Source organism: Arthrobacter sp. NicSoilB8 (assembly GCF_019977355.1).
In the GTDB taxonomy this organism is placed as follows: Bacteria; Actinomycetota; Actinomycetes; order Actinomycetales; family Micrococcaceae; genus Arthrobacter.
In genome coordinates this window covers 2,462,979-2,519,488 of record NZ_AP024655.1, presented here as the reverse complement: position 1 = coordinate 2,519,488, position 56,510 = coordinate 2,462,979, and the positions used below count along the sequence as shown (strand labels likewise).

The 56,510-nt window shown below is 68.1% G+C and carries 53 protein-coding genes (2 of these 53 cut by a window edge); 25 read left to right on the top strand and 28 right to left on the bottom strand.

What is annotated here, in order from left to right; genetic code table 11:
* Positions 1–1,024, bottom strand: partial view of a 3-oxoacyl-ACP reductase gene (locus LDO15_RS11270; RefSeq protein WP_223978886.1) — the 5' portion only. The gene continues 317 nt to the left of window position 1, outside the view; the window shows 1,024 of its 1,341 coding nt (coding positions 1–1,024); it begins with the start codon at positions 1,022–1,024; its stop codon lies off the left edge, out of view.
* Positions 1,025–1,034: 10 nt separating this feature from the next.
* Positions 1,035–2,438 (bottom strand): acetyl-CoA C-acetyltransferase, encoded by a 1,404-nt coding sequence (locus LDO15_RS11265; RefSeq protein WP_223978885.1) that lies wholly within the window; start codon positions 2,436–2,438, stop codon positions 1,035–1,037.
* 94 nt (positions 2,439–2,532) lie between these two features.
* Here LDO15_RS11265 and LDO15_RS11260 point away from each other — a divergent pair, with 94 nt between their 5' ends.
* Together LDO15_RS11260 and LDO15_RS11255 are read left to right on the top strand one after the other, a co-directional pair.
* Entirely contained in the window at positions 2,533–3,228 is a 696-nt protein-coding gene (locus tag LDO15_RS11260) for a TetR/AcrR family transcriptional regulator (RefSeq protein WP_223987289.1), read from the top strand.
* 117 nt (positions 3,229–3,345) lie between these two features.
* Positions 3,346–5,448, top strand: coding sequence for an acyl-CoA dehydrogenase (locus tag LDO15_RS11255; RefSeq protein WP_223987286.1), 2,103 nt, complete (start codon positions 3,346–3,348; stop codon positions 5,446–5,448).
* Positions 5,449–5,599: 151 nt separating this feature from the next.
* On the opposite strand, the gene glgA is transcribed toward LDO15_RS11255, so the two are convergent.
* A complete protein-coding gene (gene glgA / locus LDO15_RS11250) occupies positions 5,600–6,805 on the bottom strand; it encodes a glycogen synthase (protein ID WP_223978884.1) in 1,206 nt (401 codons plus the stop codon).
* A 96-nt stretch (positions 6,806–6,901) separates the two neighbouring features.
* On the opposite strand from glgA, the gene glgC reads away from it, so the two are divergent.
* The 3 genes from glgC (at position 6,902) to LDO15_RS11235 (ending at position 10,461) form a co-directional block, all read left to right on the top strand.
* On the top strand, positions 6,902–8,323 hold the full coding sequence (gene glgC, locus LDO15_RS11245; RefSeq protein ID WP_223987284.1) for a glucose-1-phosphate adenylyltransferase: 1,422 nt from the start codon (positions 6,902–6,904) through the stop codon (positions 8,321–8,323).
* Between the two features lie 61 nt (positions 8,324–8,384).
* Positions 8,385–9,893 carry an SDR family NAD(P)-dependent oxidoreductase gene (locus LDO15_RS11240; protein WP_223978883.1) on the top strand — a complete coding sequence of 503 codons (1,509 nt, stop codon included), beginning with the start codon at positions 8,385–8,387 and terminating at the stop codon, positions 9,891–9,893.
* 100 nt (positions 9,894–9,993) lie between these two features.
* Entirely contained in the window at positions 9,994–10,461 is a 468-nt protein-coding gene (locus tag LDO15_RS11235) for a pyridoxamine 5'-phosphate oxidase family protein (RefSeq protein WP_223978882.1), read from the top strand.
* A 108-nt stretch (positions 10,462–10,569) separates the two neighbouring features.
* Here LDO15_RS11235 and LDO15_RS11230 read toward each other — a convergent pair whose 3' ends face one another.
* Positions 10,570–11,013 carry a universal stress protein gene (locus LDO15_RS11230; RefSeq protein ID WP_223978881.1) on the bottom strand — a complete coding sequence of 148 codons (444 nt, stop codon included), beginning with the start codon at positions 11,011–11,013 and terminating at the stop codon, positions 10,570–10,572.
* A gap of 318 nt (positions 11,014–11,331) precedes the next feature.
* Here LDO15_RS11230 and LDO15_RS11225 point away from each other — a divergent pair, with 318 nt between their 5' ends.
* Positions 11,332–12,063 (top strand): response regulator transcription factor, encoded by a 732-nt coding sequence (locus LDO15_RS11225; RefSeq protein WP_276572917.1) that lies wholly within the window; start codon positions 11,332–11,334, stop codon positions 12,061–12,063.
* A 100-nt stretch (positions 12,064–12,163) separates the two neighbouring features.
* Here LDO15_RS11225 and LDO15_RS11220 read toward each other — a convergent pair whose 3' ends face one another.
* On the bottom strand, positions 12,164–13,747 hold the full coding sequence (locus LDO15_RS11220; RefSeq protein ID WP_223987280.1) for a GAF domain-containing sensor histidine kinase: 1,584 nt from the start codon (positions 13,745–13,747) through the stop codon (positions 12,164–12,166).
* Positions 13,748–14,021: 274 nt separating this feature from the next.
* Here LDO15_RS11220 and LDO15_RS11215 point away from each other — a divergent pair, with 274 nt between their 5' ends.
* On the top strand, positions 14,022–14,519 hold the full coding sequence (locus LDO15_RS11215) for a pyridoxamine 5'-phosphate oxidase family protein (protein ID WP_223978879.1): 498 nt from the start codon (positions 14,022–14,024) through the stop codon (positions 14,517–14,519).
* A gap of 86 nt (positions 14,520–14,605) precedes the next feature.
* Here LDO15_RS11215 and LDO15_RS11210 read toward each other — a convergent pair whose 3' ends face one another.
* The 3 genes from LDO15_RS11210 to LDO15_RS11200 are packed head-to-tail and all read right to left on the bottom strand — an operon-like array spanning position 14,606 to position 17,968.
* Positions 14,606–15,457 (bottom strand): transglutaminase family protein, encoded by an 852-nt coding sequence (locus tag LDO15_RS11210; protein ID WP_223978877.1) that lies wholly within the window; start codon positions 15,455–15,457, stop codon positions 14,606–14,608.
* Complete coding sequence (locus tag LDO15_RS11205; protein ID WP_223978875.1) at positions 15,454–16,380, bottom strand: alpha-E domain-containing protein; 927 nt, start codon at positions 16,378–16,380, stop codon at positions 15,454–15,456. The genes LDO15_RS11210 and LDO15_RS11205 overlap by 4 nt, the downstream gene beginning before the upstream one ends.
* Positions 16,373–17,968, bottom strand: a complete 1,596-nt coding sequence (locus tag LDO15_RS11200; RefSeq protein ID WP_223978873.1) for a circularly permuted type 2 ATP-grasp protein — start codon at positions 17,966–17,968, stop codon at positions 16,373–16,375. The genes LDO15_RS11205 and LDO15_RS11200 overlap by 8 nt, the downstream gene beginning before the upstream one ends.
* A gap of 264 nt (positions 17,969–18,232) precedes the next feature.
* Here LDO15_RS11200 and LDO15_RS11195 point away from each other — a divergent pair, with 264 nt between their 5' ends.
* The gene (locus LDO15_RS11195) at positions 18,233–19,156 is read left to right on the top strand and encodes a putative sulfate exporter family transporter (protein ID WP_263428388.1); all 924 of its coding nucleotides are present in this window, start codon (positions 18,233–18,235) and stop codon (positions 19,154–19,156) included.
* Positions 19,157–19,239: 83 nt separating this feature from the next.
* Positions 19,240–21,867 (top strand): aminopeptidase N, encoded by a 2,628-nt coding sequence (gene pepN / locus LDO15_RS11190; protein WP_223978869.1) that lies wholly within the window; start codon positions 19,240–19,242, stop codon positions 21,865–21,867.
* 125 nt (positions 21,868–21,992) lie between these two features.
* Here the strand turns inward: pepN and LDO15_RS11185 are convergent, their stop codons facing one another.
* The 5 genes from LDO15_RS11185 to LDO15_RS11165 form a co-directional block, all read right to left on the bottom strand.
* Complete coding sequence (locus tag LDO15_RS11185; protein ID WP_223978867.1) at positions 21,993–23,096, bottom strand: biotin/lipoate A/B protein ligase family protein; 1,104 nt, start codon at positions 23,094–23,096, stop codon at positions 21,993–21,995.
* Positions 23,097–23,220: 124 nt separating this feature from the next.
* Positions 23,221–23,478 (bottom strand): type B 50S ribosomal protein L31, encoded by a 258-nt coding sequence (locus LDO15_RS11180; protein ID WP_024365679.1) that lies wholly within the window; start codon positions 23,476–23,478, stop codon positions 23,221–23,223.
* Between the two features lie 208 nt (positions 23,479–23,686).
* Positions 23,687–24,496 carry an RNA methyltransferase gene (locus LDO15_RS11175; RefSeq protein WP_223978866.1) on the bottom strand — a complete coding sequence of 270 codons (810 nt, stop codon included), beginning with the start codon at positions 24,494–24,496 and terminating at the stop codon, positions 23,687–23,689.
* A 34-nt stretch (positions 24,497–24,530) separates the two neighbouring features.
* Positions 24,531–25,316: a sulfite exporter TauE/SafE family protein gene (locus LDO15_RS11170; RefSeq protein ID WP_223978865.1), complete on the bottom strand. Its 786-nt coding sequence runs from the start codon at positions 25,314–25,316 to the stop codon at positions 24,531–24,533.
* 18 nt (positions 25,317–25,334) lie between these two features.
* Positions 25,335–26,120: an ABC transporter ATP-binding protein gene (locus LDO15_RS11165; RefSeq protein ID WP_223978864.1), complete on the bottom strand. Its 786-nt coding sequence runs from the start codon at positions 26,118–26,120 to the stop codon at positions 25,335–25,337.
* A gap of 132 nt (positions 26,121–26,252) precedes the next feature.
* Between LDO15_RS11165 and serB the strand changes: the two genes are divergently transcribed.
* The gene (gene serB, locus LDO15_RS11160; protein ID WP_223978863.1) at positions 26,253–27,221 is read left to right on the top strand and encodes a phosphoserine phosphatase SerB; all 969 of its coding nucleotides are present in this window, start codon (positions 26,253–26,255) and stop codon (positions 27,219–27,221) included.
* Between the two features lie 119 nt (positions 27,222–27,340).
* Here the strand turns inward: serB and LDO15_RS11155 are convergent, their stop codons facing one another.
* Positions 27,341–28,117, bottom strand: a complete 777-nt coding sequence (locus LDO15_RS11155) for an SDR family oxidoreductase (protein ID WP_223978862.1) — start codon at positions 28,115–28,117, stop codon at positions 27,341–27,343.
* Positions 28,118–28,447: 330 nt separating this feature from the next.
* Here LDO15_RS11155 and LDO15_RS11150 point away from each other — a divergent pair, with 330 nt between their 5' ends.
* On the top strand, positions 28,448–28,825 hold the full coding sequence (locus LDO15_RS11150) for a DUF5655 domain-containing protein (RefSeq protein ID WP_223978861.1): 378 nt from the start codon (positions 28,448–28,450) through the stop codon (positions 28,823–28,825).
* A 171-nt stretch (positions 28,826–28,996) separates the two neighbouring features.
* On the opposite strand, the gene LDO15_RS11145 is transcribed toward LDO15_RS11150, so the two are convergent.
* Both LDO15_RS11145 and LDO15_RS11140 read right to left on the bottom strand, forming a co-directional pair.
* Positions 28,997–29,416 (bottom strand): Hsp20/alpha crystallin family protein, encoded by a 420-nt coding sequence (locus tag LDO15_RS11145; protein WP_223978860.1) that lies wholly within the window; start codon positions 29,414–29,416, stop codon positions 28,997–28,999.
* A 238-nt stretch (positions 29,417–29,654) separates the two neighbouring features.
* Positions 29,655–30,380, bottom strand: coding sequence for a beta-ketoacyl-ACP reductase (locus LDO15_RS11140; RefSeq protein WP_223978858.1), 726 nt, complete (start codon positions 30,378–30,380; stop codon positions 29,655–29,657).
* Positions 30,381–30,528: 148 nt separating this feature from the next.
* Here LDO15_RS11140 and LDO15_RS11135 point away from each other — a divergent pair, with 148 nt between their 5' ends.
* The 4 genes from LDO15_RS11135 to LDO15_RS11120 are packed head-to-tail and all read left to right on the top strand — an operon-like array spanning position 30,529 to position 32,621.
* Positions 30,529–30,975 carry a DUF3099 domain-containing protein gene (locus tag LDO15_RS11135; protein ID WP_223978856.1) on the top strand — a complete coding sequence of 149 codons (447 nt, stop codon included), beginning with the start codon at positions 30,529–30,531 and terminating at the stop codon, positions 30,973–30,975.
* Entirely contained in the window at positions 30,972–31,259 is a 288-nt protein-coding gene (locus LDO15_RS11130) for a hypothetical protein (protein ID WP_223978854.1), read from the top strand. The genes LDO15_RS11135 and LDO15_RS11130 overlap by 4 nt, the downstream gene beginning before the upstream one ends.
* A complete protein-coding gene (locus LDO15_RS11125; protein WP_223978852.1) occupies positions 31,260–32,138 on the top strand; it encodes an SURF1 family protein in 879 nt (292 codons plus the stop codon). It begins immediately after the preceding gene.
* 3 nt (positions 32,139–32,141) lie between these two features.
* Positions 32,142–32,621 (top strand): YbaK/EbsC family protein, encoded by a 480-nt coding sequence (locus LDO15_RS11120; protein ID WP_223978850.1) that lies wholly within the window; start codon positions 32,142–32,144, stop codon positions 32,619–32,621.
* Positions 32,622–32,692: 71 nt separating this feature from the next.
* Here the strand turns inward: LDO15_RS11120 and LDO15_RS11115 are convergent, their stop codons facing one another.
* Complete coding sequence (locus LDO15_RS11115; protein ID WP_223978848.1) at positions 32,693–34,291, bottom strand: ABC-F family ATP-binding cassette domain-containing protein; 1,599 nt, start codon at positions 34,289–34,291, stop codon at positions 32,693–32,695.
* 302 nt (positions 34,292–34,593) lie between these two features.
* On the opposite strand from LDO15_RS11115, the gene LDO15_RS11110 reads away from it, so the two are divergent.
* From LDO15_RS11110 to LDO15_RS11100, 3 genes are read left to right on the top strand one after another with little or no spacing between them, the layout of a single operon-like run.
* Positions 34,594–35,238: a biotin transporter BioY gene (locus LDO15_RS11110; RefSeq protein WP_223978846.1), complete on the top strand. Its 645-nt coding sequence runs from the start codon at positions 34,594–34,596 to the stop codon at positions 35,236–35,238.
* Positions 35,235–36,074, top strand: coding sequence for an ABC transporter ATP-binding protein (locus LDO15_RS11105; protein WP_223978844.1), 840 nt, complete (start codon positions 35,235–35,237; stop codon positions 36,072–36,074). The genes LDO15_RS11110 and LDO15_RS11105 overlap by 4 nt, the downstream gene beginning before the upstream one ends.
* A complete protein-coding gene (locus LDO15_RS11100; protein WP_223978842.1) occupies positions 36,071–36,703 on the top strand; it encodes an energy-coupling factor transporter transmembrane protein EcfT in 633 nt (210 codons plus the stop codon). Before LDO15_RS11105 ends, LDO15_RS11100 begins: the two co-directional genes overlap by 4 nt.
* 496 nt (positions 36,704–37,199) lie before the next feature.
* Here the strand turns inward: LDO15_RS11100 and LDO15_RS11095 are convergent, their stop codons facing one another.
* Positions 37,200–38,399 carry a thiolase family protein gene (locus tag LDO15_RS11095; RefSeq protein WP_223987278.1) on the bottom strand — a complete coding sequence of 400 codons (1,200 nt, stop codon included), beginning with the start codon at positions 38,397–38,399 and terminating at the stop codon, positions 37,200–37,202.
* A 103-nt stretch (positions 38,400–38,502) separates the two neighbouring features.
* On the bottom strand, positions 38,503–39,966 hold the full coding sequence (locus LDO15_RS11090; RefSeq protein ID WP_223978841.1) for an AMP-binding protein: 1,464 nt from the start codon (positions 39,964–39,966) through the stop codon (positions 38,503–38,505).
* Between the two features lie 58 nt (positions 39,967–40,024).
* Here LDO15_RS11090 and LDO15_RS11085 point away from each other — a divergent pair, with 58 nt between their 5' ends.
* Positions 40,025–40,912: a neutral zinc metallopeptidase gene (locus LDO15_RS11085; RefSeq protein WP_223978840.1), complete on the top strand. Its 888-nt coding sequence runs from the start codon at positions 40,025–40,027 to the stop codon at positions 40,910–40,912.
* 14 nt (positions 40,913–40,926) lie between these two features.
* On the opposite strand, the gene LDO15_RS11080 is transcribed toward LDO15_RS11085, so the two are convergent.
* The 7 genes from LDO15_RS11080 to LDO15_RS11050 all read right to left on the bottom strand — a co-directional run bounded on the left by LDO15_RS11080 (position 40,927) and on the right by LDO15_RS11050 (position 46,983).
* Positions 40,927–41,526, bottom strand: a complete 600-nt coding sequence (locus LDO15_RS11080; protein WP_223978839.1) for a hypothetical protein — start codon at positions 41,524–41,526, stop codon at positions 40,927–40,929.
* 214 nt (positions 41,527–41,740) lie between these two features.
* Positions 41,741–42,073 (bottom strand): metal-sulfur cluster assembly factor, encoded by a 333-nt coding sequence (locus LDO15_RS11075; RefSeq protein ID WP_018772973.1) that lies wholly within the window; start codon positions 42,071–42,073, stop codon positions 41,741–41,743.
* Positions 42,074–42,086: 13 nt separating this feature from the next.
* Entirely contained in the window at positions 42,087–42,884 is a 798-nt protein-coding gene (gene sufC, locus LDO15_RS11070) for a Fe-S cluster assembly ATPase SufC (RefSeq protein WP_223978838.1), read from the bottom strand.
* Positions 42,885–42,973: 89 nt separating this feature from the next.
* Entirely contained in the window at positions 42,974–43,333 is a 360-nt protein-coding gene (locus tag LDO15_RS11065; protein ID WP_223917407.1) for a non-heme iron oxygenase ferredoxin subunit, read from the bottom strand.
* 31 nt (positions 43,334–43,364) lie between these two features.
* The gene (gene sufD, locus LDO15_RS11060) at positions 43,365–44,651 is read right to left on the bottom strand and encodes a Fe-S cluster assembly protein SufD (protein WP_223978837.1); all 1,287 of its coding nucleotides are present in this window, start codon (positions 44,649–44,651) and stop codon (positions 43,365–43,367) included.
* Complete coding sequence (gene sufB, locus LDO15_RS11055; RefSeq protein WP_223978836.1) at positions 44,651–46,114, bottom strand: Fe-S cluster assembly protein SufB; 1,464 nt, start codon at positions 46,112–46,114, stop codon at positions 44,651–44,653. The genes sufD and sufB overlap by 1 nt, the downstream gene beginning before the upstream one ends.
* On the bottom strand, positions 46,114–46,983 hold the full coding sequence (locus tag LDO15_RS11050; protein WP_223978835.1) for a MarR family transcriptional regulator: 870 nt from the start codon (positions 46,981–46,983) through the stop codon (positions 46,114–46,116). Before LDO15_RS11050 ends, sufB begins: the two co-directional genes overlap by 1 nt.
* Before the next feature lie 106 nt (positions 46,984–47,089).
* Between LDO15_RS11050 and LDO15_RS11045 the strand changes: the two genes are divergently transcribed.
* The 5 genes from LDO15_RS11045 (at position 47,090) to LDO15_RS11025 (ending at position 52,151) form a co-directional block, all read left to right on the top strand.
* Entirely contained in the window at positions 47,090–48,058 is a 969-nt protein-coding gene (locus LDO15_RS11045) for an ABC transporter ATP-binding protein (RefSeq protein WP_223978834.1), read from the top strand.
* A complete protein-coding gene (locus LDO15_RS11040) occupies positions 48,055–48,867 on the top strand; it encodes an ABC transporter permease (RefSeq protein WP_223978832.1) in 813 nt (270 codons plus the stop codon). The genes LDO15_RS11045 and LDO15_RS11040 overlap by 4 nt, the downstream gene beginning before the upstream one ends.
* A 7-nt stretch (positions 48,868–48,874) precedes the next feature.
* Positions 48,875–49,819, top strand: a complete 945-nt coding sequence (locus LDO15_RS11035; RefSeq protein ID WP_223978830.1) for a COX15/CtaA family protein — start codon at positions 48,875–48,877, stop codon at positions 49,817–49,819.
* A 222-nt stretch (positions 49,820–50,041) separates the two neighbouring features.
* On the top strand, positions 50,042–50,566 hold the full coding sequence (locus LDO15_RS11030) for a hypothetical protein (protein ID WP_223978829.1): 525 nt from the start codon (positions 50,042–50,044) through the stop codon (positions 50,564–50,566).
* 349 nt (positions 50,567–50,915) lie between these two features.
* Positions 50,916–52,151: an acyltransferase gene (locus tag LDO15_RS11025; RefSeq protein ID WP_223978828.1), complete on the top strand. Its 1,236-nt coding sequence runs from the start codon at positions 50,916–50,918 to the stop codon at positions 52,149–52,151.
* Here the strand turns inward: LDO15_RS11025 and LDO15_RS11020 are convergent.
* Positions 52,126–53,097, bottom strand: coding sequence for a threonine/serine dehydratase (locus LDO15_RS11020; RefSeq protein WP_223978827.1), 972 nt, complete (start codon positions 53,095–53,097; stop codon positions 52,126–52,128). The two genes, LDO15_RS11025 and LDO15_RS11020, sit on opposite strands and share 26 nt — an antisense overlap.
* 109 nt (positions 53,098–53,206) lie before the next feature.
* Positions 53,207–54,169, bottom strand: a complete 963-nt coding sequence (locus LDO15_RS11015) for a heme o synthase (RefSeq protein WP_223978826.1) — start codon at positions 54,167–54,169, stop codon at positions 53,207–53,209.
* A gap of 524 nt (positions 54,170–54,693) precedes the next feature.
* On the opposite strand from LDO15_RS11015, the gene tkt reads away from it, so the two are divergent.
* On the top strand, positions 54,694–56,510 hold the 5' portion of the coding sequence (gene tkt / locus LDO15_RS11010) for a transketolase (RefSeq protein ID WP_223987276.1). 301 nt of this gene lie beyond the right edge of the window; only the first 1,817 of its 2,118 coding nucleotides appear in the window; the start codon lies at positions 54,694–54,696; its stop codon lies off the right edge, out of view.

The window sequence follows — 56,510 nt, the reverse complement described above, 5'->3', positions numbered from 1 at the left end:
CGCTCGTGGAGGAAACCGACACGATCCGCGGGGAGCCGCGGAAGTTCTCCGAGGCCAGGAGGGCCTCGTTGATCCGGAGCTGTGCGGCGATGTTGACCCCGAGCACGGAGGACCAGCGGTCCGCATCCATGTTGGCCAGGAGCTTGTCGCGGGTGATTCCGGCGTTGTGGATCACGATGTCCAACCGGCCGTGGCGTGCCGCGGCATGGTCGGTGATCCGCCGGCCGGCGTCGCTGCGGCTGATGTCCAGCTGCAGCGCCGTCCCGTGGACCTCATTGGCCACCGCGGCGAGATGGTCCCCGGCGGCCGGGATGTCGACGAGGATCAGCGTGGCGCCGTCGCGGTACAGCGTGCGGGCGATCGCGGCCCCGATGCCCCGTGCGGCGCCGGTCACGACGGCCACCTTCCCGGCCAGGGGCTTCTCGACGTCGTCGGGCAGCTGCCCGGCGCCGGAGGTGACGGTGAGGAACTGTCCGTCAACGAACGCCGAACGGCCCGACAGGAAGAACCTCACGGTTCCCAGGGTTGAGGGGCTGGTGGTCCCGGCGCCGTCGGCGAGCAGGATGCCGTTCCCGGTGGCGCCGGCGCGCAGTTCCTTTGCCAGCGACCGCAGGAGGCCGTCCACTGACTGCCGGGCCGCCGCCGTTGCCGGCTCCGCGGCGGAATCCGCGGTGCGGGACACGGTGATGACGCGGCCGCTCGGGGCGAGGTCGCGCAGCGAGCTGGCAGCCGTGAGGACCGGCTTTTCCAGGTCCTCGGGACGGGCCAGTTCGTCCAGCACCAGGATGATGGCACCGAGTTCTTCCTTGGGGATCGCGTGGCGGCGGACGTCGAGGTTCCAGCTCAGGAGGGCCGCGGCGAGGCTGTCGGCGCCGCTGGTGGATCCCTGGACCAGCACCGGTCCCTCGACAAGGGGGCGGCCGGGCTGGTGCCGGCGGAGGACCACCGGCTGCGGGAGTCCGAGCCTCCTGGCGATGTCCCTGCCGGGTCCGTGGCTGACGAACCGGGTGTATTTGTCGCTCATGCCGGTCCCCCTAGAGTGCTTCGAGAATTGCGACGACGCCCTGGCCGCCGGCGGCGCAGATGGAGATAAGCCCGCGCGCCGGGCGCCCGTTGACCTGGCCCTTGGCATGCAGCATTTTGGCCAGCGATGCGACGATCCGGCCGCCCGTGGCGGCGAACGGGTGTCCCGCGGCGAGGGAGGAGCCGTTGACGTTCAGTTTGGACCGGTCGATGGTGCCGAAGGCGCCGTCCAGACCCAGGCGGGTGCGGCCGAATTCCTCGTCCTCCCACGCGGCCAGGGTGCTCAGCACCGTGCCGGCGAAGGCCTCGTGGATCTCGAAGAAGTCGATGTCCGCAAGGGTGAGGTTGTGGCGTGCGAGCAGGCGCGGCACCGCGAAGGCCGGCGCCATGAGCAGTCCGTCCTTGCCGTGGACAAAGTCGACGGCGGCCGCCTCGCCGTCCACCACCGTGGCGAGCTTGGGCAGATCGTGGGCATCGGCCCAAGCCTCAGAAGCGATCAGCACGGTCGAGGCGCCATCGGTCAGCGGGGTGGAATTGCCGGCCGTCATGGTCGCCTCGGCGCCCAGGTTCTTGCCGAAGACGGGTTTGAGGGTGGCCAGTTTCGCCAGGCTCGTATCGGCACGCAGGTTGGAGTCTCGGCTGAGCCCCCGGTAGGGGGTCAGGAGGTCGTCGAAGAAGCCGGCGTCGTAGGCCGCGGCGAGATTCCGGTGGCTGTTGAAGGCGAGTTCGTCCTGGGCTTCGCGGGTGATCTTCCACTGCGCGGTGGTCAGCGCCTGGTGCTCGCCCATCGACAGGCCGGTGCGGGGTTCTCCCGTGTTCGGGGCGTCGGGGGCAAGATCCTTGGGCCGGAGCCGGCTGAGGACCTGCAGCTTCCGGGAAACCGTCTTGGCGCGGCTGAGGTCCAGGAGCACCTCGCGGAGCCCTTCGCTGACGGCGATGGGGGCGTCCGAGGCGGAGTCGACGCCGCCGGCGATCGCGGACTCGATCTGGCCCAGCTTGATCTTGTTCGCCAGGCCGAGCACCGTTTCCAGCCCGGTGGCGCAGGCCTGCTGGAGGTCGTACGCCGGGGTCTCGGCGGAGAGGGCCGAGCCGAGGACGGCCTCCCGGGTGAGGTTGAAGTCACGGGAGTGCTTGAGGACCGCGCCGGCCGCGACTTCCCCGATTCGTTCGTCCTGGAGACCGAAGCGGGCGATCAGTCCGTCCAGCGCGGCGGTGAGCATGTCCTGGTTGGAGGATTTGGTGTACGGCCCGCCGGTCCGGGCAAAGGGGATGCGGTTGCCGCCCACGACCACGGCCTTGCGGAGCTGCGCCGCGGCCGTGCCGCCCTGCGCGGCCCCCACGGTTGAGTTGGCTGCTGCCGTCGCTGCGGCGGCCGGTTCCTGGGGTCCGGGTACTGACTGTCCGTGGACGGACATGGGCTGTCTCCTTCGATCAAAGCGGTTACCGATACCCAGCGTACCTGATACGCTGGGTATCGTGAACATCCACCAGGCCACTCCGCCGGACGCCATGGCACCCGGCGGTCACACCGCCGTCGACGGCCGCGCCTCCCGCTGGCAGTCCCACCGCGAAGAACGGCGGCGCGAGCTCATCAAGTCCGCCCGGAAGGCCGTGCACGCGCTGGGCAGCGATGCGTCGATGGAAGACATTGCCGCCGCCTCGGGCACGTCAAAGTCCGTGTTCTACCGCTACTTCGGCGACAAGGCCGGGCTCCAGCAGGCCGTAGGCGAGGTAGTCCTGAGCCAGATGCAGCGCCGCATCCAGGAGGCGGCGCAGAGCGCCCAGACGCCCCGCGAAGGCCTGTTCGCCATGGTGTCCGCCTACCTGCAGATGGCCGAAACCAGCCCGAACGTCTACACCTTCGTCACCCGCCACGCCCCCGGCGACGCCGAAGGAGCCGGGCCGTCCATCGCCACGGCCGGGGCATTGAGCCACTTCTTCGCCGCCATCAGCGACATGATCGCCCGGCCCATGCGCAGCCACCTGGGCGGCGTTCCGGACAAGGAAGCCGTGATCGGCTACTGGCCGAATGCCGCGATCGGCCTGGTGCGCAACGCCGGCGAACAGTGGCTCGCGAGCCCGCCCGGACCCGCCAAACCGGACCAGGAGGCCATGGCGCGGCAGATTACGGACTGGCTGTGCTTCGGGATCGCCCCCGAACTGCAGCCGCCCGCCCCGGCTGATGCGCCCCAGGGCAAGCCCTAGCACCAACTCACCGGTCCCGCCCCAGGAGTGAGGGCCCAGAACTGAATTGTCAGAACCAAAGAAGGAATCGACATGACTGAACTAGCCGACCGCACCCCCTCCAATGCGCCCGGCCGCATGACAACACCGGCGGCTGCCGCGCCGGCCGCCGTCGGCTCCGGCGCCAGGCCCGGCTCCCCCGAGGCGCCCGCCGTCGACGTCGCGTACCTTGGCGAACAGCTCCTCGGCAAATGGGCCGACGTCCGCCGGCACGCCCGCTCCGTTTCCGGACGGCCGGAACTGCACAAGTTCGAGGGCCTGACCCACACGGAACACCGCCAGCGCGTCTTCGGACAGCTGGAATACCTTGTCCGCAACAATGCCGTCCACCGGGCGTTCCCTTCTTCGCTTGGCGGCAACGATGACCATGGCGGCAACATCGCAGGCTTCGAGGAGCTGGTCACCGCCGACCCATCGCTGCAGATCAAAGCTGGCGTGCAGTGGGGACTCTTCGGCTCGGCCGTGATGCACCTGGGCACCGAGGAGCACCACAGGAAGTGGCTGCCGGGCATCATGAGCCTGGCGATCCCCGGCTGCTTCGCCATGACCGAGACCGGGCACGGCTCGGACGTGGCCAGCATCGCCACCACGGCGACCTATGAACCCGCCGCCGGGGAGTTCGTGATCCACACGCCATTCCGGGCTGCCTGGAAGGACTACATCGGCAACGCCGCCATCGACGGACTCGGGGCCGTGGTTTTCGCCCAGCTGATAACCCGCGGCGTCAACCACGGTGTGCATGCCTTCTACGTGGACCTCCGCGACCCCGGCACCAAGGAGTTCCTGCCCGGGATCGGCGGCGAGGATGACGGCGTCAAGGGCGGACTGAACGGTATCGACAACGGCCGGCTCCACTTCACGAACGTCCGCATCCCGCGCACCAACCTGCTCAACCGCTACGGCGACGTCGACACCGACGGCACCTACAGCTCCCCCATCGCCAGCCCGGGCCGCCGCTTCTTCACCATGCTCGGCACCCTCGTCCAGGGCAGGGTCTCGCTCGACGGCGCCGCCGTCGCCGCGTCCAAGCTCGCCCTGAAGACCGCCATCCACTACGCCACCGAGCGACGGCAGTTCACTGCCTCCTCGCAGACCGACGAGGAGGTGCTGCTGGACTACCAGCGGCACCAGCGCCGGCTCTTCACCCGGCTGGCCACGACCTACGCCGCGGGCTTCGCGCACGAGCAGCTGCTGGAGAAGTTCGACGACGTCTTCTCCGGCCGGAACGACACCGACGAGGACCGCCAGGACCTCGAAACCCTGGCCGCGGCGCTCAAGCCGCTGAGCACCTGGCACGCCCTGGACACCCTGCAGGAATGCCGTGAGGCCTGCGGCGGCGCCGGCTTCCTGATCGAGAACCGCTTTGCCTCCCTCCGCGCCGACCTCGATGTCTACGTGACCTTCGAGGGCGACAACACGGTCCTGCTGCAGCTGGTCGCCAAGCGGCTGCTCGCCGACTACGCCAAGGAATTCCGCAACGTCAACGTCGGCGTGCTGGCCCGCTACGTCGTGTCCCAGGCCACGGGCACTGCGCTGCACCGGACCGGCCTGCGCCAGGTGGCACAGTTCGTGGCCGATTCCGGCTCGGTGCAGAAGGCGGCCATTGCCATCCGTGATGAGTCGAGCCAGCGGGCCCTGCTGACCGACCGCGTCCAGACCATGGTGGCCCAGGCCGGTGCGGCGCTGAAGGGCGCCAACCGGCTCCCGCAGCAGCAGGGCGCCGCACTGTTCAACGCCCACCAGCACGAACTCATCGAAGCCGCCCAGGCCCATGCGGAGCTGCTGCAGTGGGAGGCCTTCACCGAGGCCCTCGGGAAGGTCGGCGACCCCGGCACGCACAAGGTCCTGACCTGGCTGCGCGACCTCTTCGGCCTGTCCCTGATCGAGAAGAACCTGTCCTGGTACCTCATGAACGGCCGGCTGTCGATGCAGCGCGGGCGCACGGTGGGCGAGTACATCAACCGGCTGCTCGTGAAGATCCGCCCGCACGCCGTTGACCTCGTGGACGCTTTCGGCTACGGACCGGAGCACCTCCGCGCGGAAATCTCCACCGGGGCCGAGAAGGTCCGCCAGGACGAGGCCCGGGCCTATGTCCGGGCACAGCGCGCCAGCGGGGATGCCCCGGTGGATGAGAAGATCCTGCTGGCCCGCAAGGGCCGGGGGACGACGGCAGGCGCCTGACCCCCGCCCGACCCGTTACCCCCCGCGGAAGACCGGCTGACCCGGCCGGAAGACGACGACGGCGCCGCCCCCTTAGCCGGGGCGGCGCCGTCGTCGTCTCTGTCTAGCGCTCGGATTTATCCGGCGTGCAGGTTCATGCGGCTTTCGGGGCTCAGGCGTCCTTCTGGAGCACCGAGCGATAAACCTCGAGCGTGGTCTCGGTGATGGATTCCCAGGAGAAGTGCTCCTCGGCCCGGCGCCGGCCCGCTTCACCCATGGCGCGCGCCCGGGCGGGATCGGACACCACCTCGGTCAGGGCGGCGGCGAACTCGGTCACAAACTTCTCCGGATCGAGCGGAGTGCCCGTGCCGTCGGTAACCTGCTCCAGCTCCACGAGCAACCCCGTCACGCCGTGATCGACCACCTCAGGGATGCCGCCGGTGGCGCTGGCCACCACGGCGGCGCCGCAGGCCATCGCCTCCAGGTTCACAATGCCCAGCGGCTCGTAGATGGACGGGCAGGCGAACGCCGTTGCATGGCTGAGGACCTGAATGAGCTCGTTGCGGGGCAGCATCCGCTCCACCACGACCACACCGGTGCGCTTGCTCTGCAGCTCCTCGATGAGCCGGGCGGTCTCGGCCGCCAGTTCCGGCGTGTCGGCGGCGCCGAGGCACAGCACCAGCTGGACGTCGGCCGGCAGCTTGGCAGCGGCACGGAGCAGGTACGGAACGCCCTTCTGCCGCGTGTTACGCCCGACAAAAACGACGCTCGGCAGCGAGGGGTCGATCCCAAGGGCCCGAACGACGTCCTCGCCCTCGTCCCGGTTCCACAAACTGACATCGATGCCGTTGTGGACCACCCTGACCTTGGCCGGGTCAACGTCGGGGTAGCTGCGCAGGATGTCCTGGCGCATGCCTTCGGAGACGGCGATGATGGCGGCGGCGGATTCGTAGGCGGTCTTTTCCACCCACGAGGACACCGCGTATCCGCCGCCAAGCTGCTCGGCCTTCCACGGGCGCAGCGGCTCCAGGCTGTGGGCACTGAGCACATGCGGGATGCCGTGGAGCAGCGACGCGATGTGTCCGGCCATGTTGGCGTACCAGGTGTGGGAGTGCACCAGGTCCGCGCCGGCGATGTCCGGAACGATCCTCAGGTCCACCCCGAGGGTCTGGATCGCGGCATTAGCGGAGCCCAGGTCTTCGGGCACGGAGTAGGACGTGACCGTCGCTCCGTGATACCCGGGCTCACGGGGCGCGCCGAAGGCACGCACCTGTAGGTCCACGCGTTGGGCCAGCACCCTGCTGAGCTCAGCCACATGGACTCCGGCGCCGCCGTAGATTTCCGGCGGGAATTCTTTGGTCACAATATCTATTCGCACATGCACCAAGGTAGTCGTTACTGTGGAACTGATCTAGTGTGAAGACGTTCGGGCATGCCGGACTGTTTTGGGGAGTAACGAAGGCGTTCAGGAGCGATCACCATGCCGCATCAAAAGAGAGTTTTGGCAATTGTCCTCGCAGGTGGCGAGGGAAACCGGCTCATGCCATTGACGGCGGACCGGGCCAAGCCTGGCGTGCCCTTTGCCGGAAGCTACCGGCTCATTGACTTTGCCCTTTCTAATCTTGTGAATTCCCGCTACCTGCAAATTGTGGTGTTGACGCAATACAAGTCCCACAGCCTTGACCGGCACATTTCCGAAACATGGCGCATGTCCACCCAGCTGGGCAACTACGTGGCCTCGGTTCCGGCACAGCAGCGCGTCGGCAAGAGCTGGTTCCTGGGCAGCGCCAACGCCATCTACCAGTCCCTGAACCTCATCCACGACGCCAATCCCGACATCGTCGTCGTGGTCGGCGCAGACCACGTCTACCGCATGGACTTCTCCCAGATGGTGGACCAGCACGTCGCCAGCGGGGCCAAGGCCACGGTCGCCGCCGTCCGCCAGCCGCTGCACATGGCGGACCAGTTCGGCGTGATCGAAACCGATGCGCAGAACCCGGACAAGATTGCCGCGTTCGTCGAAAAGCCGTCCTCCACGCCCGGCCTCGCGGCCGACCCGAGCCAGTTCCTGGCTTCCATGGGCAACTACGTGTTCGACGCCGACGCCCTGGTCGAAGCCCTGCATGTCGATGCTGAGCGTCTCGACACCAAGCACGACATGGGCGGGGACATCATTCCCTATTTCGTCAACAAGGGCGAGGCCGGCGTTTACGACTTCACCCTCAACGACATTCCGGGTTCGACGGAACGGGACCGCACCTACTGGCGCGACGTCGGCACCATCGATTCGTTCTACGACGCCCACATGGACCTCATCTCCCCCGTGCCGGTGTTCAACCTCTACAATTCCGAGTGGCCGATCTACACCCGCCAGAGCATTTCCCCGCCCGCCAAGTTTGTCCGCGGCAAATCCAACACGGTGGGCTCGGCACTCGATTCGATCGTGGCCAGCGGCGTCGTCGTTTCCGGCGGCATCGTGGAGGGCTCCGTGCTCTCCAACGATGTCTACGTCGGCACGTCCAGCCGGGTCCTGGACTCGGTCCTCATGGACAAGGTCAACGTTGGCGAAGGTGCCGTGATCAAGCGCGCCATTATCGACAAGAACGTCAAGGTTCCGGCCGGAGCCGCGATCGGCCTCGACGCGGACCTGGACCGCGCCCGCGGGTTCAAGGTCACCGAGTCCGGAATCACTGTCCTGTCCAAGGGCCAGTTTGTCCCGGAACCCAGCGATTCGGAACGGGCCCTGTCCGCCGCCAACCTGCGCCTCGTCCCGAACGCCGTCCGTACCGCCACCGAAAACTGGCCGGAACTGCGGGATTCGGTGGACAAGGTCGCCGACGTGCAGGCCGCCGCCGTTGGCGCGGACGGTGCCGCCAAGCAGTCACCCACGGCATAGGCAGGCGGGGGCCCGGCACCGGCGTCGGGCCGGGCTCCCCGCACCCTGTAAAATTGGGGCAATGAGCTCCCCCGATCTGTCTTCCGATCTTCCCTCTGCCGAGTTTGACCTGGCCGAGGCCGGCCCTGCCGGGCTGACCCCGGAAGAGATCCAGGCCTGCCTCAAGGTCCTGAACACCATCCACGCCTACGACGAGGGCCACCCGGACTACGTGTCCGTGCGCCGCGCCACCGGGAAGATGTTCAAGGCCGTCAAGCGGCACCGCCGCGTCAGCAAGCGGGATGAAATCGCGGAAGCAGACCGCGCAGTGATCGCCCAGACGGCGACGGCGGCGCCCGACCGGATCGACGACGAGACGCGCGGCAACAAGCTTGCCCCGTCCGCGACCGGCGAGATCGCCGGCCACCTCATCAGGTCCCGGCCGTGCTATATCTGCAAGCAGCACTACACCCAGGTGGATGCCTTCTACCACCAGCTGTGCCCCGAGTGTGCCCTGTTCAGCCACAGCAAGCGCGACGCCCGGACAGACCTGACCGGCCGCAGGGCCCTGCTGACGGGCGGCCGGGCGAAAATCGGCATGTACATCGCGCTCCGGCTCCTCCGGGACGGCGCGCACACCACCATCACCACCCGGTTCCCGAAGGACGCCGCCCGCCGCTTCGCCGCCATGGAGGACAGCGCCGACTGGCTGCACCGGCTCCGGATTGTGGGGATCGACCTCCGCGACCCGTCCCAGGTGATGGCTCTGACGGATTCCCTCGATGCGGCCGGCCCGCTGGACATCATCATCAACAACGCGGCGCAGACGGTGCGTCGCTCCGGCAACGCCTATAAGCCCCTCGTCGATGCCGAGGACGAACCGCTGCCCGCCGCGCTCCAGGCCGCCAACGGAGGCCCCGAGCTGGTCACCTTCGGCCACGCCCATGACAAGCACCCCCTGGCCCTCGCCAGCAGCGTGCTGGACCATCCCGTGCTGGCCGGGGACGCGATCACCTCGCTGGCCCTGTCCACTGGTTCGGCCTCGCTGGAGCGCATTGCCTCGGGCACTGCGATCGACGCCGGCGGGCTGGTGCCGGACCTCGCCACCATCAACAGCTGGACCCAGGTGCTGGACGAAGTGGACCCGCTGGAAATGCTCGAAGTGCAGTTGTGCAACGTCACGGCCCCGTTCCTGCTGGTGAGCAGGCTGCGCGGCGCCATGAAGCGCTCCACCGCGCGGCGCAAGTACATCGTCAATGTCAGTGCCATGGAGGGCCAGTTCTCCCGCGCCTACAAGGGCCCGGGGCACCCCCACACGAACATGGCCAAGGCGGCGCTGAACATGATGACGCGCACCAGTGCCCAGGAGATGCTCGACACCGACGGCATCCTCATGACGGCCGTGGACACCGGCTGGATCACCGACGAGCGCCCGCACTACACCAAAGTCAGGCTCATGGAAGAGGGCTTCCACGCGCCCCTGGACCTCGTGGACGGCGCGGCCCGCGTGTACGACCCCATTGTGATGGGCGAGGCCGGCGAGGACCAGTACGGGGTCTTCCTGAAGGATTACAAGCCCAGCCCCTGGTGACGGGTCCTCCGGCCCGGACTGCCCCCTCGTGCGCTTAGGTGACCGCAGGGGGCCTTATGGCCCTGATCCGGGTCCGGGCCGGTATGTAGAATCTCTCTCCATGGATACAAACACGCCCTCGCCGGACTACTCGCTCACCATGGACCAGTGCTGGGTCCTGCTGGATACCGAAACCGTGGGGCGCGTCGCGCTGATCGTGGACAGCCATCCGGAGATCTTTCCGGTGAATTTTGTGCTGGAGCGCCGTGCGATTGTCTTCCGCACCTCCGGCGGCACGAAGCTCTGGGGCGCCATCACGGCCAAGCCGGTCGCGTTCGAGATCGACGGCTATGACGCGCACGACGAGGCAGCGTGGAGCGTCATGGCCCGCGGCGAGGCCGAACTCATTGAGAGCCAGGAAGAAAAGGACGCCGTGGACGCCTTGCTCCTGGAGCCATGGCAGCCTGGCGAGAAGGCCTATTACGTGCGTGTTGCCCCGAAGGCGCTGACCGGGCGACGCTTCAAGGTCAAGAAGCCCGATCTGTGGACCACCCGCCTCTCGGATCCGCGCCGCTCCACGTTCGAGTAGCACGGGGTTCGAGTAGCGCGGGGTTCGAGTGGTCCCGGACCCAATATTTGGGGGCCCGGTAATTATCGAGGCCCGGTACTCCAGGGGTCCGGTAATTTCGGGGCGGCGTCAGGCTTTCTCCGGCGCGTGCACCACCAGCACCGGGCAGTGCGCGTGCGCCACACAGGCGGAACTGACCGAGCCCAGCAGCAGCCCGCCGAACCCGCCGTGGCCACGGCGGCCGAGCACCAGCATGTCCGCGGACTTGCTCTCCTCGATGAGCGTGTAGCGGGGATGGCCCTGGACGAGGCGGATCTCCACGTTGTCCGGGGTCTCAGGGCCGAAGGCCTTCGCTACCGCCTCATTGAGGATTTCCCCGGCCCGGACGTCGAAGTCGTCGATGCCTACGGCAACATACCCGTCATAAACCGGCGGATAGTCCCAGCACGCCATGGCAATGACTTTGGCGGACAGGGGCACCGCGAGGCCCTGCGCCTGCCGCAGCGCCTCCACCGAAGCCTCCGAGCCGTCTACGCCGACGACGATCGTGTGGACGTCCCTGACTTCGTTCATCGGTGATCCCTGTCCTCGAACCGGCCGGACATCATGCCCGGGTTGGCGCCGCTCCCATAATTTCGCCCTGCCATCCAGGCGGCTAGGGCCAAAAGACATGCAGCCAGGCGTTCGGCGCGGACCCCGGGGCATCTCGGAAGACAGGCCGCAGGCAGACCCCCAGACAGGCCGCAGGCAGTCCGCAGACGGGCTGGGGCCCGCCCGGTGGGCACTAGGACCCTTGTCCGAGGCCCCGCAGTGCAGAAGAATGAAGCGCGGGGAACTAGACGAACGACAGAATCAAACGGCGCAGCAAAAATGCGGCCGGACAGGAGAACCATGATTGCCTGGGCAGACGCAGGTCTCACTGCACCGGATGGCGTACCGGCGGTGATCCGAGTCTTTATCCTTGATGACCACGAACTCGTCAGACGCGGGCTGCAGGAGCTACTCGAGGGCGAAGGATTCGTCGTCGTCGGAAGCTCCGGATCGGCGGTGGAAGCGACCCGCCGCATTCCGGCCCTTCACCCCGATGTATGTGTGCTCGATGCCCGCCTGCCGGACGGGACCGGCATCGAGGTCTGCCGTGACGTGCGCTCGGTGGACCCGTCCCTGAACTGCATCATCCTGACCAGTTTCGACGACGAACAGGCCCTCCGCGGCGCCGTCCTGGCCGGTGCGCGAGGATACGTGCTGAAGGAAATCGGCGGCACCGACCTGATCGACACCCTGCGGCAGGCTGCCGCCGGCGCATCGCTTTTCGACGACGGCGTCGCCGCCGGCGTGATGGAGAGCCTGGTGGAGACCGAAGAGGTCGACCCGCGCACCTCGTCGCTGACACCCCAGGAACGGAAAGTCCTGGAACTGGTGGGCGGCGGACTCACCAACCGGCAGATTGCCGCCGAAATGTTCCTGGCGGAAAAGACCGTCAAGAACTATGTGTCGTCGCTGCTGGCCAAGCTGGGATTCGAACGCCGCACCCAGGCCGCTGTCTTCATCGCCAGTCCGGCATTTCCCGCGGCGACCGCCGGCAGCGGCAGCGACGGACCCCGGCCGCACAGCGTCCGGTAGTTTCTGCGCCCGGCCGCACAGCGCCCGGCAGTTTCTGCCGGTTGTTTCTGCGCCCGGCCGGTTGTTTCTGCGCCCGGGCGCGCCGCCTGAGGAGCGCTGCCTAGAGCGGCACCGACCACTCGAGGCTTGTACCGGCGTCGGGCTCGCTCGTGATGGTGCATTCGCCGTCGAGCATCCGCGCGCGATCCTCAAGGTTGGACAGCCCGTTGCGTTTGCCCGGCTCGGTGAACCCGGAACCGTTATCACTGATCACCACCGTCACCCGGCCCTTGACCACGGCCACGGAGACCGAGATTGTGTCCGCACCGGAATGCCGGATCGCGTTGCTGAGCCCTTCCGAGACCACGGCGACGACGTTGTCGGCCTTGTCCGGTGTCACGGCATCCACGGGTCCTGTGATGGTCAGGCGCGGCGAGAAGGGCATTGACTTCGCGGTACTGCGCGTGACTCTCCGGATCCGGCCGCTCAGCAGTTCGGTAATTCCGGTGTTGCTCTTCAGCGAGTAGATCGTGTCGCGCAGGCTTCGGATCGCCTCGTCGAGTTCGCCGGTGATATTGCGGATCCGCTCCATGGCCAGCTCGTCCTTGGTGAAACGGGTGAGGCTCTGCACGCTCAGTCCGGCAGCAAAGAGCCGCTGGATGACGAGGTCGTGCAGGTCGCGGGCGATCCTGTCCCGGTCAGTGAAGACCAGCAGCTCCTCGCGCAGGCGGTGCACCCGGGACAGTTCCAGGGCGAGGGCGACGTGGGAGCCGAACACCGCCCCCATCTCGATGTCGGTTCTGGCGTAGCCGACCGACTCCTTGTTCCGTGCCAGCAGAAGGAGCCCGTGGTGGGCGCCTTGGGTACTGAGCGCCACGGCTAGCAGCGGCCCGGTGATTCCGGTGTCGATGTCTCCCACCACCTCCGACGCGTCGTCGAACAGCACGGGCTCGCCGCCCTCGAGGACCCCCTCCAAGAGCTGGGACTCCAGGCGCAGTGATTTTCCGGAAAAGGCCGGCCCGCTTTCGCCGGCGACGCCGATCACCACGTGGCCGGGGCCGTCGGCAGCGGGTGCCACCAGCAGGGCAAGGTCGGACGCGGACTCCCGGAGCGCGCGGCTGGCAATCGGATCCAGTCCGCCCGACGTATAGTCGCGGTCCGTGCTCAGCATCAGCCCGGAGACGTCCATGCTGGCCTCGAGCCAGCGGGCCCGCCTGCGCGCGTCGTCATAGAGCCGGGCATTCTCGATGGCGACGCCGGCGGCCGCCGCCAAGGCGACGGCAAGGGCCTCGTCTTCGAGGGTGAAGTCATCCCCGCCCTCTTTTTCAGTAAGGTATAGGTTCCCGAAGACCACGTCCCGGACCCGCACCGGGACGCCGAGGAAGGACTGCATGGGGGGGTGCTTTGCGGGGAACCCGTAAGATTCCGCGTGCTGGCGAAGATCATGCAGCCGAAGCGGCCGGGGCTCCGTGATCAGGAGGCCGAGCACGCCGTGACCGGTCGGCAGCGGGCCGATCTGGCGTGCGAGTTCACCGTCGATGCCCACGGTGATGAAGTGGCTCAGCGCGTGGTCGTCGCCGATCACCCCCAGGGCGCCATAGCGGGCGTGGAGCAGCCGGCAGGCCGACTCGACCACCCGTTCCAGGACGGCATCCAGGCTCAGGTCCTCGGCCAGGGCCACGACCGCTTCCAGCAGTCCGGCCATGCGTTCCTTGGACTGGAGCAGCTCCTCCGCCCGGACGACAAATCCCTTGAGAAGTTCGTCAACTCCGGGATTTTGCCCGGACACGGTATGGCCTGAACTCTCACCCGTTGATTGCATGTCATTGCCCCCACTCGCTCCGGCGCACGTCGACGCTGACGGCCTGATGCAAGAATACCGCCAACAGCTCGAAAGGTCCCCGGAATTGGGAGTTTATCCGGCGTCTGGGACCTTTTGCCCTAGCCGCCGCCGGCCCCGGCCCCGTACGCTGGCCGGCATGAGTACTGACGCGAACCCGGGCGGAAACCAGTCAAAGGACCAAACCCACGCAGTGGAAAATCTGGAGCCTCACGAGTGCTGGCGGCTGTTGCGCAGCGTCACGGTGGGCAGGCTGGCAGTCTGGGTGGACGATCATCCGGATATCTTCCCCATCAATTACAAGGTGGACCACGGGACGCTGGTGTTCCGCACCGCGGAGGGGACCAAGCTGCAGGCGGCCACCGGCGACACGCCGGTGGCAGTGGAAACCGACGGCGTGGATGCGGATACCGGGATCGCGTGGAGCGTCGTGGTCAAGGGCCAGGCCGCACCGGTGAAGAACCCGGAGGAAGTCATGGACACCGTCGGCTTGTTGCTGTTCCCGTGGCAGGCCGGAAAGAAGGAGCATTTCGTCCGGATCACGCCGGACACCGTCACCGGCCGGCGCTTCAAGGTGGTGCCCCCGATGACATGGTGGACGCCGCTGGACGACGCCACCCGGTCCGGCCTCGAATAGCCCCAAGTACACCGCATGCGCTAGCAGATAGGCTGGTCCCGGGGCCTGCGGTCCGGCAGGCCTGCCAGCGCACCGCGGTGCGGTGGCTAGGCGAGGCGGGTGATCTCGACGCTGACAGTGAGGCCGGATCCCCCGCCGCCGGACAGGATGCCCTTGAGCGGCGGCACGTCGCGGTAGTCCCGGCCGCGGGCCACGGTGACGTGGAAGTCCCCCGCCGGCTTGTGGTTGGTCGGGTCCCAGCTGCGCCATTCGCCGTCCCACCATTCAAGCCAGGCATGGGACTGCCCGGCAACCGCCTCGCCGAGGTCCGCCGTCGAGCGGGGGTGCAGATAGCCGGACACGTAGCGCGCCGGGATCCCGCAACTGCGCAGCGAGCCGATGGCGAGGTGCGCCAGGTCCTGGCACACGCCTTGCCGCTGGTTCCAGGCCTGCTCGGCGTTGGTGGTGACGCCGGTGGAACCCTTCATGTACGTCATTTCACCGCGCATCCAGTCAAAGACGACCATGGCGGCCTCGTGCGGCGTCTTTCCCTCGACTACGCCGGGGATAATGCCGAGCACCTCTGAGCCGGGCCCGGTGAGCTGGGACTGCGGAATCCAGTCGCTGAACTGGTTGAGCGTCTCCGGGGCGGCCAGGACGTCCCACCCGACAATGTCGGCCTCGGCCGCGATCTTTTCGACCCGGTGCACCTCAACGGTGGTGGTGGCCAGGACCTCGAGGTGGTCGTGCGGCATCTGCATGTCGAACGCCGTCACACGCGTGCCCCAGTAGTCGCGGTAGCTGCTCAGGGCCGCCTGCGAGGGCGAGACCTTCATGGAGGACTCCAGCACCACCTGCTGAGGGTCCGTCAGCGGGGTCATCCGGGCCTCGTTGTAGGACAGGGTGACGCGCTTGTTGTACTTGTACGCCGTCTTGTGGACGATCTTGAGCCGGGTCATGAAACTTCTCCCACCCAGGCCAGTTCGTCTGCCTGATTGAAGTACTTACGGGAAATGGCGTCCGAGGCCTGCGAAACCGCCTTTTGCACACGTTCCATGTGCTCCGGAAGCTCCGCCATCAGGTCATCGGTGCGGTGGAATTCCAGGAAGGTGCGGGCCTGGCCGACAATCCGGCGGGCGTCGTTGATGAAGCCGACGCGCTGGGCTGAGGGGTCAAGCTTCGCCAGGCACTCGTCAGCGTCGCGCAGGGCGTACACAATGGACCGCGGAAACAGCCGGTCCAGGAGCAGGAATTCAGCTGCGTGCTGGTCGCCGAAGGCAGCCCGGCGGGTCCGCAGGAAGGATTCGTAGGCGCCGGCGCAGCGGAGCATGTTCACCCACGACATGCCGGCCGAAAGGACATCACGCGTGGAAAGCATGCGGGCCGTCATGTCGGCACGCTCCAGGGAACGGCCCAGGACGAGGAACAGCCAGCTTTCGTCGTGGCTGACAGTGGTGTCGGCCAGGCCGCTGACCATGGCCGTGCGCTCCAGGACCCAGTTGCAGAACCGGTAGGTGCCCACGACGTCCTTGCGGTGCTGGTTCAGCCCGTAGTAGGTCGTGTTGAGGCTTTCCCAGAGTCCGGACGAGACGGTCTCCCGGGCACGGCGGGCGTTTTCCCGGGCCGCGCCGAGCGAGCCGGCAATCGACGTCGCGCTCTGCTTGTCGTAGGCGAGGGCGTTGAGCAGTTCGGGCAGGCCGAAATCCTCGTTTTGGGCGCGCGCGCCCATGACGGCGAGGAGTTCCTGCGCGACGCTGCGCTGCTCCGCCATGGGCAGGTGATTGAGCCGTTCCAGGTGGACATCGAGGATCCTCGCTGTGCCGTCGGCCCGTTCCACGTAGCGGCCGATCCAAAACAGTGACTCGGCAATACGGCTAAGCATTCGCGGTTACCTCCTTCGCGTCAGAAATCTGTTGCTGCTGCTGCTCTTTCTGGCTGTCACGCCAGTTACTCTCCACGGGCCAGACCGAGACCCGCTCGCGGACCGCGATCGTGGGCCGCGGGATGACCTCGACCGGAACCTGCGGCGAATCGGCCAGGACCCAGGTGTCCTTGGAGCCGCCGCCCTGGCTCGAATTGACGATCAGCGAGCCCTCCTTAAGGGCCACCCGGGTGAGGCCGCCCGGGAGAACCCAGACGTCCTCGCCGTCGTTGACCGCGAACGGGCGCAGGTCCACGTGCCGGGGGCCGAACTTGTCGCCGCTGAGGGTGGGCACCGTGGACAGCTGCAGCACCGGCTGCGCAATCCACCCGCGGGGGTCCGCGATGACCCGCTTGCGCAGGGCTTCGAGTTCGTCCTTGGACGCGTCGGGGCCGATCACGAGGCCCTTGCCGCCGGAGCCGTCGACGGGCTTGACCACAAGCTCGTCGAGGCGGTCCAGGACGTGTTCCCGGGCTTCCTTCTCCTCCAGCCGGAACGTGTCCACGTTGGCGATCAGGGGCTCTTCACTGAGGTAGTACCGGATCAGGTCCGGGACGTAGCTGTAGACGAGCTTGTCGTCGGCGACGCCGTTGCCCACCGCGTTGGCTATGGTGACGCCCCCGGCGCGGGCCGCGTTGACCAGGCCCGGGCAGCCGAGCATGGAATCGGCCCGGAACTGCAGGGGGTCAAGGAACTCATCGTCAATGCGCTTGTAGATGACATCGACGCGCTGCTCGCCTGCCGTGGTGCGCATATAGACCCGGTTGCCGCGGCAGATGAGGTCGCGGCCCTCGACGAGCTCGACGCCCATGAGCCCGGCGAGCAGGGTGTGCTCAAAGTAGGCGCTGTTGAAGACGCCGGGGGTCAGGACCACCACGGTGGGATCGTCGACGCCGGCGGGCGCGGTCTTGCGCAGCGCGGACAAGAGCCGGCGCGGGTACTCCTCAACCGGGCGAATGAGCTGCTGGCCGAAGGCCTCGGGCAGGCCCTTGGCCATGGCCCTGCGGTTCTCGAGCACGTAGCTGACGCCCGAGGGCACGCGCACGTTGTCCTCGAGGACGCGGAAGGTGCCCGCGGCGTCCCGGACGACGTCGATCCCGGAAATGTGGACCCGGACGCCGCCGGCGGGTTCAAAGCCGTGCACCTGGCGGTGGAAGTGGGCGCTTGTGGTGACGAGCTGGCGCGGGATGACGCCGTCGGACACCACCGTCATTTTGTCGTAGACGTCGTTGAGGAAGGCTTCAAGGGCGCGCACGCGTTGCGCCACGCCGCGCTCCAGGACGCTCCATTCCTCGGCGGGGATCACGCGGGGAACGATATCCAGGGGGAAGGGCCGTTCCTCGCCCGCGAAGTCGAAGGTGACACCGCGGTCCAGGAAGGTCCGGGCCATCGAATCGGCGCGGGCGCTGACGTCGGCCAGCGAGAGTTCACGCAGGGCCAAGGCCACCTGCCCGTAGGACTTCCGGGCCTGCTGGCCGGGGGCAAACATCTCGTCGTAGGCGCCGGTACGGCCGGCAGCCTCGGAGTAATCCTGGAATAGGTCAGACATGGTGACAAGCCAACCACTTTTTCGTTACGAAATCATTTCGGTGGCCCGCGACGCGCTCCGCGCCGCTGGCCGGGCACCGCCGGCCGCGCCGTGTCGGCCGGCCCGCCGGGCCTGCAGGCCGCGAGCCGGGGCTGCCACAGTTACTGGTTTTCCGTCCGGGTACGGCAATGTAGGGGCGTGCCCCCCACCAGATCCGCGGCCGCGGCCGCGCCAGGCCTGCTAGGCGCCGCAGCGGCCGTTGCCGCCGCCGTCGGCGTCCACCTGATGCTCCCGGCGATACCGGCCATGACCGTTGCCGTGCTCCTCGGGCTCCTGGCGGCCAACCTGCCGGGGGTCGCGGACTGGACCGCGGGGCCGGCGCGTCCCGGCCTCGACTTCGCCGGCAAGCACCTGATGCGGGCCGGGATCGTGGTGCTGGGCCTGAAGGTCAGCCTCGGCGATGTGCTGGGCCTCGGCTGGGCTGCGCTGCTGCTGATCGCGGCCGTGGTGCTGGCGGCCTTCGCAGGCACCTACGGGATCAGCAGGCTCTTCGGGATTCCGCCCCGCGTATCGCTCCTGGTGGCCACCGGGTTCGCTATTTGCGGGGCATCCGCGATCGGGGCGATGGCCGCCGTGCGCCGGATCCGTCACGAGGAGACGGTGCTGCCGGTGGCGCTCGTGACGCTGTGCGGGACGCTGGCGATCGGGGTGTTGCCCCTGCTGGCGCGGCCCCTGGGCCTCGGTGCGGAGGTTTTCGGGGCGTGGACCGGCGCCTCGGTGCACGACGTCGGGCAGGTGGTCGCCACCGCCCAGACCGCGGGCGCCACGGCTCTGGCGGTCGCCGTCGTCGTCAAGCTCTCCCGCGTGATCCTGCTGGCCCCGGTGGTCGCCGCCGCGGGGTTCCACCACCGGCTGGGCACCGTGGCCGACGGTGCCGCGCGCCCGCCGGTGGTCCCGCTGTTCGTGATCGGCTTTGTGGCCCTGGCGGGCCTCCGCACCACCGGCTGGCTCTCCCCCGGGATCCTGGACGCGGCCGCCGCCCTCCAGGACGCACTGCTGGGCATGGCCCTGTTCGGGCTGGGCTCAGCCGTCCGCGTCGGACAGCTCCTCCACACCGGCGCCCGCGCGCTGCTGGCCGCGCTCGCGTCCTGGCTCCTGATCGCCCTGCTGGGCCTCGCCGCCGCATTCCTGATGTTCCCGCCGTCGTGATCCTCCTGCATTTCGTGACCCGCCGCCATCTGACGCACCCGCGGCGTGATCCGGCACACAGGCTCCCGTGATTAGATAGCTGGGTGTCGAATCAGAATCTGAGCCGCGACGAGGCCGCGGCCCGCGCCGCCCTCATCACCACGCACAGCTACGACGTCTCCCTTGACGTCCGTGAGGCGGCAGACCCGAATGTTGCCGGCTACACGAGCCGCAGCGTCATCACGTTTTCGGCCAGCGAGCCCGGGGCGTCGACCTTCGTGGACTTCATCGCGGGCAGCGTGCACAGCGTCTTCCTCAACGGCAAAGGCCTTGCCGTCTCCGACGTCGTGGACGGCTCCCGGATCCGGCTGGAGAACCTGCAGCCGGAAAACCAGGTCACCATCACCGGGACCGCCCTCTACAGCACGTCCGGTGAGGGCATGCACCGTTTCGTCGACCCCGCCGACGGGCAGTGCTACCTCTACACGCAGTACGAACCCGCCGACGCCCGGCGCGTATTCGCGAATTTCGAGCAGCCCGATCTGAAGGCCGAGTTCACGTTCCACGTCATGGCGCCCTCGGACTGGGAGGTCTCCTCCAACGGCACCGAGGTCCTGCGGACCCAGCTAACGAGCGATCCGGCCACGAGCCGCTGGGACTTCGCCCCCACCAAGGCGATGTCCACCTACATCACCACCGTCCTCGCCGGACCCTATTTCAAGGCCGAGGACGCCTGGCACGGCACGCTGGGCGACGGCACGGCCCTTCACGTGCCGCTGGCACTGTACTGCCGCGCCTCCATGGCCGCCTCCTTCGACGCCGAGGCACTCTTCCGGCTCACCAGGAACGGGCTGTCCTTCTTCAACGAGCTCTTCGATTTCCCCTACCCGTGGGGCAAATACGAGCAGGCGTTCGTGCCTGAGTACAACCTCGGCGCCATGGAAAACCCGGGCCTCGTGACCTTCACCGAAAGCTATGTCTTCACCTCCCGCGCCGCCGATTCGCAGTACCAGGCCCGCGCCAACACCCTCCTGCATGAAATGGCGCACATGTGGTTCGGCGACCTCGTCACCATGAAGTGGTGGGATGACTTGTGGCTCAAGGAATCCTTCGCGGACTACATGGGCACCCTCGGCGTGGACCGGACCACGGACTGGGACACGGCCTGGGTGAACTTCGCCAACAACCGCAAGGCGTGGGCCTATGTCCAGGACCAGCTCCCCACCACCCACCCGATCGTCGCTGACATCCCGGACCTGGAGGCCGCGAAGCAGAACTTCGACGGCATCACGTACGCCAAGGGCGCCTCGGTGCTCAAGCAGCTCGTCGCCTACGTCGGCTTCGAGGCCTTCATTGCCGGGTCCCGCCGGTACTTCCGCGACCACGCCTACGGCAACACCACACTCGCCAACCTCCTGGCGGCGCTGAGCGAGGCATCCGGCCGCGACCTCGCCGAGTGGGCCCGTCAATGGCTCCAGACCTCCGGCATCTCGACCCTGACCTGCGAGATCACGGAGTCCGGTGACACGCTCGGTTCCGTCGCGGTCCTGCAGGACGCCGTGGATCCCGCCACCGGCCGGCAGGAGCCCCGCCCGCACCGGCTGCGGATCGGCCTCTACAACTTCGACGACGCCGGCGCCCTGGTCCGCACGGACAGCGTTGAGACAGATCTTGGCGGCGCCCGGACCGAGGTCACCGCCCTCGCTGGAAAGGCGCTGCCTGCCTTGCTGCTGGTCAACGACGACGACCTCAGCTACGCCAAGGTCCGGCTGGATCCGCACTCCGAGGCCACCGTGCGCAAGTCCCTGGACAAGCTCAGCGACCCCATGGCGCGGGCCCTGTGCTGGACGGCGCTGTGGGACTCGGCGCGCGACGCCGTCACACCGGCCTCCCTGTATGTCGACGCCGTCCAAAGCTTCGGGCCCGCCGAACCGGGAATCGGCGTCCTGCTCAACGTGCTGGGCAACGCCTCGACGGCGGTCGAGCGGTACGTGCCCCGCGGGCAGCGGGACGCGGTGCGCGGCGGCTTCCTTAGTGCCGCGGCCGAACAGCTGCAGGCGGCAGCGCCGGGATCCGACCAGCAATTGGCCTGGGCCCGCACCCTCGCCGCGACCAGCCGGTACGATGCCGGCCGGCTCGACCTCCTCCGGGGCATGCTGGACGGCAGCACGGTGATCGAGGGCCTCGCCGTGGACGCCGAATTGCGCTGGAACTTCTGGCACGCCCTGGCCGCCCACGGCCAGGCCTCGCAGGAGCAGCTGGACCAGGAGCTGACGCGGGACAATACGGCGGCGGGCAAGTCCGGGCATGCCACGGCCCTCGCGGCCCGGCCCGAGCCGTCCGTCAAGGCGGCGGCGTGGGAGGCCGCCGTGCACGGCACGGGGCTGTCCAACCAGCTCCTGAGTGCCACCATCGCCGGGTTCAACACGGGCGCGGCGTCGCTGCTCGCCGAATTCATCGACCCGTACTTCGAGTGCCTCGAGCAAGTTTGGGCGGACCGCAGCATTGAGATCGCCAGCCGGATTGTCCGCGGCTTCTACCCTGCGGGACAGGACCTCGACGGCCACGGCGGAACACCCGAGACCCACGCCGTGATCATCCGCACCGATGACTGGCTCGCGGCCCACGCGGACGCGCCGCGCGCCCTGCGCCGCATCATCATCGAACAGCGCAGCCACCTGCACCGCGCCCTCACGGCACAGGCGCTGACGGCACAGGCCCTCGCGGCCTAGGGGATCGGGGGCCGGACGTCACGAGCACCGGTCTTTACGGAACACGCTGCCGGGGGCCGGTGTCAGGGAACGGGTCATTACGGAACCGGTTGTTGTTACGGAACCCCCTGCTAGGGAACCCCTTGCTAAGGAACCCGGTGCAGCCACTCCGCGGTGCCGAACTTGGTCTGCACGCGGCGGCCGGCGGCCTCCAGCTCGGCGTCGGTGAGTTCGGAGGGCGTGGCCCCGTAGCGTTCGGTGAAGACGTCCATCATGGCCGCGACGATGTCGGCGCGGGGCATCCCGGTCTGGCGGCGGAGCGGGTCCACGCGTTTCTTGGCGCTCCTGGTGCCCTTGTCTGAGAGTTTCTCCTGGCCGATCCGCAGCACCTCCACCATTTTGTCGGCGTCGATGTCGTAGCTCATGGTGACGTGGTGCAGCATGCCGCCGTTGGCGAGCCGTTTCTGGGCCGCCCCGCCGATCTTGCCGTGTTCCGTGGCGATGTCGTTGAGCGGCACATAAAAGGCGCTGATCCCGACCTTTTCCAGGGCCGCCATCACCCAGGCGTCGAGGAAAGTGTACGAGTCCGCGAAGCTGATGCCGTCCACGAGGGTCTGCGGGAGGTACAGCGAATAGGTGATGCAGTTGCCGGCCTCCATGAACATCGCTCCCCCGCCGCTGATCCGGCGGACCACGCTGATGCCGTGCCGGGCCACGCCCGCGGGGTGGAGTTCATTGCGGACCGACTGGAAGCTGCCGATCACCACCGAGGGCTCTTCCCAGTCCCAGAACCGCAGCGTGGGGTTGCGCCGGCCGGCGCCGACTTCCTCGGTCAGGACCTCGTCCAGGGCGACGTTGACGTGGGTGGGCAGGACGGACGGGGCGATGATGTTCCAGTGGTGGTCCGCCCAGCCGGTGGCCTTCGCCAGGGCGCGGCGGACGGTGAGCGCAACGGCGTCGGCCGAAAAACCGAACAGCACCGCGCCTTCGGGCAGGGCCGCCGCCACGGCGGCCGCGATGTCGGCGGCACTCGAATCCGCCGGCAGCCCGGTGAGCGCCCGGTTGATCTCCGGCAGCGCCTCGTCCGGTTCCAGGAAGAAGTCCCCGCTGAGCGAGACGTGGGCCAGCACACCGTCCACGACGTCGAAATCGGCGACCACGAGCTTGCCGCCCGGGACCTTATACTCGCCGTGGTGACGGCCGCCGTCGTCGAGAGCGCCGGAACCGGGGGGCACAGGAAGGGATGTCATGACATCCATCCTGCCGCATTCATCCGGGACCCGGGAACCCGCGAAACCGGGCAAGCCGGCAGGGACGCAAAAAGGCCCGCACCGTTGCCGGTGCGGGCCTCCTACAAGACCTTGGCGAAGAAGTTTACTTCTTGCCGCCGAAGCCCTTGAAGCGAGCGTTGAAGCGCTCGACGCGGCCTGCGGAGTCCATGATGCGCTGCTTGCCCGTGTAGAACGGGTGGGACTCGGAGGAGATTTCGACGTCGATGACCGGGTAGGTGTTGCCGTCTTCCCACTCGATGGTCTTCTTGGAAGACACGGTGGACTTGGTCAGGAACTTGACGCCGGAAGCCAGGTCGTTGAAAACAACAGCTTCGTACTTCGGGTGAGTATCAGACTTCATAATTGGACCTTTGTTCGCACAACTGGATTTTGCCAGCTGCCAGGTATGAATGGGATGGCCGGCGGAAAACACCGGACGGCCAGCTATCAATCATAGCCGATTCCAGGCGGCCTGACGAACACCGTCGCCGCACGTCAGCGCGGCACCGCAGGGCCCCGCTCGACGCGCCGCGCCTGCCGTCAACAGTCCGCCGGTTCAGCCCTTCGGTTCAGTCCCGCGGGCGGAGCTCCCAGAACGCCACCGCGGACGCCGCGGCGACGTTGAGGGAATCGACCCCCGGGCGCATCGGGATCTTCACGGCGAGGTCGACGGCGGCAAGGGTGCCTTCGCTCATGCCCGCGCCTTCCGTGCCGAGCACCAGGGCCAGCCGCTCCGGCCGGCGGCCGGCGAGCTCGTCGAGGTCGACGGCGTCCTCCGTGAGTTCCATGGCCGCCACGGTGAAGCCCTGCTCCTGGAGCGTGGCGAGGCCCCCCGGCCAGTCCTCCAGCCGTGCCCACGGCACCTGGAACACGGTGCCCATGCTGACCCGGACGCTGCGGCGGTACAGCGGATCCCCGCAGCGCGGCGAGACCAGGACCGCGTCCACGCCCAGGGCCGCGGCGGAGCGGAAGATGGCCCCCACGTTGGTGTGGTCCACGATGTCCTCCAGCACGGCGACCCGGCGGGCACCGGCGAGCAGTTCCGCCAGCGGCACCGGGGCGGGCCGGTGCATGGCGGCCATGGCGCCGCGGTGCAGGTGGAAACCGGTGATCTCCTCCAGCAGCGCCGCGGAGCCGACATAGGCCGGGACGTCCGGGTACTGCTCGAAGACATCGGCCAGGTCCGCGGCCCACTTCTCGGCCAGGAAGAAGGACCGTGGCCGGTGCCCCGCGGCCAGCGCCCGGCGCAGGACGCGCGAGGACTCGGCGATGTACAGGCCCTCGGCGGGTTCACGGACTTTGCGCAGGTGCACGTCGGTGAGCTGGGTGTAGTCGGCAACCCGGGGGTCGTCGGCGGATTCAAGATAGTGAAAGGTCACTGGCAGGCCATTTCGAGGAGGCTAGTCGCGCGGCTTATTTGAACAGGTTGGCGATCATGAATCCCAGCGCCACGAGGCCCAGGACGAAGATGACCCCGCGCAGGACCACCGGGGAGAGCCGGCGCCCCACCTTGGAGCCGATCACCCCGCCGACCAGGGAGCTCACGGCGATCAGGCCCACCACGGCCCAGTTGATCCGGTCGAAGGCGAACAGGAGGTAGGAGCAGGCCGCGATGACGTTCACGCCCAGGACCAGGATGTTCTTCATCGCGTTGGCGTTCTGGATGGTACCGGTCATGAACACGCCCAGGATGCCGACTAACAGGATGCCCTGGGCCGCGACGAAGTAGCCGCCATAGACGCCGGCCAGGTACACCAGCGCCACGAGCAGGACGCCGTGGCGGCGGTCCCGGATGGCGTGCTCGGGGTTTTCTTCCCGGTTTTTCACCCACCGCTGCAGGCGCGGCTGGAAGGCCACCATCAGCAGGGCCAGCACAATCAGGACAGGGGCGGCGTAGTAGAAGACCTTCTCAGGCAGGTGCAGCAGCAGGTAGGCGCCGGTGACGGCACCCAGCAGCGAGGCCGGCAGGAGCCGCAGCAGCTGCTTGCCGCGGCCCGTCAGCTCCCGCCGGTAGCCCCAGGCGCCGGCGGCGTTGCCGGCCACAAGCCCCATGGCGTTGCTGATGGAGGCAGTGACAGGAGGGTAACCGAGGGCGATCAGGACCGGGAAGGTGACCAGGGTGCCGGAACCGACGACGCTGTTGATGGTGCCTGCCCACAGCCCGGCGAAGAAAATGAAGACACTACTGAGGAACTCCACGCGCGGTCAGCGGCCCCGTCAGCGGCTGGCGGTGGCGCTGTACCGGCCGGCGTTGACAGTGACGTCCAGCGGCAGTCCGAACGTTTCGCTCAGGTTTTCGGCCGTGAGGACTTCCTCCAGCGGACCGGAGGCCACTACGCCGCCGTCGCGCAGGAGCATGGCGTGGGTGAAGCCCGGCGGCACTTCTTCGAGGTGATGGGTGACCAGGACGATCGCCGGGGCGGCGGCGTCGCGGGCGAGTTCGCTCAGGCGCTCGACGAGGTCCTCGCGGCCGCCGAGGTCGAGCCCGGCGGCGGGCTCATCCAGGAGCAGGAGCTCGGGGTCGGTCATGAGGGCGCGGGCGATCTGGACGCGCTTGCGCTCCCCCTCGGAGAGCGAGGCGAACGGGCGGTTGAGCAGCGGGCCCATTCCCCACTCGTTGAGCAGGCCGAAGGCGCGGCGCTCGTCGTCCCTCTCGTAGCCTTCGCGCCAGCGGCCGGTCACGCCGTACGCGGCGGTGACCACCACGTTGAGGACCTTTTCCTGCTCGGGGATCTGGCTCGCCAGGGCGGCGGAGGACAGCCCGATCCGGGGGCGGAGTTCGAAGACGTCGACGGCGCCGAGGACTTCCTCGAGGATGCCCGCCGTGCCGGACGTGGGGTGGATCCGGGCGCCGGCCAGCTGGAGCAGAGTGGTCTTGCCGGCACCGTTGGGGCCCAGAATCACCCAACGCTCGCCTTCCTTGACCTGCCAGTCCACCTTGTCCAGGAGCGTCTTGGCCCCACGTACAACGCTGACGCCGGCCATTTCAAGAACTTCACTCATAGGAGTAGACACTAGGACAAAACAGCGGACGACTGATAACCGGCGCCGCAGGCCGCCGTGGAGCGTCACGCGGCGGCGGCCGGGGCGCAACGAATTCGGGCCGCCCGACGCCTGCTCGCTAGGATTGAGGCCATGAGTTCGAACGTGACCGCAGTCAGCTACGGCCTGAAACTGTCCCTTCCCGACATCCAGCGGCTGCGTTCGCTCCTCACGGCCGCCGGGCTGAGCGTTGACGCGGAAACCCGCACCGGCGACGGCCGGTTCGAGGTGTACGCGGCGGACTGCACAATGGCGACCGGAAATTCGGCGCCAGCGAATTCAGGCTCAACGACTTCAGGCTCAGCGAATTCGGACTCGGCTCCGGCCGGTTCGCTCACGGCGGCCTCGCTGGACGGTCCGCGCCGAGCGCTGGCGGCTTCCGGTATCGACGGGGTGGACACGGCGCTGGTCCCCGCGGCACTGCGCAACGCGCCGCGGAAGTTCCTGATCATGGATGTGGACTCCACGCTGATCCAGCAGGAAGTGATCGAACTCCTGGCCGCCTATGCGGGCAAGCGCGAGGAAGTGACGGCAGTGACCGAGGCCGCGATGCGTGGCGAGCTGGACTTCGCCCAGAGCCTGCACGCCCGGGTGGCGGTGCTCGCCGGGCTGCCTTCCGACGTCGTTGAGAAGGTCCGCGCCGAGGTCAAGCTCACCGACGGGGCCGCCGAACTCGTGGCGGCGTTCCAGGCCGCCGGCCACGCCGTGGCCGTGGTGTCCGGCGGGTTTAACCAGATCCTCCGGCCGATCGCCGAGGACCTGGGGCTGCACTACTGGATCGCGAACGAACTTGAAATCGCCGATGGCGCGCTGACCGGGAAGGTGATCGGCGACGTCGTCGACCGCGCCGCGAAGGAGAAGTACCTGCGCGAGTGGGCCGCGGCCGAAGGCATCCCCATGGAGCACACGATTGCCGTGGGCGACGGCGCCAACGATCTCGACATGCTCGGCGCCGCCGGAATCGGCGTCGCGTTCAATGCGAAGCCGGCCGTCCGCGCCGCCGCGGACGCCGCCGTGAACCTGCCCTATCTTGACGCCGTGCGGTACATCGCCGGGGTCTGATGCCCTAAGCGCCAGTGCCTTAACCGCGAGTGCCGTAACCGCGAGGTGGCACGTCGCGGCAATGTCCGTGGGGAACATTACCGCGACGTGCCACCTCGGCGAACAGCCGGCCGGCGGTCCTAGCTGGAGCTCTTGCCCTCTGCCTTGTCTGCGGTCTTATCGAAATAATCCGCACCGCCGACGTATTCGGTGTGGCCGGTCTCGACGTCGGCGGTGGCCATCTTGGCGACCTCGGCGGCAAACTCCTTGACCGAGTACAGCTTGCCGGCCTCGGCGCGGCGGGCCTCGATGGCGCCGGGGTTGGAACGGTCAAGCAGCGTGGCAGTGACGGTGCCCTCGATCATGTCGCCGGAGACGACCACGAGCGAGATGCCCTTGTCCGCCAACGCGGGCACGAGTTCGCGCAGGGCGTCCTCGCCGGCGCGCTTGCTGCGGGCGACGGGCTCGTACTCGGGCATGGTGGTCACGGTGTTGATGAAGTGTGCCTGGTGGCTGGTCACGAAGACCACGCGCGAGCCTTCGGGCATGAGGGGAACGGCGGCGTTGAGCATGTTCACCTGCGCGTCGCGGTTCAGCTTCAGCGCGTAGCCCTCTTCCATGCCGGTCTCCATGCCGCCGGAGGCGTTGAGGACCAGGAGGTCGAGCGAGCCGAAGTTTTCCATAGCGGCGCTGGCAAGGGCCTGCACGCCGTCCTGGGTGGTCAGGTCCGCCCCGACGGCCACCGCACGGCCGCCGTCGGCCTCGATCTCGGCGACCACCTTGTTGGCGCGCGGCGCCTTCTGGCGGTAGTTCACCACCACGGCCGCCCCCTCGGCGGCGAGGAACTTGGCGACTTCGGCGCCGATTCCGCGCGACGAACCGGTCACGATCGCAGTCTTGTTCTCCAGCAGTCCCATACAAGCTCCTTTGTTCCAAACGTCCAAACACTGTGGGTCTGCAATCCATCATGCCAGCGGATTGTGGCATTTCTGTTGTTCAGCATCCACAAAGAAGCTCCTGCGGCGTAGTTCCCGGGGCGGGTGCGCGGGACCGGCGTGTGGTGCCTTCTGCGGCTGCCTCCCGCGTCCCGCCCGCTGCAGTTGACCTTCCCGCCCCGCTTCCCGCGTCCGCCCGCCGCCGCGCTGCCTGCCACTCTGCTGGCCTCCCGCAGCATGGCGCGGGCGTAGTCTGACCCCCATGGTTGTTGTTGCCGGGACCCGGCAGGCGCCGCAGGCCGGGGATGTGCCATGACCGCGGCGGGGCGCGGGGACGCCACGCCGGAGGACGTCTTCACCGGCTCGCCGCGTGGCCTCGCGCTGTGCCGGGCTGTAGAGGCCATGTTGGCGGTTCCGGCCCCGCCGGAGATCCGGGTGACCAGGAGCCAGGTGGCCTTCCGGGAGGCCCGGGGCTTCGCGTATGTCTGGTGGCCCGGACGCTACGTCCGCTCCGACGTGCCTGCCGTGCTGTCGATCGCCCTGCGCAGCCGCATCGTGTCCGCCAGGTTCAAGTCCGTGGTCAACCCGTCCCCCGGCGTCTGGATGCACCACCTGGAACTCCGCTCGGAAGCCGACCTCGACGCCGAGGTTGCCGGATGGCTCCGGCGAGCCCGGGACGAGGCCCGCTGACCCGCCCCGGGCCGGCCGCAGCCCCGGGCCGGCCGAGCCGGCTTTGCCTGTTCGGGTCCGCCAGGAACTGGTCCATCAGTGCAGGTCCGCCAGGTCTGGTCCATCAGTGCTGGTCCGCCGGCAATGGCCCATCAGTGCAGGATCTGCTTTTCCGCGTCAGCCGCCGCCGGCTCAGCTGCGATCGATGCGGATCTTCTTGGTGGTTTCCGCCGGGGTCGTTTCGGGAGCCGGTGCACGGACCTCCAGGACGCCGTCCTTGTAGGTGGCGGTGATGTCTTCTTCCTTGGCGCCTGCCGGCAGCGCGATGCTGCGGGAGGCCGACCCGTAACGGAATTCCGAGCGGTACCCGGTCTTGCTCTTGTGCTCGGACTTTTCCTCGCGCTCCACGGAGATGTTCAGCATGCCCTCGCTGACCGAGACGTCGACGTCCTTGTCGGGATCGATCCCGGGCACTTCGGCCCGGACCACCAGGGTGTTGCCTTCCTGGAACTGTTCGAGCTTGATGCTCGGCGCAATGGTCAGATCACCTTCCAGGAAGCGGCGGACCGGCTCCAGCATGTCCGAAGGCGTCCACTTGCTGAGATCACTCATGATATTCCTCCTGCGTCCACGCCCCTGCCGCGGCATGGTGAGGGGCTGTGAGCCCATTACACGCTCCCGGGGCCCCGGCGCCAAGGGCAAAAAGGCCCGGCGTGGAAGAAACCAGCGCGCCGTCTCCGGGAGCGCAGCGGGCGGAAAACGGTAGGGAACGACGGCGGATGCCGCCGTCGTTCCCTGCTTTTTGCTGCCCGGGGGCGTGGTCCGCCGCGCCCGGCGTCCTCGTCCGGACCTAGTGGCCCATGCCGAGGCCGCCGTCGACCGGAATAACCGCACCGGAAATGTAGGACGCCTCGTCGCTGGCGATCCAGCGGACGACGTTGGCGACCTCGGACGCCTCGGCGAAGCGCCCGGCGGGGACCTTGGTCAGGTAGTCCTTCTGCGTGGCTTCAGGCAGTTCCGCCGTCATGTCCGTGTTGATAAAGCCCGGTGCCACTACGTTCGCGGTGATCCCGCGCGCTCCGAGCTCGCGGGTGAGCGACCGGGCGATGCCCACCAGGCCGGCCTTGGAAGCTGAGTAATTGATCTGGCCCGGCGCGCCGTACAGGCCCGAGACGGAGGAAATCAGCACGACGCGGCCCTTGCGCGCCCGGATCATGCCCTTGGACGCGCGTTTGATGACGCGGAAGGCGCCCGTGAGGTTAGTGTCGATCACGGACGTGAAGTCGTCTTCGCTCATGCGCATCAGGAGGGTGTCCTTGGTGATGCCGGCGTTGGCGACGAGGACTTCTACGGGACCGTGGGCGGCTTCGACTTCCGTGAACGCGGCGTCCACGGACGCTTCGTCGGTAACGTCCGCCTTCACGCCGAGGATGCCCTCGGGCAGCGCAGACTCGCTGCGGAAGGTCACCGCCACTTTGTCGCCGTTGGCCAGGAAGGACTCGGCGATGGCCAGGCCGATCCCGCGGTTTCCGCCGGTGATCAGAACGCTGCGGCCGGTGGTGGTTGTTTCAGACATAGGGGACTCCGGGATTCTGCGGCAGGGGGCCGCGCTGGGGGCTGGAAATTTCCTGCCTCCGATCTTAGCGCCCGGCTCGCACCCGTTTGGGCGGGTCAGCCGATGGTGAGAGAATTGCACTAAGCCTTGGGAGCGTGATCTGACAGCCGTGACACTCAAAAACCGACCCGGTGTTCCTGTGCCCGGGAGGCCGGACGCCGAGTCCGGCGGCACTGAGGTGCACAGCATCACAGACGCCGCCGCCGCGCATTCGGACGAGATGCGCGAGCGGATGATCAAATACGCCGTGGCCATGGGCATCCGCATGGTCTGCCTGATTTTGATTTTTGTCGTGGACGGGTGGTTCAAGCTCATCCCGGTGCTGGGAGCCGTCTTCCTGCCCTGGATTGCGGTAGTGATCGCCAACGGCAGCGACAAAGCGGAAATCCACAGTGATTCCCTCCTGGACTATGCACCGCTGGCAGAGCTGGACGCCCCCGTGGGGCCGGCAGGGCCTGTCCCGGAAGCCGGCGAGGACGCCTCGGCGACGCTGCTGCAAGGCGAGCTGATCGATGACGAGAACGACGACGACAACCACGGACGGGCAGCTTCATGAACCTCTTTGACCTGGCCGGGAACGGCGGCGCCACCGCCGCGGCCCCGGGCACCGTCTGCTCGCGGAAGGCTTGCCGCGCCGTGGCGGAATGGCAGCTGCTGTGGAACAACCCCAAGATCCACACCCCGGAACGGCGCAAGATCTGGCTGGCATGCGGGGAGCACCGCGCCTGGCTCGAGGACTACCTCCAGACCCGCGGGCTGTGGAAAGAGACAGTGGCCCTCGACCCGTCTGCGCCCCTCGAAGACACCGTGCCCCTCGACCCGTCAGGCAGGATCGGCTGAATGTACCGCTTTCTCTTCTCCAGTAAATGGCTGGGGTACTTGTTGCTGGCCGCGATCTTCGCCGCCGGCTGCGTCGGCCTGGGCCGGTGGCAGATGGACCGCCGCGCCGAAACCCTGGCCGAAATCAACCGGGTGGTCTCCAACTACTCCGCCGCCCCGGTACCCTTCCCGCAGGTCCGGGACCAGTTCAACCGGCTCGACCCGGAGCGCGAGTGGACCCAGGTGGAGCTGAAAGGCAGCTACGACGTCGCCGGCCAGCGCATCGTCCGCAACCGCCCGCTCAACGGCCAGCCCGGCTACGAGGTGGTGGTCCCGTTCAAGCTCGATTCCGGCGAAACGGTGGTGATTGACCGCGGCTGGCTGCCCATCGGCAACAACACCCCGGGCCGGCCCGACTCGGTGCCGGCACCGCCGCAGGGACCGACGACTGTGGTTGCGCGCCTCAAGCCGGCCGAAGCCGAGCTTCAGCGCGGCGCCCCTGAGGGCCAGCTGGCCTCGATCGACCTCGCCGCCTATTCCACCCAGCTTGGCTATCCGCTCCTCACGGGCGCCTACGGACAGCTCGCCTCAGAGTCCCCCACGGTGCAGGACATGCCGTTCCCGTTCCCCAAACCGTCCACCGATGAGGGCACCCACCTGTCCTACTCCCTGCAGTGGTTCGCGTTCGGCGTGCTGATGTTCGTGGGGTTCGGCTATGCGGCCCGGCAGCAGGCCCGCAACGCCGCGATCGACGCGGAGGACGCCGAGGCCGAAGCCGCAGAGGGCGTGTTCCTGCATTCCTCCGGTCCGGTGGCCCGCCGTCGTCCTGCTCCCCGGAAGCGCAAGAACGCGACCGCGGAGGAAGAGGAAGACGCCATCTTGGACGCCCAGGGCTACTGACCGATGAGCCCCGAGGCCCTGCCGGAACCTGTGGCAAACGTCAGGCGCGCACTCACCGCCTTGGGTGCCCACGACACCGTGACGGTGTTCTCTACGAAAGTCCCGACCGCGGCCGCCGCGGCCGCCGCGCTGGGTTGCGACGTCGCGGCAATCACCAACAGCCTGGTGTTCGACCTTGAGGGCACACCGCTGCTCATCCTGGCCAGCGGCGCAGCCAGGGTCGACGTCGGCAAGGTGGCCGCGCAACTGGGGTCCGGCAAGATCCGCCGGGCCTCCCCTGATTTCGTCCTCGAACACACCGGCCAGGAGGTTGGCGGCGTGGCCCCGGTCGGCCACCCGGAGAAGATCCGGACCCTATTGGACGAGTCACTGGCGGCCCATCCCGTGCTCTGGGCAGGGGCCGGCGACCACAACTCGATGTTCTCGATCGGCTACGAGGAGCTGCAGCGAATCACGGGCGCCGAAGCGATGCCCGTCCGCTGACCCAACTAACTCGCACTTAAGGCCGTTTTGAGTGCTCAAAACGGCCCCTGCTGCGAGCTAGTTGGGCGGCCTTACGCCAGCGTGATCAGGTCCAGGTAGTCTTCGTTCCAGTGGTCCTCGATGCCGTCGGGCAGCAAGACGACGCGCTCCGGGTTGAGCGCCTCGACGGCACCCTCATCGTGGCTCACGAGGACGACGGCGCCGGTGTAGTTGCTCAGGGCCCCGAGGATCTCGGCGCGGCTGGCGGGGTCGAGGTTGTTGGTGGGCTCATCGAGGAGCAGCACGTTGGCACTCGAGGCCACGATGGTGGCCAGGGCCAGCCGGGTCTTCTCGCCGCCGGAGAGGACGCCGGCGGGCTTGTCGACGTCGTCACCGGAGAACAGGAACGAGCCCAGAATGTTGCGTACTTCCGCGTCGTTCATGTCCGGCGCGGACGAGCGCATGTTCTGCAGGACCGTGCGGTCAACATCGAGCGTCTCGTGCTCCTGGGCGTAGTAGCCCACCTTCAGGCCGTGGCCCGCAACCACTTCGCCGGTGTCCGGCTTGTCGACGCCGGCGAGCATGCGCAGGAGGGTGGTCTTGCCGGCGCCGTTGAGGCCCAGGATGACCACCTTGGAACCGCGGTCGATCGCGAGATCGACGTCGGTGAAGATTTCCAGCGAGCCGTAGGACTTGCTGAGGCCGTCCGCGGTGAGCGGGGTCTTGCCGCAGGGTGACGGGTCCGGGAAGCGCAGGGCCGCCACGCGGTCGGTCGCCCGCACAGCTTCGAGACCGCCGAGCAGACGCTCGGCGCGTTTGGCCATGTTCTGCGCAGCGACGGCCTTGGTGGCCTTGGCGCGCATCTTGTTGGCCTGGTCGATGAGGACCTGGGCCTTCTTCTCCGCGTTGGCACGCTCCCGTTTGCGGGCGCGCTCGTCCGTTTCGCGCTGGGTGAGGTAGCGCTTCCAGTCCATGTTGTAGAAGTCGATCTGGGCGCGGTTAGGGTCCAAGAGGAAGACCTTGTTCACGGTTGCCTCGAGCAGTTCGGTGTCGTGGCTGATCACAATCAGCCCGCCCTGGTGGTTCTTGAGGAATTCGCGGAGCCAGGAGATGGAATCGGCGTCGAGGTGGTTGGTGGGCTCATCGAGGAGCATGGTTTCGGCATCCGAGTACAGGATGCGGGCCAGCTCCACGCGGCGGCGCTGTCCACCGGACAGGGTCTTGAGCGGCTGGTTCAGCAGGCGGTCCGGCAGGGCGAGGTTCGAGCAGATCGCCGCCGCCTCGGCTTCGGCCGCGTAGCCGCCCGCGGCCAGGAATTCTGATTCCAGCCGGTCGTAGCGGTTCATCGCTTTTTGCTGAACCGCGGCGTCCTCGCTTGCCATCTCCTCGTGGGCCAAACGGAGCTTGCCGACGGCGACGTCCAGGCCGCGGACGGAGAGGATCCGGTCCCGCGCGAGCTGCTCCATGTCCGGGGTGCGCGGGTCCTGCGGCAGGTAGCCGATTTCGCCGCTGCGGGTGACCTTGCCAGCGGCGGGCAGGCCTTCTCCGGCGAGTACGCGGGTCAGTGTGGTCTTGCCTGCACCGTTACGGCCGACCAGGCCGATCTTGTCTCCCTTGTCGATCCGGAAGCTCACCTGGTCCATGAGGAGGCGGGCGCCGGCGCGCAGTTCGAGATCCTGGACGGTAATCAATGCAGCTAAGGCCTTTCACAACAGGGAATGCCGCGGCACAACGGTGGAGTCTGGGCGGGGCCGGGGCAGGGCGGTGCGAGAGCACGGCCTCTACAAGTCTACCGGCACTGCCCTGGCCCCATGACATGGGCTCCCGGGGCGCCGGCCCGCCTGCAATGCGGGCGCCCGGCTGCCCTCATTGGCGTCGCCCTCCAGCATCCGGGCCGCCGCTTAGTGGGGCACCTACAAAAAACGAGGGGGCCCGCGACCGTACAGTCAGAATCACACTTCCGTATTGCACCGCAGCACTCGACAGGAACACCATGACGCAGACCGACCACCCCGCCACAACCCGGACCCCGCGCCGGGGCCGCTGGAACGCCACCGATCTTGGCCTGATCGCCGTTTTTGCCGCCCTTGTGGCCGGTTCGGCGCTGATCGCCGCCATTCCCGTCGGCGGTCTCGGCGTGCCCATCACCCTGCAGACCCTGGCCGTCATGCTCACAGGGCTCGCTCTTGGCCCCGGGCGGGCCTTCGCCGCAGTCGGCCTTTACCTGCTCCTGGGCTTCGCCGGCCTGCCGATCTTCAGCGGCGGGCGCAGCGGGCTGGGCGTCCTGGCCGGGCCTTCCGCCGGCTACATCATCGGTTTCCTGCTGGCCGCCACGGCGGTGGGCTGGCTGACCGTCGTCGTCCTCAGGGGCACCGCCCACCGCACCGGCAAACTGCGCGCTGTCCTCCTGTTCGCCGCCGCCATGGTCAGCAGCATCGTCTTCATCCACGGCCTGGGCATCCTGGGCATGATGGTCAATGCCAAGCTGGACTTCTCCAAGGCGTTCCTGGCCGACCTCGCGTTCTACCCCGGTGACATCATCAAGAACGTACTGGCCGTCAGCTTCGCCCTGGCCCTGCACAAGGCTTTCCCGGATCTGCTGCTCCGCCGCGTCCGGAGTGCTGACGCCCGGCCGTGAGCAGCGTTGTCCTGGACCGGGTGACGGTGCGGGTGTCGGTTGACGGCCGCCCCGCGCCCAAGACGCTGCTCCGGGATCTCTCGCTGGGCCTCACGGAACGGCGGATCGGGGTTATCGGCGCCAACGGCTCGGGCAAGTCCACGCTCCTGCGGCTACTCAACGGGCTCGTTGCACCGAGTGAGGGCACGGTCCGGGTGGACGGCGCCGATACCGTCCGCGCCGTCCGGGAGGTCCGGCGCCGCGTCGGCTTCGTCTTCACTGATCCGCTTTCCCAGCTCGTCATGCCCACCGGACGCGAGGACGTCGAGCTGTCCCTGCGGCGCTCCATCCGCAACGCCGCCGACCGCCGGTCCCACGCAGAGTCGGTCCTGGACCGGTTCGGCCTGCTGCCCCTGGCGGACCAGAGCATTTACGAGCTCTCCGGCGGCGAACGCCAACTCCTGGCGCTGGCGGCCGTCCTGGCCGTAGACCCGGAGGTTCTGGTGCTGGACGAACCGTCCACGCTGCTGGACCTCCGCAACCGCGAACTCCTGCGCCGCACCCTCTCCGGTCTCCGCCAGCAGGTCATCCTGTCCACCCACGATCTCGAACTCGCGCAGGACATGGACCGCGTACTGGTGGTGGACGCCGGGAAGGTCGTGTTCGACGGCGAACCGGCCTCCGCCGTCGCGCACTACCGTGCGCTGAGCGCGGCGGGGCTGCCGCCGGTGGGGGCCGGCCCGACGCCCGGGGCGGGACGGGCCGGCCCAGAGCCCGACGGAATCCAGGGGGCCGGCGTCACTGGCGCCACGCCGGGGCAGTTCCGGCCGGAGCAGGCCCGCCTGGAGCAGCCTTGAGCGGCCACGGCTTCCTTCTGGCCGCCTATGTGCCGGGCACGTCCTTGATCCACCGGGCACCGCTGTGGCTGAAGTTCCTGCTGGTGGTCGGGTGCGGAATGGCGTCCTTCCTGATCGCCGACTGGGCGGTGGCGGCTGCGGCGCTGGCGCTGCTGTGCGCGGTGTTTCTGCTCAGCGGGGCCGGTCCTGCCCGGCTGTTCCGTGCGGTGCGCCCGGTCCTGCCGGTCCTTCTGGCCATCGGCCTCTTCCAGTGGTGGCAACTGGGCGCACCCACTGCTGCCCGGATCGTGCTGAACGTGCTGATTTGCGTTGTGGCGGCGTCCATCCTGACCGCCACCACCCCGGTGCAGGAACTGCTCGACGGCGTGGCCTCCCTGGCCCGGCCGTTCCGGCGGTTCGGCGCGGACCCGGAGCGTTTCGCCCTGACCATTGCCATCATGCTCCGCAGCATCCCGTTCGTTGCCGGCGCCTATTCGGTCGTGCGCGACTCCGCCCGCGCCCGGGGACTCGAACGCAACCCCCGGGCCCTTGTGCTGCCGGTGATCATCACGACGGTGGCCTTCGCCCGACAGACCGGAGAAGCCCTAGCCGCCCGCGGACTTGGCGAACCCGAGGACCCTGAAGGCTAGTCTGCTCCAGTGGACATGCTCTCCCGCGGACGCGGCCAATGGACATACAGCCATCATGTCCGTTGCCTGTGCCCAGGACTGGACATGTCCCCTCCTGGCTGCCCGCGCCGTGAATCGCTTGGACACCCCTCCGGCGGACATGCTCTCCCCCGGCCGCGGCCAATGGACATACAGCCATCATGTCCGTTGCCTGTGCCCAGGACTGGACATGTCCGGTGCCGGGGTCCGATGCGGGGCATGTCCCGCGTGCGGCAGGTGAGCATGCTCTCCCCCGGCCGCGGCCAATGGACATACAGCTATCATGTCCGTTGCCTGTGCCCAGGACTGGACATGTCCGGTGCCGGGGTCCGATGCGGGGCATGTCCCGCGTGCGGCAGGTGAGCATGCTCTCCCCCGGCCGCGGCCAATGGACATACAGCCATCATGTCCGTTGCCTGTGCCCAGGACTGGACATGTCCGGTGCCGGGGTCAAGAACGGGGCATGTCCCGCGCGGGGCTAGCCGAGGCGGCGGTACCCGAGGAGCGCGGCCGTGCCCATGCCGCCCGCGATGCTGATCATGGCCAGGGCAAGCTGGCCTTGCTCACCGGACCGGCGCGCCTGGGCCAGCAGCCGGGTCACGAGCACTGCGCCCGAGGCCCCGTAGGCGTGGCCCAGCGCCAGGGCGCCGCCGTCGAGGTTTGCCCGCTCCGGGTCGATCCCGAGCTGATCGAAGCAGGCGAGTGTCTGCGCGGCGAATGCCTCATTGAATTCGACCAGGGCCATATCGGTTGCCGCCAGGCCGTGGGCGGTCAGGAGCCGCTTCGCGGCCGCGGCCGCGCCGATGCCCAGGAGCTGCGGCGCCACCCCGGCGGTGTCAGTTCCCAACACGAGCAGCCCGTCGGTGGCGCCCAGCTGCCGGGCCCGTTCCACGGACGTGATGACGACGGCGGCGGCGCCGTCCGCGTCGAAGCATGAGTTCCCGGCCGTTACGGTGCCGCCCTCCGCAAACACAGGCGGGAACCGGGCCATGAGGGCCGGGCCAAGGCTGGGCCTCGGGCCGTCGTCCGCCTCAACGGAGGTACCGGGTTCGACGGCGAGCGGCACGATTTCGCCGTCGAACAGCCCGGCAGCGGCGGCGGCGAGGGCGCGGCGGTGGCTGCGAAGCGCGAACACGTCCTGGCGTTCCCGGCTGACGCCGTAGTGGGCGGCGACGTTCTCGGCCGCCACCCCCATGTCCGGGTCGCCGAGGCTGAGCGGGGCGAACTGGGCCCGGCTATAGTAGTCCGCCGTGCCGTCGTCATTGCGGTGTGCCCGGAGCGGGGCCGTGCTGATGCTCTCCACGCCGCCGGCCAGGTAGAGGCCGCCGCCGGCCGCGACCAGCCGCGAGGCCAGGACGATCGCGTCAAGACCGGAGCCGCATTGCCGGTCCACCGTGAGGCCGGGAACGGTGACGGGCAGGCCGGCTTCCAGCGCGGCGAGCCGGGCCACGTTCCCGCCCCCGCCCACCGCGTTGCCGATCACGACGTCGGTCACCGACTCCGGCGCGAGACCCGCACCGGCGTCCGCACGGGCACCAGCCCCAGTGTCGGCGAGCAGGCCGCGGAGCACCGGGGCCAGGAGTTCGTGGGCGCGGAGCTTCTGGAGGGCTCCACTGGCGCGGCAGAGCGGCGTCCTGCGCGCGGCGATGATGACCGGCTGCCTGTCCTCGGGCAGCAGCCCGGGAAACTCGCCGCGACGAGACTCCCCGGTTAGAGGCTCCCCGGCAAAAGGCTCTCCGGGTGACGACGCCGCCGAACGCGCCCCGGGATCCTTGCGCTGCTCAGCCAAGGCGCCGGATCCGGGGATCGTTCCGGTCCACCCAGTCGAGAAGAAGCTGTCGGCTGATCTTGCCCCGGTCCGTCACGGGCAGCTCCGTCAGCGCGAAGTATTCGAGCGGGCGTTTGTTGCGCGCGAGCACATCCTCGATGCCCGACTTCAGCGCTGTGGCGGTGACCGCTCCGTGCGAGGGCACCACGCCGGCCACTACTCGCTGGCCGCGAAGGTCATCCGCCATGCCGGCGGCCACGGCCGCCGCGACGCCCGGGACGGAGGCCAGCGCCATTTCGACTTCGTGCGGATAGACGTTCGTGCCGGCCGTGATGATCATGTCAGAGCGGCGGCCCAGCATGTGCAGGGTCCCGCCGGAGACATACCCTTGGTCCCCCACGGTGTACCAGCCGTCAAAACACCGCAGGGCCTGGCCGTCGTCACCCCACAAATAGCCATTGCTGACCATGCCGCTGCGGACACAGATGTTGCCGTCGCTGCCGTCCGGGAGTCCGGCTCCGCGGTCGTCCAGGATGCGGATGTCGACGCCGGGAAAGGGCTTCCCGATGCCGGTTCCGCCCGGCTCGGCGGGCTCGCCCGGACGCAGTCCGGCGCCGGAGACGAAGCTGAGCTCGGAGGCTCCGTAGTACTCGAAAATAGTGGCATTGGGCGCCCAGCGCCGGGCCGCCTCCAGCGTCCGGGCATCCAGCTTGGACCCGGCGCAGATGATGCTCCTGATGCCGGACGCATCGACCCCGCCAGCCAGTCCACGCTCGCTGAGCAGCCGGAGCATGGTCGGGACCAGGACGAGCCGGGTGATGCCGTCGTGGCTGACGGCTGCGTGGGCGGCGCCGACGTCGAAGTGGTGAAGGGTGTGGAATTCGGCGCCGGCGTACAGGCATTCGGCCAGGGCATAGAGGTTCAGGCTCGCCGCGAGCGGACCAGGGGCCAGGGTCCTGTCGTCCTGGGTCAAACCGAAGAATTCAATGGACGCGTCGAACGATTCCTGCCAGGAACGCCGCGAGCGGGTGAACGCCTTGGGGACCGAGGTGGTGCCGGAGGTCAGGCCAATCAGAAACGAGGCTCCGGCCGGACCGTCAACAAGCCCGGTCCCCAGCGCCTCAGCCGGCGCCCCGCCTGGAGCGACGCCCGGAACAGCGCCTGGAACAGCGCTTGGGGCAGTGCCGGGCGGCGGGGCGATCCCGGCAATCCTGGCCATGATCCCGTCCTGCAGCTGGCGCGGCCAGGCCGGATCCAGCACTGCGCACTGACGCTCCCCGGCGACGGCCGCCGCGAAAGCCACGGCAAAGCGGGCTGAATTCTGCTCGGACAGGACGGTAATTGCGGGCGCCGCGGGAACCAGCGCCGCCGCCTCGTCCCGCAGGCCGGCCCAGCTGAGGTGCTCTCCGGCCACGACGACGGCAGTTTCGTCGGGACGGTCATCGGCCCAGCGCTGGAGTCTGTCGAGAAAAGGCATCGAACCAACTTTACCGTTCCCGGCCGCCGCGGCCGCCTGTGCGGGATATTGTGACTCCATGAGCTTCAACGACAACGCCCCGCTGGATCCGTCGCAGGTCCAGGACCGCCGAGGGATGGGCCGCGGCCCCATGATCGGCGGCGGGATCGGCGGCGGCATCATCCTGCTGCTCGCCGCCCTGTTCGGCATCAACCCCCAGCTCCTCGAGGGCCTGGCCGGCACGGCTCAGGAGCCCCAGTCGCAGAGCCAGGGGTCTGCCCCCGCCTGCCAGACCGGCGCCGACGCCGACGCCCGCCTCGACTGCAGGATCACCGGCACGGTCAACAGCCTGAACGCGTTCTGGCCGGCGTATCTGGCGCAGTACAACACGAAATACCCGCGGCCCAAGGCCGTGATCTTCACGGGCGGCACCAATACCGGCTGCGGCGCCGCTACCTCGGAAGTGGGACCGTTCTACTGTCCCGTCGACACGACGGCATACTTCGATCCGGGGTTCTTCCAGGAACTCGTGGACCGGTTCGGCTCCTCCGGCGGCCCGCTGGCCCAGGAATATGTGGTGGCCCACGAATTCGGCCATCACGTCCAGAACCTGCTGGGTGATCTGGACCGTGCGCAGCAGGATCCCCAGGGCCCCCGATCCGGGGGCGTCCGGGTGGAACTCCAGGCCGACTGCTACGCGGGGCTGTGGGCCCACTATGCCACCACGCAGCCGGACCCCAAGAACGGCCAGCCCTACTTGGAGCCCTTCACGGACCAGGACGTACGGGATGCGCTGTCGGCCGCCTCGGCGGTGGGCGACGACCGCATCCAGAAGGCCGCGACGGGCCGGGTCTCGCCCGAGGCCTGGACCCACGGGTCCAGTGCGCAGCGGCAGAAGTGGTTCTACCAGGGCTTCACGACCGGGGACATCAACAAGTGCGACACGTTTGCGGTGGCAACGCCGTAGCGCGGTCCTGGGACTTACCGGCGTCCCGGCCCGCGCCGCGCCGGGACTTCGACGTACGTGAGGTATCCGGCGTGGCCGATGTGCCGGTGCCGCGGGTGCCACACGGGCAGGTACTGGTGTCCGAACGGGTCGGTCACGCGGACGGTGTCGAGGTGCTCGTTCCCGGCCAGGAGGCGGTCGACGTCGGCCAGTGCGTTGCGCCGCGTCGCAAGCCCGTCGATTTCCAGGGCCCACAGCCCGAGCTCGGCGTCGGTTCCGCGTTCCAGCTGCAGCGTCTCGAAGAGGCCGGCCACGAGGTCGGCGAGGCCGGTCGTTTCGGCCCGTTGCAGCCGGTGCCGTTCCGGATGCACCTCGCGGGCGTCGGCCAGGGCCTGGCGGAGCCAGTGGAATTCCACCTGGCCAAGGGGTGGTCCCATCCGTAGGTGGCGGTTCTCGTCCAGCTCAAGCCGGTAGGTGGTGGCGGCACGGTCGATGATGCACGGGGCCTCGCCGACATATTCAAGGTCGGCCAGGAGGTCTTCCCTGGACCGGTAGTAGGAGAACTCGCCGCTGTCCTCGACGACGACGAAGTCCCCGGCAGCACCGGGCGGCCGCGGCGGTGGGGTGGCAACCAATCCGGCGTGCCTCCTCTCGACGGTATGCCCAGTCCGCGGCCGGGGACCGCGCTGGGCTCGTTGTCTTTATCAGACCACCGCAACGGCATTAAAGGAACAGACGACGACGCCGGCCCCGCCTTGGTGAGGCGGGGCCGGCGTCGTAGTGATTAGGGGCCTCTGCCGCCGAGGGTTCCCTGGCCGAGCGAAGCGAGGACAGGGAGGCGGTGCGGACCTAGATGTTGAAGCCCAGTGCGCGCATCTGGTCGCGCCCGTCTTCGGTGATCCGTTCCGGACCCCATGGCGGCATCCACACCCAGTTCAGCCGCCAGTCGTCCACAATCCCGTCCAGGGCCTTGCCGACCTGCTCCTCGATCACGTCGGTGAGCGGGCAGGCGGCCGTGGTGAGCGTCATGTCGATCAGCAGGGCGCCGTCGTCGTCTGAATACTTCAGACCGTAGAGCAGGCCAAGATCAACGATGTTGACCCCGAGTTCCGGGTCGATCACATCCTTGAGTGCCTCTTCAACATCCTCGAGGCCCGTGCGGGCCACATTGAGTTCGGTCATCGTGAAGTCCTAACTAGGCCTGGGCTGCAGCGTCAGCGGCAGCGATGGTGGCCGCCCCTGCGCCGGTGGCGTAGCGGTCGTAGCCTTCTTCTTCGAGGCGGTCGGCGAGTTCCGGGCCGCCTTCTTCCACAACCTGGCCGTCAACGAACACGTGCACGAATTCCGGCTTGATGTAGCGCAGGATCCGGGTGTAGTGCGTGATGAGCAGGGTGCCCATGTTGCCTGCGGCGTGGGCGCGGTTGACGCCCTCGGAGACAACCTTCAGTGCATCGACGTCGAGGCCGGAATCGGTCTCGTCGAGGATGGCGAACTTCGGCTTGAAGAGCTCCAGCTGGAGGATCTCCACGCGCTTCTTCTCGCCGCCGGAGAAGCCTTCGTTGACGTTGCGCTGGGTGAAGTCGGCGTCGATGCGCAGCTGCGCCATGGCGGCTTTGACGTCCTTCGTCCAGGTGCGCAGCTTGGGTGCCTCGCCGTCGATGGCCGTCTTGGCCGTGCGCAGGAAGTTCGTCATGCTCACGCCGGGAACCTCGACGGGGTACTGCATGGCCAGGAACAGTCCGGCGCGGGCGCGCTCGTCGACGCTCATCGCGAGGACGTCTTCGCCGTCGAGCGTAATCGAGCCCGAGGTGACGTTGTAGCGCGGGTGACCCGCGATCGTGGACGCGAGGGTGGACTTGCCGGAACCGTTCGGGCCCATGATGGCGTGCGTCTCGCCGGTCCTGATGGTCAGGCTGACGCCCTTCAGGATTTCCTTGGTGCCCTGCTCGGTGTCAATGCTGACGTGCAGGTCCTTGATCTCAAGAGTAGACATGTGCCTTGTTCTCCTCTGCACCGTGCCCTCCGGCATGGTGCGGTTTCTTGTCGATAAGTGTTGTGGTGCTAGTTGCCGGCTGCCGGCAGCTAGCTGAAGTTCGGGGCCTCGGCGCCGTTCAGGACATTGGTGAAGTCCACATAGACCTCGTCATCCAGGACGGTCACGGCAAAGACAGGAACAGGATCATAGGCCGGCAGCTGGAGCGGCTCACCGCTGCGCAGGTCGAACTGGGAACCGTGGCCCCAGCACTCGATCTTGCAGCCTTCGACCTCTCCTTCGGAGAGCGAGATGTCCGCATGCGAGCAGGTGTCGCCGATGGCGTGGATCTCCCCCATCGAGTCCTTTACGATCGCGACGGGGTAGTCGTCGATCAGGATCCGCAGCGCCTGCTTGAGTTGGATCTCGCTGGCGTTGCAGACCAGCTCGCCCTTTGGCTGTTCAGTCATTGATGTATTCCGTGTTCTCTAGTGCTGCGCGCTAGTTGTTCGTTGCCGCGAGTTCGCGCTCGACAGCGTCCGTGAGGCGCTCCTCGATGGCCGGAACCTTGATCTGCTGGATGATCTCGTTCAGGAAGCCGCGGACCACCAGGCGGCGGGCCACCTCTTCCGGAATGCCGCGGGCCATCAGGTAGAACAGGTGCTGGTCATCGAACCGTCCCGTGGCGCTGGCGTGGCCGGCGCCGGCGATGAGGCCGGTCTCGATCTCAAGGTTCGGCACGGAGTCCGCGCGGGCGCCGTCGGTCAGGACGAGGTTGCGGTTGGCCTCGTACGTGTCGGTGCCCTCGGCTTCCTTGCGGATTAGGACGTCGCCTACCCACACGGTGTGGGCGTTGCGGCCCTGGAGTGCGCCCTTGTACAGCACGTTGGACTTGCAGTTGGCGACGGCGTGGTCCACGAACAGGCGCTGTTCGAGGTGCTGGCCGGCGTCGGCGAAGTACAGGCCGAAGAGTTCCACTTCGGCGCCCGGGGCGGTGAAGCGTGCCGAGGGCGTGACGCGCACGAGGTCGCCGCCGAGGCTGACGACAATGTGCTTGAACTTCGCGTCGCGGCCGAGCTTCGCCTGCTGGGAGGATGCGTGCACGGCGTCGTCGTTCCATTCCTGGAGCGAGATGACGGTGAGCTGCGCGCCGTCTTCAACGAGGATCTCGATGTTTTCCGAGACGACCGCGGTGCCCTGGTGGTCCAGGACGACGACGGACTTGGAGAACTTTTCGGCGATGATCACAACGTGCTGCGCGGACGCCTCAGTGCCCTGTCCGGTCAGCAGGACGCTGACCTCGCCGTCGGCCTGGACCTCGGCGGGGACCGTGATGACGGTGGCCTCGGTGAAGTTCTCCCAGGCGTTGGCGGAGACGCGGTCCTCGGGGATGGCGGCGGAGCCGATCCTGCGGTCGTCGCGGCCGACAGTCTCCACCGTGACGCTGTCCGGGGCGGTGACGCTCACGGCCGGTGCGGCGCCGTTGAGGACTTCGGTGTGGAGGCCACGAAGGCGCTTGAGCGGGGTGAACCGCCAGTCTTCCTCCATGCCGGTCAGCGGCTTGAAGTCTGCCAGCTTGTAGGAGGTCAGGCGTCCGGCGCGGGAGCTGTCCGGGATGCCGACGCCGCCGCCGTGCGAGTGGCGTTTGACGGCTTCGCCGGCCAGCGGTGACTTGGACTCCGCGGCGTTCAGCGGCGAAAGGCTCTCGCCTTCCTCGGTGAAACCGTTGATGAACGGCTGGGCTGAGGGCGCGCCGATGCGGGCCTTTTCAGTAGTGATGTCAGTCATTAACCGACCGATCCTTCCATCTGCAGTTCAATCAGGCGGTTCAGCTCGAGGGCGTATTCCATCGGCAGTTCGCGGGCAATGGGCTCGATGAAGCCGCGGACGATCATCGCCATGGCTTCGTCTTCGCGCATGCCGCGGGACATCAGGTAGAACAGCTGTTCTTCGCTGACGCGCGAGACCGTGGCCTCGTGGCCCATGGTGACGTCGTCCTCGCGGATGTCGATGTACGGGTAGGTGTCCGAGCGGCTGATGGTGTCCACCAGCAGGGCGTCGCAGCGGACCGTGTTGGCCGAGTGCTTGGCGCCTTCACGGACCTGGACCAGGCCGCGGTAGGCGGCGCGGCCGCCGCCGCGGGCCACGGACTTGGAGATGATCGAGCTCTTGGTGTTGGGCGCGATGTGGACCATCTTGGAACCGGTGTCCTGGTGCTGGCCTTCGCCGGCGAACGCGATGGACAGGGTCTCGCCCTTGGCCCCCTCGCCGACGAGGTAGACGGCCGGGTACTTCATGGTGACCTTGGAGCCGATGTTGCCATCGATCCACTCCATGGTGGCGCCCTCTTCGCAGATGGCACGCTTGGTGACCAGGTTGTACACGTTCGTGGACCAGTTCTGGATGGTCGTGTAGCGGACGCGGGCGCCCTTCTTCACGATGATCTCCACGACGGCGGAGTGCAGCGAGTCGGAGGTGTAGATCGGCGCGGTGCAGCCTTCGATGTAGTGGACGTAGGAGTCCTCGTCGGCGATGATCAGCGTGCGCTCGAACTGGCCCATGTTTTCCGTGTTGATGCGGAAGTAGGCCTGCAGCGGGATGTCCACGTGGACGCCCTTGGGCACGTACACGAAGGATCCGCCGGACCAGACGGCCGTGTTCAGCGAGGCGAACTTGTTGTCGCCCACCGGGATGATGGTGCCGAAGTACTCCTGGAAGATCTCCGGGTGCTCGCGCAGCGCGGTGTCGGTGTCCAGGAAGATGACGCCCTGCTGTTCCAGGTCCTCACGGATCTGGTGGTAGACAACCTCGGACTCGTACTGGGCCGCGACGCCCGAAACCAGGCGGCTGCGCTCGGCTTCCGGGATGCCCAGCTTCTCGTACGTGTTGCGGATGTCCTCGGGGAGGTCTTCCCACGTGGCGGCCTGCTTCTCGGTGGACCGCACGAAGTACTTGATGTTGTCGAAGTCGATGCCGGAGAGGTCCGCACCCCACGTGGGCATGGGCTTGCGGTCGAAGTACTTCAGGCCCTTGAGGCGGAGGTCCAGCATCCATTCCGGCTCGCTCTTCTTGGCCGAAATGTCGCGGACAACGTCTTCATCGATGCCGCGGCGGGCGTTGGCCCCGACGTCGTTCTTGTCGGCCCAGCCGTACTCGTAGGTGCCGATTCCGTGGAGCTCGGGATTCTTCTCGAGAATCTCCGAAATCACAGTAGAGTCAGCAACCTTCTTCTCTGATAGTTGGTCCGTCATCACGGCCTTTCTTGCAGATGGTTGGATACTTCGTCCGGGTTGCCCGGGGCTGCGGGGCTGGGAGCCCCGACGGCGGCCGGACGGCCCGTAGGTATGTGGGTGGTGCAGACATGCCCGCCGCGCGCGAGGGTGGACAGCCGGCGCACATCGACGCCGACCAGCCGGGAGAACACTTCGGTCTCCACATCGCAGAACACGGGGAACTGGGCCGCCAGGTGCTGGATGGGGCAGTGCCCCTGGCAAAGCTGGACGCTGGAGAGGGCGGCCGGTAGCGGCGCCTTGGCTTCAATCGACTGCGCCGAGGCAACGAAACCGTCGCGGCTCAGCGCCTCGGAGAGGGCGTGCGCGCGGGCCGTGATGTCCGGTCCGGCCTGCTCGATCTCGGGCGCGTAGCGGCGTTCCATGTCGGCGAACCGTTCGACGGCGAACTGCCGCACCGCCTCGGGGCCTGCGGCCTCGCCCAGGCGCCGCAGCGCCACCGTGGCGATGTCGAGGTAGTCGTTGCCCAGGTTCGACTGGCCCTGGGAGCTCAGGACGTAGCGGCGGGCGGGACGCCCGGCTCCGGCGCCGGCACGGGCAGCCCGCTTGACCTCAATGACGCCGCTGCGCGAGAGGTGGTCGAGGTGGCGGCGAACGGCGGCCGGGGTGAAGCCCAGGAGGTCGCCGAGTTCGGCGGCGCTGATGGGTCCATGCTCCAGCACGGCGTTGAGGACGCGGTCACGCGTGCGCTCTTCGGCGTCGTGGGGGTGGCTGCCGCCGGCCGCGGGAACTGCGTCCGGCACGACGGCCACGTGCGCCCGGGCGGACCCGACGCGCGCGGCGCCGCGGCCGGGGACGGCAGCGGACGCAGAGGAACTCATGGAATACACAACACAATCATGTCGTAATTTACTCCGGCGATCCAGTAAGGCATGGCTTGCCTGCGCGTGAGGTCTCCCCGGGGGAACGTCGTACTACATCCCGTAGAATGCTGTGGTGCGATCTCCCGAATCCCCCGTTCTGACCATCAGCGGGCTCGTTAAGGATGTTGGTCCACTGCCCACTCTCGACGGCAAGATGCTGCGCGTGGTCAGCGGCCTGTCCCTCGTTGCCGAACGCGGCCAGGTAACAGCCCTGCTCGGTGCCAACGGCGCCGGCAAAACCACCACCATCGAATGCGCGCAGGGGTTGCAGAAGCGCACCTCCGGCAGCATCAGCCTGCTCGGCCAGGATCCGGATTCCGCGGGGGCCGGACTCCGGGCCCGCGTCGGGGTCATGCTGCAGGACGGCGGCCTGCCCCCGTCAGCCCGCCCCATCCCCCTGCTGCGGCACATCGCCGGCATGTACCAGGACCCGTGGCCCGTGGATGAACTCATCGGGCGCCTGGGAATCGACTCCTTCAGCCGCACCTCGGTGCGGCGCCTGTCCGGCGGGCAGAAGCAGCGCCTTGCCCTGGCCGCGGCGCTGGTCGGCAACCCGGAAGTCCTCTTCCTCGACGAGCCAAGCGCCGGCCTGGACCCGCAGTCCCGCCAGATGGTCTTCGACCTCATCTCCGAGCTGCGCAACAGCGGGATGGGAATCATCCTGACCACCCACCTCATGGACGACGCCCAGCGCCTGGCCGATTACGTCTACATCATCGACGCCGGCCGTAACGTCGCCGAGGGCACCGTCGCCCAGCTCCTGCGGCACGAGCTTCCCGCCGGCGGCGACGGGCAGCACATCCGCACCCTGCTGTTCGAAACCGAGCCCGGCCTGGACTTCACCGGCGTGCTGCCCGACGGCGTCGACGTCACCGAGGCGCGGGCCGGCAGCTACGCCGCCACGGGCGCCCTCACCCCCGCCGACCTCGCCGCGATCACCGCGTGGTGGGCGGCCCGAGGGATCATGCCCCGGTCGCTGAGCCTTGAGGCACGCAGCCTCGAGGACGTCTTCCTGGACATCTCCGGAAGGGAGATCCGATGACCCGCGTTTCCGGCGGCGCCCCCCTGGGAAGCGCACCCCTGGGCAGCGCGCCGCGCACGGCACGGGGCAGCGAACCCGCTCCGCTGCTGCGCCGCATCCTGTTGCAAGGCCAGTACGAAACCATCACCATGCTCCGCAACGGCGAGCAGCTGATCCTCGCGATCGTTCTGCCGTTGCTGGCCATGGTCGGCCTGACAGTGACCCCGCTGCTGGACGGCCTCGGCTCAAGCCGCATCAACATTGCCGTCCCCGGCATCCTGGCCCTGTGCGCCATGTCCACGGCCTTCACGGGGCAGGGCATTGCCACCGGCTTCGACCGCCGCTACGGCGTCCTGCGCTTTCTCTCCACCACTCCCCTGGGCCGCACCGGGCTCATTGCGGGCAAGATCCTGGCCGTCCTGGCCGTATTGTTCCTCCAGGTGCTCGTGGTGACGGCCGTGGCCCTGATGCTCGGCTGGCAACCCAATGCCGCGGGCTGGCTGCCCGGGATGGCAATACTGGTTCTGGGCGCCGCGTCCTTCACGGCGCTGGGGCTGCTCGTTGCCGGGACGGTCCGGCCGGAGGCGACCCTGGCCATCACCAACCTGCTCTGGATCCTGCTCGGCGCACTCGGCGGGATCGTCCTCCCGGCCGAACGGCTCCCGGCACTGGCGCAAGCCGTGGTGCACTTCCTCCCCTCCGGCGCGCTGGGCCAGGCGCTGCGGGATGCGTTCCTGTACGGCAGCGTCAACGCCGGTGCCGTACTTGTCCTGCTGCTCTGGACGGCGATCGCCGGCGGCGCAGCACTCCGTTGGTTCAAGTGGAATTGAGAATACTGTGAGCACGGCGTCACGCACTCCCCGGATCATTTCCGGGTTCACCTCCCGGCTGCCCGTCAGCGTCGACAACAAGGTCAGGCGACTGGCCGTCTTGTCCCTCATCGGCCAGATTGTCCTGGTGGTGACCGGCGGCGCCGTCCGGCTGACGGCCTCGGGCCTGGGTTGCCCCACCTGGCCGCGCTGCACCGAGGCGTCGCTCGCGACCACGCCGGAAATGGGCTTCCACGGCATCATCGAATTCGGCAACCGGCTCCTGACGTTCGCGCTGGCCGCCGTCGCGGTGATGATGCTCGTCTACCTGTGGAACCTCCGCAAGGAACGCCGCGACCTCTTCCTGCTGGCTTTGGGGCTGCTCGCCAGCATCCCTGCCCAGGCTGTGATCGGCGGCATCACGGTGCTGACCCAGCTGAACCCGTGGGTCGTGGGCCTGCACTTCCTGGTGTCCATGGCCCTCGTGGTCCTCGCGACGCTTCTGGTGAACCGGGCGTACGGCCGCACGGGCAAGGCCGGGACCGTCCAGCTTCCCGCCCTGCCGGGCGCCGCACGCCCGGTGATGGCCGCCGTCGCGTTCTTCTCCGCCCTGGCCGTCTGCCTGGGCGTCGTGGTGACCGGGGCCGGACCTCACGCCGGCGACGCCAATGCCCCGCGGAACGACCTCGACTGGGACCTGTTCGCGCACATCCACGCCGTGCCGGCCTACCTGGTGACCGCCGGTGCGCTGTTCGGGCTGTTCCTCGTGCTCCGCGGCCGGATCCCGGGGCCGTTCCGTTCCGCGGTGTTCATGCTGCTGGGCGTCACGGTGCTCCAGGCGGTCATCGGCTTCACGCAGTACTACAACGGCATCCCGGCGCTGCTGGTCGGCGCGCACATGCTGGCGGCGGCCCTGCTGATGAGCGCGGCCACCAACGCCGCAGACCTGGCCCGCTACAGCCCGGTGAAATAGCCCTCCCCCAACACCTGCCCCAACAAGCAACGCGGGGTCACCTACCGCCCATCCGAACCGTCGGGATGGGCGGTAGGTGACCCCGCGTTGCTTCGGTCTGGGCCCGGCGGGATTTTCAGGAGCATCATTCGGGAGCACTATGGGATGGCATGGATTTGGACCGTTGCGGCCGTGGGCATGAGTTCGTTCACTCCTGTGACGCTTACCGGAAGGCCTTCTCACATGAATGCGATCGAACCGGCCGCTCCTACCACCCCCTCGGCCCGCCAGCGCGCGGCGAGCCTCAAAGAGCGCGTTTACATCATCTTCACGAGCCTGGCTGTGGTGCTGGCGCTGCGGAGCCACGCGGACGAGACCACCCCCGCCGCCGCGGCGGCCACGCTCAGCATCGTGGTGGTCGGCTCGCTGCTGGGGATCTTCGTAGCCGACCTCCTGAGCCACCTGACCGTCCATTCGAAGCTCCCCACCGGTGCTGAGCTGCACCATATGATCGCGGTCAGCGCCGACGGTCTCGGTGTCCTGGTCACCCCGCTGCTCCTGCTCGGGGCGGCCGGACTCGGACTGTTGTCGACCGCTGCTGCTCTTGGGTGGGCGATCGCCGTTCTCGTCGTCTCACTCGCGGTCGTCGGGTTCCTCGCGATCCGGCGCCTCGAGATCCCGATCCATCACAAGGCCGCCATCATGTTCGCCGAAGTCGTGTTGAGCCTGTTGGTGATCGGGCTGGAGCTTCTGGCGCATAACCTCTGAGCCGGCGTGCGCCGCGCCGTGCGGAACCAGCGGTTCCGTGCCTGCCGGGCAACCGGAACCGACGACGAAAAGCATCCCCGCAGCCCCCGCAACCTGGGCCTTCCGGGCCGGAGTCAGGTCTCGTCCAGCCAAGTCTGGGATACTGGGATGAGGCGCAGGACTGGCGCCCCATTCACATTCATGCAGATTCGTGAGAAGAGGAACGGCTCGGTTTTGCCTCGATTCAGCTGAAATCGTGAGCCGGCCAGACAGAGGCACCGGAGGTCACGTGGCGTTACTAGTCGGTGAAAGGGCCGCAACGGCCGCCCAACAAAACACAGCCCAAAAAACTACAGCCCAACCCCCTGCAGTGCGACCGCGGCTCGACGGCCTGGACGTTCTGCGCGGCGCTGCCGTTGGCGCCGTCCTGCTCGGACATTCCTGGCCGGGCATCTTTCAAGGTGCAGGCATCGTCGGCGTCATTGTCTTCTTCGTGCTGAGCGGCTACCTGATCACCAACGTGCTGCTCAGGGACGTCGAACGGCACCGGAAAATCCGGTACGGGCGCTTCTACGCGCACAGGGCCTTCCGGCTGGTGCCGGCGCTGGTCTCGCTCCTGGGCGTCTACGCAACCGTTGAATTGGCCACAGACGTCCTCGGCGACCGGTCCAAGGGGATCGTCGGATACACCGTCCTCGCCGGGCTCGGCTACCTCAAGGACATACCCCTGCCGTTCGACGTCAGCATGGCCATCGGCCCGCTCTGGACCCTGGCGGTGGAAGAACAGTTCTACCTGGTCTGGCCCGCCCTGCTGGTGCTCGCCCTGCGGCGCAACCGTCAGGGACGGCTCATCGGCTGGTCTGCAGCCGTCGCCGTGTCCCTCATGAGCGCGAGCGTGCTGGCGATGCTGATCCTGGCCCCGCAGCTGCACTCCCTGGTCTATGCCCTGCCGACCACGTGGGGGCTGGGACTCATCATCGGTTCGGCCCTGCGCCTGTACCGGGTCCACGTCTTTGGGTGGTTCTCCGGCCGGCGGTTCAGGCGCGCGGCCCTGCTCGGCGCGGTCGTTGTCCTGGCCGCGCTGGCCTACTTCCCGAAAGCCAACGAGACGCCCGCCTTCTTCTTCATCGGCGGTCCGCTGGCCATGGCTGCTTCCGCCGTCCTGGTGGCTCTTGCCGCCTCCCGCACCGCCGCGATGCCGAAATGGACGCGCCCGGCCCAACTGCTGGGAACAGTTTCCTACGCCGCCTACCTCTGGAACTACGTCGTCATCCTCTGGCTGAACGGCGGATCGACGGCCGACCTTCAGCCGCTCGTGGCGGTGTCGGCCATCGTGCTGACCCTGTTGATCGCCGTCGTCAGTTGGCACACAGTCGAAAAGCTGGGACGCATCGGGCGGGAGCGCTTCGACAAGCGCTATCCGGAGCAGCGCCCGCCCGCCGGCCCGACAGCCGGGCCGGCCGCCAGGCCGAACGCCAGCCACACCGCATCCCGGCCAGGACCGGACACCGAGGCGGCTGCGGGCAACGCGCGCCCGGCCGCGGCTGCGAGCCGGATTCCGCACGGCACCGGACGCCCGCTCAGTTCAGGCGCACGCCCGGCGTGATGCCGGCGCCGGGACCCTCTTCCAGGGTGCACGGATCGGTGTTGGCTCCACAGACGATCACGGCCACCTGTTCGCCCTCGCGCGGCACATAGGCCCCGGATGTGAGCGCGGCGAATGCCGCCGCGGCGCCATATTCGGCGGGAATCCGGTAGTCGCTCCACAACCGGGACCGGGCGGCGACGATTGCTGCATCGTCCACCAGCACGGAAGCCGGGGGGACTCGTGACGCCATCGCGAAAGCGATCCCGCCGACCTGCCGGGCGCCCAGAGAATCCGCGGCAACCCCGGAAACGGCCACATCGACGGGATGGCCGGCCGCCAGGGCCGCATGCAAGGTGGGGATGGTGGAGGGTTCAACAGCGACGATGCGGGCCCGGCCCTCGGCCGCCGCGGCCACTCCCGCATACAACCCGCCGCCGCCCACTGCGACGATGATCGTGTCGATGCCGGGCTCATCCCGGAGAATCTCCTCGGCGACGGTGCCCGCCCCGGCCGCGATTTCGAGCTGGTCATAGGCATGGCAGAACAGGGCACCGCTTTGTTCCACGAACTGCGTGGCGGCGGCGAAAGCGTCCGCGTACTCGGTGCCGACCTGACGAACGGTTGCCCCGTAGCCGAGGAGGCGCTCAACCTTTAGCCGCGGGGCGCTCTCCGGCACGAAAACGGTCGCCGGAACTCCCAGCGCCGCGGCGGCGTAGGCATTGGCGAGGCCCGCGTTCCCGCCGGACGCCGCCACTACGCCGACGCCGGGGTCAAGCTCCCCGCGCTCACGGGCAGCGAGGAGGCGGTTGAACGCTCCCCGGGCCTTGAAAACGCCGGTGTGCTGCATGAATTCGCACTTCAGCCACAGGGGAGCCGCAGCCGTACCCCCGCGGAGCAAAGGCGTGTGCCGCACGTAGCCGCTGATGCGGCGCTTTGCCTGAAGCACATCGCTGCGGTTGATCACTGGCTCTCCCCGGGAATGCGTTGGTCGTTCGGTCCGTAAGGATATCCCGATACAGCGAACGCTCCCGCACCAAAGATGAGGGAGCGATCGGTCAAAGAAGGACGCGGCGTCAGCCGCCCATGATGGAGGAGCCGACGAACGGGTCGACGGCCAGGGCAATGAAGAGCAGCGTCAGGTAGCTGATGGAGCCGTGGAAGACCTTCATGGCCCCCTTGTTGGAGACATCGCCGGCCTGCGCGCGGTTGTAGAGGGCATGCGATTCATAGAGGAACCAGGCCCCGGCCGCTACGGCGGTCACGGTGTAGACCCAGCCCGCGCCGCCGGCCGGGATCATCAGCAGCGAACACGCCACCATGGCCCACGCGTACAGGACCACCTGGACCGAGACCACCTTGGCGCCGGCGATCGCGCCAAGCATCGGCACCTTGGCGTTGCGGTAGTCCTCGCCGTAGCGCATCGACAGCGGCCAGTAGTGCGGCGGGGTCCAGAGGAAGATCACCATGAACAGCACGACGGCGGGCCACTGAACGGTGTTGGTGACCGCGGCCCAGGCGATCAGGACGGGGAAGCACCCCGCGGCGCCGCCCCAGACGATGTTCTGGGCCGTCCGCCGCTTGAGGATCATGGTGTAGATCACCACATAGAACACAATGGCGCCGAGCCCCAGCCAGGCCGAGAGCGGGTTGGCCCCGAACCAAAGGATGGCGATCGCCGCGGCGCCCAGCAGCCAGGAAAAGACAAGTGCCTCGCGGGGCGTGACCTCGCCGGTGACCAGCGGCCGGTTCTCCGTGCGGTGCATGAGCTTGTCGATGTCACGGTCGATATAACAGTTGAAGGCGCCCGCCGAACCCGCCGCGAAAGCCCCGCCCACGAGCGTCGCCAGGATCAACCCGATCGAGGGAAACCCGCGTTCGGCGTAGATCATGGTGGGCAGGGTGCTGACCAGGAGGAGCTCGATGACGCGGGGTTTCGTGAGCGCCAGGTAGGCCTTGGCTTTGCGGCCGAAGCCCATTCTTCCCGAAGCCTGCGAGGCGTTCAGCGGCGTATTTGTTGTGCTCACGGTGGCAGTCACTCTGTTCTGTCTGGGCAGTTCTGTCTGGCTGGGCAGCCCCGGGTGGATTTCGCAACGCTTTTTGCTGCGGAACGGGCTCCGCGCTCGGCGCACGCCCGTGTCCTTGCCCCAGTCGAAGGCCACCACCCATCATACCGTTACGCTGCGTGCAGCCGGGCCGCCGGGAGGCCCCCATGATTCCGGCGTGTTAACGCCTGCTCACGGGCGCAATAGCCGGCGGTGATTCATATAAGCGAAATCAGGTCCAATTGGTGAGATATACGCTGACCACCAAGTGGAATGGGACTAGGCTGTCCTTAGATCAGCGCACACGGGCGGCTGCCTCAGGCGATTGCCTTAAAGGAAGCTTGCCTAACAGGAAGCATGCCGAAGAGGCCGCTTTGCGTCTGCGTCTGAATGATAGATCAACGTTTCGATGGTGAACGGCTGGTACGAACCGCAGCGGGCACCGAACTGTGCCCGAAGCGGGACCGAGCGTACCGCCGGCCGTCAGCACAGAGAGGGGCCCGGTTTTCGTGCCACATTTGGAAGAGCAAGAACTGTCATGGACTACCTTGGATCAGCGCGCGGTGGACACTGTCCGCGTGCTGGCTGCGGATGCGGTGGAGAAGGTCGGTAACGGCCACCCAGGGACCGCGATGAGCCTGGCTCCGGCGGCGTACCTTCTCTTCCAGAAGCTGATGCGGCACGACCCGAAGAACCCGGACTGGCTGGGCCGGGACCGGTTCATCCTGTCCCCGGGCCACACGTCCCTGACCCTGTACATCCAGTTGTTCCTTTCCGGCTACGGCCTGGAGCTGAAGGACCTGGAGGCGCTGCGGACCTGGGGCTCGCTGACCCCGGGACACCCGGAATACAAGCACACCGCCGGTGTGGAGATCACCACCGGCCCGCTGGGCCAGGGCCTGGCGTCCGCAGTCGGCTTCGCCTACTCCCAGCGCCGCATGCGCGGCCTGTTCGACGCCGACGCGCCCGCCGGTGAGTCCCCGTTCGACCACACTGTCTGGGTCATCGCCTCCGACGGCGACCTCCAGGAAGGCGTGACGTCCGAGGCATCCTCGCTGGCCGGTCACCAGGAACTGGGCAACCTCGTGGTGATCTACGACGAGAACCACATCTCGATCGAGGACGACACCGACGTTGCCTTCACCGAAGACGTCCTGGCCCGGTACGAGGCCTACGGCTGGCACACCCAGCGCGTCGACTGGACCCGCACCGGCGAATACAAGGAGGACGTGCAGGAACTGCACGCCGCCCTGCTCGCCGCGAAGGCCGAAACGTCCAAGCCGTCCATCATTTCGCTGCGGACCATCATCGGCTACCCGGCACCGAAGAAGCAGAACACCGGCAAGATCCACGGCTCGGCCCTGGGCGCCGAAGAAGTCGCGGCCCTGAAGAAGGTCCTCGGCTTCGACCCGGAACGTGCGTTCCAGGTCGACGAGGACGTCCTGGCCCACACCCGCGACGCGCAGGTCCGCGGCGCGGCCGCGCGCGCCGACTGGCAGGAAGCCTTCGAGGCCTGGCAGTCCGCCAACCCGGACAACGCCGCCCTGCTCGAGCGCGTCGAGGCCAAGAAGCTCCCCGTCGAGCTTGACACTGCCCTCCCGGTCTTCGAGGCCGGCAAGGACGTCTCCACCCGCGCCGCCTCGGGCAAGGTCCTGAACGCGATCGGACCGGTCATGCCCGAACTCTGGGGCGGCTCCGCCGACCTCGCCGAGTCCAACAACACCACCATTGAGGGCTCCCCCTCGTTCATCCCGGCATCCCGCTCCACCGGGGCCTGGAACGGCAACCCTTACGGCCGGGTCCTGCACTTCGGCATCCGCGAACACGCCGCGGCGTCGATCGTGAACGGCATCGCGCTGCACGGGCCGACCCGGGCGTTCTCCGGCACGTTCCTGATCTTCTCCGACTACCAGCGCCCGGCGATCCGGCTCGGTGCCCTCATGGGCGTGCCGTCCCTGTACGTCTGGACGCACGACTCCATCGGCCTGGGCGAGGACGGCCCCACCCACCAGCCCGTCGAGCAGCTCGCGTCCCTGCGCGCCATCCCCGGCCTGGACGTCGTCCGCCCCGGTGACGCGAACGAGGTCGCCGCGGCGTGGAAGGTCATGCTCGAGAACCACGAGAACCCGGCCGGCATCGTCCTGACCCGGCAGAACATCCCCACGTACGCCCGCGGCGAGGGTGACGCCGACGGCGACACCTTCGGCGCCGTGACCGGCGTCGCGAAGGGCGGCTACGTCCTGGCCGAAGCCTCCAAGGACGGCGCCACGGTCCCGGCTGAGGTCATCCTGATCGGCACCGGCTCCGAGGTCCAGCTGGCCGTGAACGCCCGGGA

Excerpts from the sequence above, each read along its gene's own strand:
- LDO15_RS11235 (WP_223978882.1), top strand. The coding sequence starts at position 9,994 with ATGGATACAAACACGCCCTCGCCGGACTACTCGCTCACCATGGACCAG.
- LDO15_RS11260 (WP_223987289.1), top strand. The coding sequence starts at position 2,533 with ATGGCACCCGGCGGTCACACCGCCGTCGACGGCCGCGCCTCCCGCTGG.
- LDO15_RS11205 (WP_223978875.1), bottom strand. The coding sequence starts at position 16,380 with ATGCTTAGCCGTATTGCCGAGTCACTGTTTTGGATCGGCCGCTACGTG.
- LDO15_RS11125 (WP_223978852.1), top strand. The coding sequence starts at position 31,260 with ATGTACCGCTTTCTCTTCTCCAGTAAATGGCTGGGGTACTTGTTGCTG.
- LDO15_RS11110 (WP_223978846.1), top strand. The coding sequence starts at position 34,594 with ATGACGCAGACCGACCACCCCGCCACAACCCGGACCCCGCGCCGGGGC.
- LDO15_RS11165 (WP_223978864.1), bottom strand. The coding sequence starts at position 26,120 with ATGAGTGAAGTTCTTGAAATGGCCGGCGTCAGCGTTGTACGTGGGGCC.
- LDO15_RS11220 (WP_223987280.1), bottom strand. The coding sequence starts at position 13,747 with ATGGCCGGACTGCTGGAAGCGGTCGTGGCCCTGGCCGAGGACCTGAGC.
- LDO15_RS11225 (WP_276572917.1), top strand. The coding sequence starts at position 11,332 with ATGATTGCCTGGGCAGACGCAGGTCTCACTGCACCGGATGGCGTACCG.
- LDO15_RS11155 (WP_223978862.1), bottom strand. The coding sequence starts at position 28,117 with ATGGGACTGCTGGAGAACAAGACTGCGATCGTGACCGGTTCGTCGCGC.
- LDO15_RS11120 (WP_223978850.1), top strand. The coding sequence starts at position 32,142 with ATGAGCCCCGAGGCCCTGCCGGAACCTGTGGCAAACGTCAGGCGCGCA.
- LDO15_RS11185 (WP_223978867.1), bottom strand. The coding sequence starts at position 23,096 with ATGACATCCCTTCCTGTGCCCCCCGGTTCCGGCGCTCTCGACGACGGC.
- LDO15_RS11090 (WP_223978841.1), bottom strand. The coding sequence starts at position 39,966 with ATGCCTTTTCTCGACAGACTCCAGCGCTGGGCCGATGACCGTCCCGAC.
- LDO15_RS11140 (WP_223978858.1), bottom strand. The coding sequence starts at position 30,380 with ATGTCTGAAACAACCACCACCGGCCGCAGCGTTCTGATCACCGGCGGA.
- LDO15_RS11200 (WP_223978873.1), bottom strand. The coding sequence starts at position 17,968 with ATGTCTGACCTATTCCAGGATTACTCCGAGGCTGCCGGCCGTACCGGC.
- sufD (WP_223978837.1), bottom strand. The coding sequence starts at position 44,651 with ATGACTGACATCACTACTGAAAAGGCCCGCATCGGCGCGCCCTCAGCC.
- LDO15_RS11240 (WP_223978883.1), top strand. The coding sequence starts at position 8,385 with ATGAGCTCCCCCGATCTGTCTTCCGATCTTCCCTCTGCCGAGTTTGAC.
- LDO15_RS11210 (WP_223978877.1), bottom strand. The coding sequence starts at position 15,457 with ATGACCCGGCTCAAGATCGTCCACAAGACGGCGTACAAGTACAACAAG.
- LDO15_RS11180 (WP_024365679.1), bottom strand. The coding sequence starts at position 23,478 with ATGAAGTCTGATACTCACCCGAAGTACGAAGCTGTTGTTTTCAACGAC.
- LDO15_RS11255 (WP_223987286.1), top strand. The coding sequence starts at position 3,346 with ATGACAACACCGGCGGCTGCCGCGCCGGCCGCCGTCGGCTCCGGCGCC.
- LDO15_RS11040 (WP_223978832.1), top strand. The coding sequence starts at position 48,055 with ATGACCCGCGTTTCCGGCGGCGCCCCCCTGGGAAGCGCACCCCTGGGC.
- LDO15_RS11150 (WP_223978861.1), top strand. The coding sequence starts at position 28,448 with ATGACCGCGGCGGGGCGCGGGGACGCCACGCCGGAGGACGTCTTCACC.
- sufB (WP_223978836.1), bottom strand. The coding sequence starts at position 46,114 with ATGACGGACCAACTATCAGAGAAGAAGGTTGCTGACTCTACTGTGATT.
- serB (WP_223978863.1), top strand. The coding sequence starts at position 26,253 with ATGAGTTCGAACGTGACCGCAGTCAGCTACGGCCTGAAACTGTCCCTT.
- LDO15_RS11075 (WP_018772973.1), bottom strand. The coding sequence starts at position 42,073 with ATGACCGAACTCAATGTGGCCCGCACGGGCCTCGAGGATGTTGAAGAG.
- LDO15_RS11030 (WP_223978829.1), top strand. The coding sequence starts at position 50,042 with ATGAATGCGATCGAACCGGCCGCTCCTACCACCCCCTCGGCCCGCCAG.
- LDO15_RS11265 (WP_223978885.1), bottom strand. The coding sequence starts at position 2,438 with ATGTCCGTCCACGGACAGTCAGTACCCGGACCCCAGGAACCGGCCGCC.
- LDO15_RS11085 (WP_223978840.1), top strand. The coding sequence starts at position 40,025 with ATGAGCTTCAACGACAACGCCCCGCTGGATCCGTCGCAGGTCCAGGAC.
- LDO15_RS11195 (WP_263428388.1), top strand. The coding sequence starts at position 18,233 with ATGCTCCCGGCGATACCGGCCATGACCGTTGCCGTGCTCCTCGGGCTC.
- LDO15_RS11145 (WP_223978860.1), bottom strand. The coding sequence starts at position 29,416 with ATGAGTGATCTCAGCAAGTGGACGCCTTCGGACATGCTGGAGCCGGTC.
- sufC (WP_223978838.1), bottom strand. The coding sequence starts at position 42,884 with ATGTCTACTCTTGAGATCAAGGACCTGCACGTCAGCATTGACACCGAG.
- LDO15_RS11230 (WP_223978881.1), bottom strand. The coding sequence starts at position 11,013 with ATGAACGAAGTCAGGGACGTCCACACGATCGTCGTCGGCGTAGACGGC.
- LDO15_RS11130 (WP_223978854.1), top strand. The coding sequence starts at position 30,972 with ATGAACCTCTTTGACCTGGCCGGGAACGGCGGCGCCACCGCCGCGGCC.
- LDO15_RS11065 (WP_223917407.1), bottom strand. The coding sequence starts at position 43,333 with ATGACTGAACAGCCAAAGGGCGAGCTGGTCTGCAACGCCAGCGAGATC.
- LDO15_RS11215 (WP_223978879.1), top strand. The coding sequence starts at position 14,022 with ATGAGTACTGACGCGAACCCGGGCGGAAACCAGTCAAAGGACCAAACC.